Genomic DNA, 55,181 nt, shown 5'->3' on the forward strand with positions numbered 1-55,181 from the left:
ATTTTGCTCAACGAGGGTATCCGCGCTTGGATGGCTCCTCAAGATCAACCCCACGAACAATTTGTATTCCCTGAGGAGGTATTACCACGTGGTAACGCTCTCTAATAGACCAAACATATTAGGCGGCACTGGACGCGACCAAGAATCCACCGGCTTTGCCTGGTGGTCTGGTAACGCGCGTTTAATCAATCTATCTGGCAAACTACTGGGTGCTCACGTTGCCCACGCTGGCTTGATTGTATTCTGGGCTGGAGCGATGACTTTGTTTGAAGTCGCTCACTTTGTTCCCGAAAAGCCCATGTACGAGCAGGGCTTGATTCTGTTACCTCACCTCGCTACCCAAGGTTGGGGCGTTGGTGCTGGTGGTGAAGTTATCGACACCTTCCCCTACTTTGTTGTTGGTGTACTCCACCTAATTTCCTCAGCTGTCCTTGGCTTTGGCGGTATCTATCATGCCGTTCGTGGACCAGAAACCTTAGAAGAATACTCTTCTTTCTTTGGTTACGACTGGAAAGACAAGAACAAGATGACCAACATCATCGGATTCCACCTGATTATTTTGGGATGCGGTGCGCTGCTGTTGGTACTAAAGGCAATGTTCTTTGGTGGTTTGTATGACACCTGGGCACCAGGCGGTGGTGACGTTCGGATTATTACCAATCCGACATTGAACCCAGCAGTTATCTTCGGTTATGTACTCAAGTCTCCCTTCGGTGGCGAAGGCTGGATTGTTAGCGTCAATAACTTAGAAGATGTGGTCGGTGGTCACATCTGGGTTGCCTTTATCTGTATTGCCGGCGGTATTTTCCACATTCTTACCAAGCCTTTTGCTTGGTCACGTCGTGCATCCATCTGGTCTGGTGAGGCTTACCTCTCCTACAGTTTGGGCGCTCTGTCGTTGATGGGCTTCATTGCCTCAATCTTTGTTTGGTTCAACAACACCGTTTATCCAAGCGAATTCTTTGGCCCTACTGGTCCAGAAGCTTCTCAAGCTCAGGCTTTGACCTTCTTGATTCGTGACCAACGCTTGGGTGCTAACGTCGGTTCTGCCCAAGGCCCCACAGGTCTGGGTAAATACTTGATGCGCTCTCCAACTGGCGAAATCATCTTCGGTGGTGAAACCATGCGCTTCTGGGATTTCCGTGGCCCTTGGTTGGAGCCTCTACGTGGCCCCAATGGTCTTGATTTGGAAAAAATCAAGAATGATATTCAGCCTTGGCAAGCTCGTCGTGCTGCTGAATATATGACCCATGCTCCTCTGGGTTCTCTGAACTCTGTGGGTGGTGTGGCTACCGAAATTAACTCTTTCAACTACGTATCTCCTCGCGCTTGGTTGGCGACTTCTCACTTCGTACTAGGATTCTTCTTCCTAGTTGGTCACTTGTGGCACGCTGGTCGCGCACGGGCTGCGGCTGGTGGTTTTGAGAAAGGAATTAACCGTGAGACTGAGCCAGTGATGTTTATGGACGACCTAGATTAGGTTGTAAAGTTTATTTCATCACTGATAACTAAATACTTTAGAGGCTCTTGCATAAAAGCAAGAGCTTTTTTTATAGGAAAATTAGTTATCTCTTGATTAAAGTGAGCGACTTACCAAGGTAATTAATACTATGAGTGATTCCAATTTTATTGATGCTTTGCGATGGACATCTGAAGCTAAAGAAAAGTTACAAAATATTCCCTTTTTTGTCCGTTCTCAAGCTAAAGCGAGAATTGAACAGCTAGCTCGTGAAGCAGGACAAGAGATTGTGACAGCAGATTTGGTAGAACAGGCTAGGCTTGAGTTTGGACAATAAAACATTGTGGAGTTTGCAACAATGACAATCGCCAAAAATCGAGCAGACCGAGTAATGCTTTACGATATTAGCTTGGAACACTTTGAAAATTTTTTAAAAGACTTGAGACATCGGGCAGCAAAGTTAGCTTGCGATCGCACTACTTTGGAAATTATCAGACCTTTAGCTGAACATAAAGATTACATTACAAAGAGATAATTAAAGGTGAGTTGAAAAAAGGTAGTCATCGCCGTCAAAAGGCAGAGCCAAGCGACAATCTAAATTAGCAAACTTACCATACTAATCTAAATTTAGGAAATTTTAATTATGTCTAGACTTACAGTTCCACCTAATTTCACAGGCAGTGCTGGTTCCGACACAATAGTAGGGGAAGATTTAAATAAATTTCCAGCAATTGGGATTGATATTTTAACTGGAGGTTTCATTGATACAGGCTCAGGAAAGGACACCATTAAAGGCAACGGCACTGGCGGTAAAGGCCGTGATGGTGCTATTGATAACAACGGCAGCGAAGGCGGTGCTGGTATCGGCATCAGCAATAATGGCAATCTGAATGTTGGGTCGTGCGACGACGCTATCATCGGCAAGGGTATTGGGGGTAGTGGAGGCAAGGGTGCGGACGAGTTTTCTAGCGGCAATGGAGGAGCTGGGAATGGCACTGATGGCGGCGATGGCGGTGCAGGGACAGGCATCCTCAACATTGGCATCCTTAATACTGGGTTCGGTAATGACACAATTAGCGGCAATGGCACTGGCGGCAACGGCAATTACGGCGGCGGTCAATACTATGGTGGCGGCGATGGTGGATTTGGGACTGGCATCAGTAACAGTGGCAGTATAAATACTGGGGGCGGAAATGACACTATTACTGGCACTGCTACTGGCGGCACTGGTTCTGACGCTCGCTATGGCGGCGATGGTGGATTTGGAACTGGCATCAGTAACACTGGACAACTGGATACCGGAGACGGAAATGACGCGATCGCTGGCATCGGTATAGGGGGCATTCCCGGCACTGGAATTGGACCCGGCGAAGGCGGTGTAGGGATTGGCATCAGCAATAATGGCAGTCTCAATACAGGCTCAGGAAATGACACGATCACTGGCACTGGTACAAGTATTAGCGGCGGCTTTTTCGGCTTTGGCGGTACTGGCGGTACTGGAACTGGCATCAGCAACAGTGGCAAACTGGATACCGGAGACGGAGAAGACAGGATCATAGGCACTGGCACTGGTCCTAGCGGCTTCTCTAACGACAACATTGATGAAATTGGCATCCAGAACATGAAAGATGCCACCATCACCACAGGGCAGGGCAACGACACAATTACTGGTTCTGGCAACAGTTTAGTTTCCAACCTCATCGTCATAGGTATCTCCAACGACGGAGTAATTGATACGGGGAATGGTTGTGATATCCTTACGGGACTTGCTAGCACAACAATTAGTGATACTGACTATAGCAGTGGTAGTGGTACTGCCATAGGCATTTTTGGACAAGGAACGATCCGGACTGGCGATGGCGATGACACTATAACTGGCACTGCTCAGGGCGGTAATGGTAGTAATAGCGTTTATTACGGTGTTAACGGCACTAATGGTAGTAATGGAACAGGTATTAATAACAGTGGCAATCTAAATGCAGGGGATGGCAATGACACTATAACTGGCACTGCTCAGGGCGGTAATGGTGGTAGTAATGGCGTTTACGGTGAGAACGGCGGTAATGGTGGTAATGGAACAGGTATTAGTAACAGTGGCAATCTGAATGCAGGGGATGGGAATGACACTATCATCGGCACTGGTCAGGGGGGCAAAGGTGGTACTGGCAAAATACCAGGCGCAGATGGCACTGCATACGGCATTTTCAACGACGGAGTAATTGATACTGGGAATGGTTGTGACATCCTTACCGGACAGGCTACAGCAACAATTGGTGGTACTGCATACGGCATTTATGGAAAAGGAATGATTAAAACTGGCGATGGCAATGACAAAATTACATCCACCAGTACCATCAATGAAGTTAAACAAAAAGTTACTATTGGTGGCGGTATCAACATTGATCTAGATGCTGGAAATGACTACTTCAAAGGGTTTGGTACTGGGACTGTGGATGGTGGAAAAGGTTTTGATACCTTAGACCTGAGTGCTTTCAATCGCTCTGAACTCACTTTTTCTGGTGTAATTTCGGGCAATACCCTAAACCCAGCTAACATCAGCTTCAATAACAATAGAGATGTTATTACATTGTCCACAACAGGCTTTGAGAATTTTATCTTTGCAGATGGCTCTTTGTCCTACAGCACTTTGGTCTGAAACTAAAATTACAACAATCTTAGAGGATGTTTGAAAAGTTCTCTTGTCGGTATCAAAAGTTTTAGATCCCTCAAAATCTCCCTTAAAAAGGGAGATTTTGATTCCAGTTCCCCCCTTTTTAAGGGGAGCCACTGCCATCTTGGGGGTTTTCCCCATGAGCGACTGGCGTGAGTCAGGGGGAATCTAAAAGTGTCTAAAGTCACAGGTAAATACTTTTCAAACAACCTCTTACGAAGAATAATTACGAATTCCAAATTAATATCAACTTGCTCCCACATTCATTGCTGCTAAAAAAGCCTTCTGGCTCACATCTCTGTAAACTGTATTCAAATACTTCATTACTACATCACTCGAAGTTGAATTTACTGCATTTTCCTCTTCCTTCGCTAGGGGTATTGCTCCTAATACATCTAGTACCATCTCATTTGTGGACGGCGCAATCACTACTAATGATGACTCTAGCGGCTCGTTGTATTGCCAGAAAGAGTCAATTTTTACTGAGTATTTATTATTAGGAATTGACTGTTGAATATCGGGCGTTTCTGTAGTATTAGGTTGAATTTTGGCACTACGTAATTGACGTAAATCGCTGATAATTTGCTCTTTGGTGCGTCCGCGCAATTGAAATAGTACAAAGGGGTCTTCACTAAAGCGATCGCCTAACTGATAGTACAGCGCACCAATGTGTTTACAGGGATTTGCTTTATCAGGACAAGAGCATTTACTCTGGACATCACCAAGGGTAAATGGAAATATCGAAAGACCATTTGCTGTGAACACTTCTTCTATATTTTGTGGCATTTCTCCTGCTAGTAATTTGGCAGCAAAAATTGCCTTTTGGGACATGCTTTCAATTACATAACCCCACTGTTCATCGCTAAAAGGTTCAAGGGAAAGGGAAACTTTATAAGGTTCTACTTCACTACCTTGCACTCTAGCTAATACTTTTGCACCTTTAAATTCAATACTCAAAACATTTCCTTGACGAGCATAATTTCTAGCACGTTCTAAACGCTTTTTAAAGCGATAGGAATCTAGTAAATCTAACCATTGTTGTGACCACCATTCTCGACTTGCTTGTAATGTGTAATTAGTCATAAGTCAATTTAAAAACTTAGTAGTCTGCTATATCAGTGCGAGTTCGTAGTGAGCGCTTTAACGCTCAAATCAAGAACTAAAGTCTTTACTACGAAATTATTCTGCATCATCGTCAATTACTGCACTGCGATCAAGTATTAGTAAGTTGCGAAGTTGGTCTGTATCCAGTTCTGTCAACCATTCTTCACCAGCACCCACAACTTGTTCAGCTAGTTGTTTCTTACTTTCAATCATGTCATGAATTTTTTCTTCTAAAGTGCCTGTGCAGACAAATTTATGTACTTGCACATTCCGGGTTTGACCAATCCGAAATACTCTATCTGTGGCTTGATTTTCTACGGCTGGGTTCCACCATCTATCAAAGTGGAATACATGATTTGCTCGTGTTAAATTCAGTCCTACACCACCCGCTTTTAGAGAAAGAATCATAATCGGTGGGCCTTGAGGATCGTGTTGGAAACGGTCGATCATTTCCTCACGTTGTTTTTTGCTGGTGCTGCCATATAAAAAGAATATTTCTCGCCCAAGGTGTTTTTCTAAATAGGGTTTAAGTAACTTACCCCATTCAGCAAATTGTGTGAAAATTAAAGCTCTGTCGCTTTCTGCTAAAACTTCTTCTAACATTTCTTCTAGCCGCAGAAGTTTGGCTGAATTATGTTGCTCTAATGTCGCTTCTTTTAAGTATTGGGCTGGGTGATTGCAGATTTGTTTGAGTTTGATTAGTAAAGCTAAAATCATTCCCCGGCGTTGCAATCCTTCAGCAGATTCAATCTCGACTAAAGATTGTTCTACAATTTGTTGATAAAGGGCAGCTTGTTCACCAGTTAGACCGCAAAATACGGTCATTTCTTGCTTATCTGGTAAGTCTTGAATGATGTCGCGATCGCTTTTCAATCGCCGCAGTATAAATGGTTGTACTAATGAACGTAACTGAGTCAAAGAAGCGGTATCACCATATTTTTCAATTGGCATGGCAAACCGACGCTGGAAAAATTGCTTATTGCCTAAATATCCTGGATTGAGAAAATCCAAAATAGACCAGAGTTCTTGCAGTCTATTTTCTACTGGTGTCCCCGTCAATGCAATACGAAATGTCGCTTCTAATTCCCGAACTGCTTTTGATTGCTTCGCCTCTGGATTTTTCACATTCTGAGCTTCGTCTAAAACAATTATCTGCCAGGAGACACTTTGCAATGACTTGATATCTCGATGAAGAAGTGAGTAGCTAGTAATAATTAAATCGTGCTTTTTCACTGCTTCTAAAAACGCTTTTCCTTTTGGGCGTTTGTCACCGTGATATTGCAAAATTTTCAGGCTTGGTGCAAATTTATTGACTTCTCTTTCCCAGTTGCCTAAAACCGAAGTTGGACAAACTAGCAGTGTTGGATTTTCTAGTACATCCTGTTCTTTCAAGTGCAGCAAAAAAGCAATGAATTGGACAGTGTTATGGCAAATAATATTGTTAGCAACAAAATTATGATGTTCGCTAACTTCAAAGTCATAAACCCATCCATCATACTCTATCTCTTCTATTGATTCTATCCGGCAATAAAATACTTCTTGATCGAGAAGATATTGCAAAGACTGTCTTGTTAAGCTCAACTGTTCTACATCTAGGTTGCTATATGCTGTCAGGGTTTGAGTTGTCCACTTGGAAGGTTTTAGTAGCTGATATTGTTCTTGGGCTTCTCTACTAATAATGCGGTTCATCCCAGCTATTACTCGCTGTAAACTATCTCTAGAAAATTGCTGTGAACCATTAATGTAAACAGTGTTGTGCATCCCAAAATGACGCAACGTAAGTCCCGTTGCTATGACTGTTTGGGCAACCATATCAGAAGCAGGAATTCCTTCAATATTTGTGTTACTGAACAGTTGACAAATTCGTTCTAACTTGCTCTGTTTTTTTGAGTTATTAAAACCAATTTCTTGCAAAAATCTGCGGGCAGAATTTCCTCCAATTACACCAATATAGTAGGTGCGTAAAGTACGAGTTCCATTAGTGGCACACTTCAGTTTGGGCGATATTCGCAACCAAATGCCGAAACGACGCAGTAGTGCAGAAAGTTGCTGAATTAGTAAAGCTGAAGCAGTAGCAATTTCAATACTCCCCATACTCAAAACAACAGCAGATTCAGCATCAAAATAGTTTTGTAAAAATATCCGCACACTATCCAAGTTTGCCTGCATAATGAAGGGCGGAATAGATTTTTCTGCCGATAGTTTACCCCAAACATAACCTTTAGCTTCTAAGAATCGCCGATAGCCTTGGCTGTTAACTCGAAGAGCAGAAACTCTATTAGGGAAGGTAGAGATATTAGGGCTGTTAATTTTGAGGTTATAGCGCTTTTGAATGCGTTGGCAAGTCTGGAGTAGATCCTCTAATACTTTGGTATCTTTTTGGGATATTGTGACTCTTCCCACATCGGGTAGTTCATGTCCTTCAGCAATCTGCCAAGCAAGAAACTTGACTAAATCAGGGTCTTGTGGTTTTCCATTCCAGAGCGTTTTACCTGGGACACAAATGTAATCACCCACCTGTAAGTTATTTGTCCAACCTTTACTTGTCAGTAGCTTATGACGATGAGTGATAGTGATATTACTACCGTCTTCTAAGGTAATTTTTCGTAATTTCTCGCGGACTTGCTGCCGATACAACCGTCTGACATTAGCCTGGACAATTTTGCCAGTTTTTTCATCTATGGAATTAACTAGTAATTGCTCTGTAGGGTTAGCCCAAAATCCTTCGCCGTCAAACTCTGTTTCTTCAGCGTGAGTTGTCCAGATTGTCTCTGCTGTGCGTAACAGTCCATTTACATTTACTAAGGTATCATTTGCTACGCATTTACCGAGTCCCATGTCGTCTGCTAGACATGCACCCAAACCCCAACGTTCCAAGAAGGACAGCCAAGCAGCACCACGTTCTTGATAAGGCCGCAACTGTCCTTTAAAGGCTGCTGGTGTCGGTAAAGGTGCGATCGCTTGATTATTGTTTAGCGCCCCAATTAACTCTTGCAATGCCCCAGATGCCTCAAAGCTAACTACTGGTAATTTTTCAATTACCTGGGTATCCCCTGTACTGAAACGTAAGGCATCCTCTAAGGAAAGTGCCATTTGGTCTTTGCGAGTGGTAAAAAATGTTTGAGCTGTCTTAATATCTTGGGGGCGCAATTCCACCCACTCGCCATTAATTTCTACTAGCGGACTATTTAAAGCCACAAGTTTATCAAACTCAGTTTTAGAAATAGTTTGTCCACCAATTGCCAATTGCCATTGGAAATTTAGCAAACTTTGCAATCCTAAACGTCCCTGTTTTTTCTTTGGAGTTTCAGCAGTAATTTTCAAACCTAAACGATTCGCCCATCCTTCACGGTTCGCTAAACTGGGAGGCAAAATTACTCCTAAACCACTGTCTTCCAACCTCCAAGCTACAGCTTTGATAAACTCATAAGCTTGCATGGGAGTGATCCGAGAAAACTGGGGATATTCGGTTTCAAAACTGGGTGCGATCGCTGGATATAATCGAGAAGCTACCCCCAAACCTCGCAAAAATGTTTCCTGTGGTTGCTCAATTGTCCGGTTTTCATAAACCAATTGTTCAACTGGATTGTTCCAAATAGTTGCCGCATCCACCAAAAACTCAGGATCATCAGCCGCTTGCAAGAAATATGCTAATGTCCAATCTGTTTGGCCAGACTCTGGAGAACGCAGTTGAAAACAAGTACGAAATAGAGTTTTAAGAGTTAATTGGTATTGTAGCGGCATAGTCCAAGCCTTTAATGCCGCTTCCAGTCGTTCCACTTCAATTGCCTCTGCATTAGCTGTACCAGATGCACTAGTTAAGGCTTGCAACCACTGTCGCACGCCACCTGGTAAAGATGCCATCGCCTTAGCTTCCATTGGAGGCTGAGAACCCGCCATTCCTCGCACTTGGGCATCTATTGTACTGTTAAGAAATCCCAAAAGTAATTCTTGAGCTTCGGCTGGAAAGTCTACATAAATTGGGCATTGGACATAGTTATTTTCCTTGTCCCCTTGTCCCCTTGTCCCCTTGTCTCCCACTCCCTCTTGATAAGTCCGACAAACCAACGGCATATTCGCAGAAAATCTTTCTAGACGGGTTCCATCTACAGCACTGTCTAGAAGTACTTGCCACTTAGCGGCAAATGCACCATTTGATTGTCGGTCAATTGTTGGTAAAAACTTACACCGTGAGATTAAATCTAAACTCCATCGGGCAACTTGCGACCAAAAACGTAAATCTCCTCCTAAAAAAGCATCTTCTCCTTTAGCAGCATTTAAGGGAACAGCCGCGAGAAATTTTACTGCTTCACTGGGGTTGAGACAAAAACCTTCAACTCGCCACGGTTGCAAATATTGCGGAGAGTCTGTGTCTAGTTCCAAACTGGCAGAATGTACAGGGAAAATCGCTGTTGTTTCTTCGTAACTGCCTTCTGGAATATAAGTTGGTAAGGCAATGATTTGCGAATACGTTGGTAAACTGGTCTCAGTGGTAGTGGTGGCTTTTCGTGTTCGTCCAATTGTAGCTATGGCTTTGCTTGCCGCAGGCATTGCAACTTGAGGTTGCTGCATGAAGTTGGTAATCGCCATGTTCTGCGAACGCAACCACTCATTCAACTCAACTGATGTCATCGCCAATGGATTTAGTGGTATCTCTCCAGATCCATTAGGCTCGAAATTCACTCGTGGCGATCGCCACGTTTCTCCCCAAATAAATAAACAACCATTTTGATTTTTTATTAACCAATTACAGTGTAAAATCGCCATTTTCTAACTACTCAAGTTTCCCAAATTTCAAGAATTAAAACCGCAATTATTCTAATTTTTGCATCTTATAAAGAAGATTCTTAACTAAAAATTACATATAATTAATTTATTTAATCTCAAAATTATTAATAATGATTTTTCCCATAGTTAAAGTTTTAAAAAACGGGATAATAGTTGAAATAGATTAGGGAGCATCCTCAAGAGCAGGAGGTTGTAAGAGCATTACTCAATATTGTAATTGTTGAAGGTAAAACTTATCCCCAAAAGGAACTTCTATCTCAGGCAGAATTTTCAGCTTACTGGTTGAATAAGGATGCCTTTGTTGTTAGGACATCTGTTGAGGATGCTACATACAAACCAAAAGAAATATTAGGGGCATTTTATTTAAAACCAAACTTCCCCGGTCGGTGTTGCCATATTTGCAACGCTGGTTTTATTGTACAACCTGAGTTACGCGGTCAGGGGATCGGGCGGTTCATGGGAGAAGCGATGCTCTTAATAGCAGTAAACCTGGGCTATGAAGCAGTAATGTTCAATTTGGTCTTTGAAACTAATATACCTTCAATTACACTTTGGCAGTCGTTAGGATTTGAGATCATTGGGCGCATTCCGCGTGCGGCGAAGCTAGGGGATGAACAAATGGTAGACGCGCTGATGATGTATCGTGCTTTGGGTTGAACTACTTATCTATCTTTGTATGTACTAGAAGTCAGTCATAGTGCATAAATGTTAGGATTGCCACAGAAAGAGAATAGCGAAAGAGAAGGGAAAAAAACTGAATGGCAGAAGTTGATAAGTCAATATCCTTCGATGGAAGGGATATTCGACTGAAAGTAGGCCTACTAGCTCCCCAGGCTGGTGGGTCGGTTTTGATAGAATCAGGGGATACATCCGTTTTAGTAACGGCTACGCGATCGCAAGCCAGAGAAGGCGTTGATTTTCTTCCGCTTACAGTAGATTACGAAGAAAGGCTATATGCTGCTGGTAGGATTCCCGGCGGGATCATGCGGCGCGAAGGTCGTCCACCAGAAAAAACAATTCTCACCAGCCGTCTTATAGACCGTCCCATGCGTCCCCTGTTCCCCTCATGGCTACGGGATGACCTGCAAATTATTGCCTTAACACTGTCGATGGACGAGTTAGTTCCACCCGATGTGTTAGCAGTTACAGGCGCTTCAATCGCTACCCTGATTGCCCAAATTCCTTTTAATGGGCCAATGGCAGCAGTGCGGGTTGGTTTAGTGGGAGATGATTTCATTATTAACCCCACTTATGCAGAAACTGAAGCTGGAGACTTGGATCTGGTAGTAGCAGGTTCACCACATGGCGTAATCATGGTGGAGGCGGGAGCCAATCAGTTGCCAGAGCGAGATATTATCGAGGCGATTGACTTTGGTTATGAAGCAGTGCGGGACTTAATCAAAGCGCAGCAAGATTTAATTGCAGAACTGGGTTTGGTAATAGTGCAAGAAGCACCACCAGAAGTAGACCAGACACTAGAAAATTATATCCGCGATCGCGCTAGCGGTGAGATTAAGAAAATCCTCGCTCAATTTAGTTTCACCAAACCCGAACGCGATGCAGCTTTAGATGTCGTTAAGGATGAAATTGCTGCGACGATTACCGAATTGCCTGAAGAAGACCCAATTCGAGTTGCCGCAACTGCAAATAAGAAGGCACTTGGTAACACTTTTAAAGATATTACCAAACACTTCATGCGGCGACAAATCGTTGAAGATAACATCCGCGTTGATGGTCGTAAACTCGATGAAGTGCGTCGTGTTTCTTGTTTAGTTGATGTGTTACCAAAGCGAGTCCACGGTAGCGGTTTATTTAACCGAGAACTAACTCAGGTATTATCCACTTGTACTTTGGGTACACCTGGGGATGCTCAAAACCTTAACGATGACATGCAGCTAGATCAGCACAAGCGTTATCTGCATCATTACAACTTCCCGCCGTTCTCAGTCGGAGAAACCAAGCCAATGCGGGCCCCAGGAAGGCGTGAAATTGGTCATGGCGCATTAGCAGAACGAGCGCTATTACCTGTAATACCGTCAAAAGAACAATTTCCCTACGTGATTCGCATCGTATCGGAAGTACTTTCCTCTAACGGTTCCACCTCAATGGGTTCAGTGTGCGGTTCGACCCTCGCTCTGATGGATGCTGGTGTACCAATTCTCAAACCCGTCAGTGGTGCAGCAATGGGTCTGATTAAGGATGGGGACGAAGTGCGAGTCCTCACCGATATTCAGGGCATTGAAGACTTTTTGGGCGATATGGACTTTAAAGTTGCCGGGACGGATACCGGGATTACCGCCCTGCAAATGGATATGAAAATCTCCGGTTTGTCGTTGGATGTTATTTCCCAAGCCGTTCATCAAGCTAAAGCAGCCCGGTTGCATATTCTGGAGAAAATGCTCGCCTGCATTGACACGCCACGAACTGAAACCTCACCTTATGCCCCACGTCTGTTAACAATCAAGATTGATTCAGACATGATTGGTCTGGTAATTGGGCCTGGAGGCAAGACCATTAAGGGGATTACAGAAGAAACTGGTGCAAAAATTGACATCGAAGATGATGGCACCGTGACAATTTCTGCCGTAGATGAGAACAAGGCGAAGAGAGCCAGAAACATCATCCAAGGCATGACCCGCAAGTTACACGAAGGCGATGTCTACGCAGGACGCATCACTCGAATTATACCGATAGGTGCATTTGTAGAATTTCTGCCTGGAAAAGAAGGGATGATCCACATCTCACAACTAGCTGACTACCGCGTTGGCAAAGTTGAGGATGAAGTAGCGGTGGGCGATGAAGTGATTATCAAAGTGCGCGAAATTGATAACAAAGGTCGGATTAATCTCACTCGCTTGGGTATCCACCCAGATCAAGCAGCAGCAGCACGGGAAGCTGCGGCGGTGAATCGGTAACTCGATTTGGGATTTTAGATTAGATAAAATCTAAAATCCGCGATGCCTACTGTGAAGGCATCGCCGTATGCTTCTCTAATTAGTTACAATCTTAACTTGATAGCAATAAGACAGTTAATATAAAACTAATGTTTGATTTCTGAAAAAGCTCGGTACAAATTGAAAAGCCTAATTCCCTATTCCCTACTCCCTACTCACCACTCCCCGCCCACGTAGATAATTTCAAAAATCAAATACGATTCCTATAAGTGTTTTAACCTCATCTATACTTTTTCAAAATTAATACATTATTTATATTATTTTGACAAGTCGTAATTAAAGTAATTTTAACTACACCTTTTATCTATTTACAAATTTAGTAAATTGTCTGATTATAACGACACAAGACAAAACGTAAATTAACAAAACTTTTTTGTAACAAGCTATAGTTTATGTAATTTGTCTGATGAATGTTCTGTCAAAAATATCATGGCTTTAGTTCCAACGATAAGTAAACTGACATCAATACAAGTGCCCACACTCAATGATTGCAGTTCACAAAGCCTGCTCAATTACTTTGATAATTCTTGGGAACTTGAAGAAACACTCATGAAAAGTTTGGTCGGGGAAGAAACTTTTTATCTTAACCCCGATCCTTTAAGAAACCGTCTAATTTTTTATCTTGGTCACTCAGCAGTTTTTTTCATCAACAAATTAATTCGCGTTGGTTTAATCAAAGCTGGAATCAATTCACAATACGAAACCCTATTTGAAATTGGAGTTGATCCCCAAACACCGACAGAACTCGACGCAGCTATGCAAGGGGTTAGGTGGCCTGATGTCGAAAAAGTTTGGCAATATCGAGACAAGGCACGAGAAGCAATTACAAAAGTTATTCAAAAGACTCCCCTGGATCTCCCGATTCATCAACAGCATCCTTTCTGGGCTTTGCTGATGGGAATAGAGCATAGTCGGATTCACTTTGAAACCTCTTCAATGCTAGTGCGTCAATTGCCAACTGATCGCTTAAAACGTCCCCAAGGCTGGAATTACGCACCTAGCAAGGGTAACATTCCTAACAATACAATGCGCCGGGTTCCGGGTGGTGTGGTGAAACTAGGAAAACCCAAGGATGATCTTACCTATGGTTGGGATAGCGAATATGGCGATCGCACTGTTGAAGTGAAACCGTTTTTAGCTAGTCAATATCTCATCACTAACGGCGAATATCTGAAATTTGTTCAAGCTGGTGGTTACAATAATCCAGATTACTGGAATGCTGAATCTTGGGATTGGAAGCAACTCTACAACGTCCAACATCCCAAATTCTGGATACCCTTCCAGGATGGTTATCGCTATCGAGCCACATTCGACGAAATAGACTTACCCCTAGATTGGCCTGTAGAAGTCAATTACTACGAAGCGATCGCATTTTGTCGTTTTCAAGGCTCAGATATCCGCTTGATGACTGAAGCCGAATGGAATCAAGCCTTACTCATCTCTGAGGATAACCAGTTATCAAGTAACTATAATCTCAACTTACAATTCATTTCCCCTAGTCCAGTGGGAATGTTCAAACCAGCTAATAGTGCTTCTGGACTTTCCGATCTTAGAGGAAACGTCTGGGAATGGTTAGGGGACACATTCAACGCCCTACCAGGATTTCAACCTCATCCGCTTTATAAAGATCAAGCAGCACCGTTTTTTGATGATAAACATCAAATGATGCTCGGCGGTTCTTGGGCTACTAATGGATCAATGGCATTACCAACTTATCGTAACTGGTTTCGTCCTTACTTTTATCAACACGCTGGTTTTAGAATTGCTCAAGATTTCAAAGGAGATTGTTGAGAATGCGACCAAATCCTATCGTACCAAAACCTGGTCAAGAATCAGTTTGGGATTATCCTCGTCCGGCTCGTTTAGAAGATAGCAACAAATCAATTCGGATAATTTGTAATGGTACTGTTTTAGCAGAAACAACTAAAGCTAAAAGAGTTTTAGAAACTAGCCATCCTCCTGTTTATTATCTTCCTTCTGAAGACATTAAACTAGAATATCTAATTGAAACACCTAAAAAAACTTGGTGTGAATGGAAAGGCAAGTGTCAATATTATGATATCAGCATCGGTAATAAGTATATAAATAACGCTGCTTGGCGATATACTGAACCTACACCTGATTTTGTCACGATTCAAGAATACTATGCTTTTTACCCTAGTTTAATGGATGCTTGTTATGTAAATGATGAGCTAGTTATGTCTCAACCTGGCGATTTTTATGGTGGATGGATTACTGCTGATATTGTCGGGCCATTTAAAGGTAGCCCAGGAACAATGGGGTGGTAATTCATTGAAAGAGGCGTGAAACTCTATCTCAAGAGTGAGGGGAGAGGAATAGCCGCCCCAACCCTTGGGGCATTGGGCATTGGGCATTGGTAACTTTTTGCCCATACCCAAAAACTCCATTCCTTTGTGGGTGGAGTTTTTCATATAGAAACAGAATTGGTATAAGCCAAGTTTCAAACTTAGAAGCAGCAAGAAATTTAAACATAGTCGTTCTTTAGGAAACTCCAAAAAATAAATTATCCAATTTCTGGACTTCACTACGACTTTCCCAGCCCCCTGCCTCTATAGCGATGGTATATTTTTTTATTTGGAAGTCCCTTATCTATGAATACAACAAAGTCAATTCCACCTGCAAAGCTCAATTCTAATCTCACGATTCAGGAAACAGCAAAAGGACGAGGAGTGTTTGCTAAAAAAAAATTTGCTCCAGGGGAAACCGTCGTGGTAAGTATCCAAATTGAAGCAGTTCCCGAACGAACAATTTATTCCGTTCAGGTGGATTTTAATTTGCATGTCAAACTAGATGAGCCTGCTATCCTCACTAACCATTCTTGCGATCCAAATACTGGTGTAAGGAACAATCAGTTTGGGGGATATGACTTCGTTGCTTTGGGCAATATCGAAGCAGGTGAGGAAATTACCTGGGACTACGAAACCACTGAATATGAATCAATTGCTGTCTCCCGGTGCTTGTGCAAATCTTCATCCTGTCGAGGGAAAACATTAGGATTCAAATTTCGGGAACAAATGTTACGCGATCGCTATGGGGATTACATTGCTGATTATTTGAAAACCCAAAGCAAATGATGTTTGATAATGCATCTATACTATACTATGCATTCTAAATAACATCTATAGCTACATGAAAAATAATTCGGCGTAATTTCAAAATCATTCTAGAGACGTTACATTGCAACGTCTCTACATTCAGATCCTTGTTTTGCTTAAGCCTTTTTCAACCAGCTAAACATAGCGCGTAAATCTTTGCCAACTTCTTCAATTTTGTGTTCAGCTTCTTTACGACGCAAGGCGGTAAATCCTGGTTTACCAGATTGGTTTTCTAGAACAAATTCTCGTGCAAATTGTCCAGATTGAATTTCGCTGAGAATCTTTTGCATTTCAGCTTTGGTTTGTTCAGTTACAATCCGCGGCCCACGAGTATAATCACCATATTCAGCAGTGTTAGAAATGCTGTCGCGCATTTTAGCTAAACCGCCTTCTACAACCAAGTCAACAATCAGCTTGACTTCATGCAGACATTCAAAATAAGCCAATTCTGGTTGATAACCAGCTTCTACCAAAGTTTCAAATCCGGCTTTAATTAAAGCACTCAAACCACCGCACAATACCGCTTGTTCGCCAAATAAATCTGTTTCGGTTTCTTCGCGGAAAGTAGTTTCGAGAACACCAGCGCGAGTCCCACCGATACCTTTAGCGTAAGACATGGCGCGATCGCGTGCCTGACCACTAGCATCTTGATAAACTGCAAACAGCGCAGGTACGCCTTCACCACCTTCATAAGTCCGCCGTACTAGATGCCCCGGCCCTTTTGGTGCTACCATCACTACATCTACGTTAGCCGGTGGTACAACTTGCCCAAAGTGAATATTGAATCCGTGAGCAAAAGCTAATACATTCCCTTCTTCGAGATTGGGTTCAATTTCATTTTTGTAAATCGTTTTTTGGACTTCATCAGGTAACAAAATCATGATGAAATCAGCAGCATTAGCAGCATCTGCAACATTTTTCACAGTTAACCCAGCTGCTTCGGCTTTTGCGACTGACTTACTACCCGGATATAGTCCCACAATCACATTCAAACCACTATCTTTGAGATTGAGAGCGTGGGCATGACCTTGAGAACCGTAGCCGATGATAGCAATAGTTTTTCCAGCCAAAAGGTCTAAATTGGCATCTTCGTCATAGTACATCCGGGCCATAGAAGCATCTCCTGTCAGCAAGCATCGTCATTTATTGGCAGGCTTAAGATTGTACCTCAAATTGAGTAACCACAGATGAACTGTTACCCGGATTTCTCAAAATATGCTCAAAACCTTATAAAACCTAAGATGACATTCGGTGCAGCGAGAGTACAGTCCTGGCTACTATATCACCTTGAAACTTAGCTGAGGTAACGGTTCCAGTAGACACCATAACGTTATTACTTCCAATTTGAGTTCAAACTCGATTGATTAATCAAGCATATACAAGCATATATAGCCATCCTATTTGAGTTGTGAAAAATATAGATTAAGAAACGAACCGCCAAGGACGCCAAGGACGCCAAGGAAGGAAAGAAATAAAGAGAGATATAATTTTCACGAATGATTTAGGACTGCTATAACAGTCGAACTGCGGTTTTAATTGAGTTAGTAAATTAAAGTAATCATTCATCAAGTCAGACTACCAATGCTCTCCCAAGATAAACCAAATCCAAAAGATTCACCGCAAAAATCGTGCGAAACACATCGTCAAAACCTTCTGCCTACTGCCCCATTACCGGAATCTATTAGTAAAAATATTGAGACTATCATCGCATTGCACAAACGTTCTGAAAAAGACGTACCGCAACACCAAAGAGTTGTAGAAACGGTAACTGACTTTTTTGGTCGTCCTGCATTCCTGTATAGCATCCTGCTTGGGATTATTCTGTGGGTAACACCCAATGTCTTACCACGACGTTTGGGCATACCAAGATTTGATCCTGTTCCATTTCCTTGGTTACAATTTTCACTGACTGCGGGTTCATTGTTGGTGACAGCAGGTGTGTTGGTTAAACAAGAGCGACAAGAAAAGTTAGCAGAGCAACGGACGCAGCTTATTCTTCAACTTAACCTGCTCTCTGAACAGAAAATCGCTAAACTCATCGCTTTGGTTGAGGAATTACGCCAGGATATTCCCAATGTCAAAAATCGCTCTGATCCGGAGGCTGAAATGATGAAGTCCCCTACCGATCCGCACGCAATTATAGATGTATTAGAAGAGACTTTAGCATCCGAGTTAGCAAGTTTCTCTCAGCAAAAAACATCAATTGAAGAATAATTGGATTTTGGACAAAATTTTATGCCTGTTACATAAATCGCAACAATAGAGGCTTTGAGTTTTACTTCAGTAATACTGGGGTTAACTTCATCCATCTAGGGGTAGATTATGTACGCTTCGACTAAATTACAGCGCCCATCTGTTTTATTTGCGAGTGCGTTATTAGGAGGGTTAATCTTTACTAGTTGCGCTTCTTCCAATCAGTTAGCAAATAAGCAGTTACCTCCAATGGCAGCCGATGGTGCGGCAAATCCAGCATCTGCACCTGCTCGTGAAAGCAGTATTTCCCAAAAGATGGAAGCTGCACCAATAGCCCGTTCTCGTCCCCAACTCATCAAAAAGGCAGCAATCTCTTTGACTGTCAACTCCGTAGAGAAGACTATTGATGCTGTTTCGCAAATTATCAATAAACAACAAGGGGATTTGATTGGGTTGAGACAACAACAACCCAAAACCGACAACCCGCGTTACACAGCAACAATCCAATTGCGGATACCAGAGAACCTGCTGGAACCTACCCTAGAAGAACTAGCTAAATTGGGCACTGTTGAAAGTCGTAATATCACGGCAGAAGATGTGGGCGATCGCCTTGTAGATTTCCAAGCTAGATTAACCAATCTGCAAAAAACTGAAGCCAATTTGCAAAAAATTATGGATCGGGCGGGTTCTATTAGAGATGTGCTTAGTGTTGCCCAAGAATTGAGTAATGTCCGAGAAACTATAGAGCAAATTAATGCCCAACTCAAAAGCCTACAAAATCAAGTTGCTTATTCCACTATTACGCTGAATTTACAAGCAGCAGTTTCTAGCACCAGTTCACAACCTGCCTTCGGTTTGCAAGTTCAGGAGACTTGGAATAAATCTACTCACTCCCTTAGTTCATTTTCCATTGGCTTACTCAAGTTGGGTATTTGGTTAGTTGTTTACAGTCCCTATTTGTTAATTTTTGCTGCCCTTGTCTATGGTTTTAACCGTTGGCGGCGAACTCATTCACCACGTTTGACACAAGCACCAGAATCAACTAGTTCTGAGTAAGTTTGCATAAATTTTACATCTTCCCTTGATAAATTTACACAAGCAAAGAGCAATTCAAATATTCCCAGCTCTTATTATCTGCGCCTCCATATTGAAAAGTTCTGTTTGTCTTGTAGTTTTGACTACTTTAATCTTTTATCAAATGTAAAGAGCAATACAAAATATGTGATGACAATTTTGATACAAATTTGTTAAGAATAGTTACAATAGTCGGCATACACGATAATATTTCTTATGGTAAATTCACTTGACAATAATCCACCTCATAAAGTAGTTATTGTTGGCGGTGGTTTTGGTGGACTTTATGCGGCAAAAACACTCGCTAAAGCAGCCGTAAACGTTACTCTGATTGATAAACGTAACTTTCATCTATTTCAACCCCTTTTATACCAAGTCGCCACAGGTGCGCTATCTCCTGCGGATATTTCCTCACCGTTGCGTTCTGTCCTTAGCAAGAGCAAGAATACGAAAGTGCTGTTGGGAGAGGTGAATAATATTGATCCAGAAGCAAAACAAGTGACTGTGGGCGACGAAGCAATAGCTTACGATACGTTAATTGTCGGCACAGGTGCGAAGCATTCCTATTTTGGCAAAGACAACTGGGAAGAATTTGCTCCTGGCTTGAAAACTGTAGAAGATGCTATAGAAATGCGTCGCCGGATCTTCTCGGCGTTTGAAGCCGCAGAAAAAGAAATCGATCCAGAAAAACGCCGTGCTTGGTTAACCTTTGTAATTGTAGGTGGTGGCCCTACTGGTGTAGAGTTAGCTGGTGCGATCGCAGAATTGGCAAATCAAACTCTCAAAGAAGATTTCCGCAACATTGACACATCAGAAGCCAAGATTTTGCTATTGGAAGGTTTGGATCGGATTCTGCCACCTTTTGCACCAGAGTTATCACAAGAAGCGGAAGCATCCCTGACGCGCTTGGGGGTGGTTGTGCAGACAAAAACACTGGTGACGAATATTGAAAATGATATTGTTACCCTCAAACAAGGCGAAGAAGTTAAAGAAATTGCCTCAAAAACAGTATTATGGGCAGCAGGTGTAAAAGCTTCAGCAATGGGAAAAGTGCTAGCAGAACGCACAGGTGCTGAGTGCGATCGCGCTGGACGGATTATCGTCGAACCTGACTTGAGTATTAAGGGACATCCCAATATTTTTGTAGTTGGCGACTTAGCAAATTTTTCTCATCAAAATGGTAAACCCCTACCTGGTGTTGCACCTGTAGCCAAGCAAGAAGGTGAATATGTAGCGACATTAGTCCAAAAGCGGCTTGCAGGTAAGAGTTTACCGCCCTTTGCTTATACCGATTATGGTAGTTTAGCGATGATTGGGCACAATTCTGCTGTGGTAGATTTGGGCTTTATGAAGCTGAAAGGTTTTGTTGCATGGTTGTTTTGGCTATTGATTCACATCTACTTCTTAATTGAATTTAACAACAAATTAGTAGTAATGATTCAGTGGGCATGGAACTATTTCACCCGTAATCGCGGAGCAAGATTAATTACAGGACAAGAATCGCTCACTGAGATTGTAATTAGCGATCGCAATTACACATCAGCCGAGAATAAACAGCCAGTAAATGTCTAATTGAGCATGGGGCATTGGGCATTGGTTTAAGTTAATTCTTCTGCTCCCCCTGCCTCCCCTGCCTCCCCTACTTCCTCATCTCCCCACTCTCCGCCCTCATAAATTAGCAGTAAGCTATTTTAGGGCGTTTTTTATATTTACATAATGGCAACTATCAACAACAACTACCTGAAACTGAAAGCGGGTTATCTGTTTCCAGAAATAGCTCGGCGGGTGAATGCCTTTGCAGAAGCCAACAGTAATGCTAAGATCATCCGGCTGGGCATTGGTGATGTTACCGAACCTCTGCCGGAGGCTTGCCGCACAGCTATGATTAAAGCTGTGGAAGAAATGGGCGATCGCAATACCTTCAAAGGTTACGGGCCAGAACAAGGCTATGCTTGGTTGCGCGAGAAAATAGCTACTCAAGATTTCCAAGCACGGGGAGCCGATATAGATGCTTCCGAAATCTTTATCTCCGACGGTTCCAAGTGCGACACCGGCAATATTCTGGAAATCTTTGGACATGACAACACAATTGCCGTTACTGACCCCGTTTATCCCGTATATGTAGACACTAACGTTATGGTGGGAAATACGGGAGATGCCAACGATAAAGGCGAGTTTGAAGGTTTAGTTTATCTACCAATCACGGCTGATAACAACTTTACCGCCGAAATTCCCTCAAAAAAAGTCGATTTAATTTATCTCTGCTTTCCCAATAACCCCACTGGCGCAACTGCTACCAAAGAATATCTTAAAGCATGGGTAGAATATGCCAAAGCTAATAACTCGATTATTTTCTTTGATGCAGCCTACGAAGCTTACATTACCGATCCGTCGCTTCCCCACTCAATTTATGAAATTGAAGGTGCAAGAGAAGTTGCGATCGAATTTCGGTCTTTTTCCAAGAATGCAGGTTTTACAGGAACTCGTTGCGCCTTAACCGTAGTACCAAAGACACTCACAGCAAAAGCCGCCGATGGTTCCAATGTCGAACTATGGAAACTCTGGAATCGCCGCCAGTCTACCAAGTTTAATGGTGTTTCTTACATCGTCCAACGGGGAGCAGAAGCTGTTTACTCTGAAGAAGGACAGACACAAATTAAGGGATTGGTGAATTTCTATCTAGAAAACGCCAAAATTATCCGCGAGAAACTCACAGCCGCCGGATTATCAGTCTATGGTGGCGTGAATGCGCCTTACGTTTGGGTGAAAACTCCTAATGGTTTATCCAGTTGGGAATTCTTTGATAAGTTGTTGCAAACTGTCAATGTTGTGGGGACACCTGGTTCTGGCTTTGGTGCTGCGGGTGAAGGTTACTTCCGCATTTCGGCTTTTAACAGCCGGGAGAATGTCGAAGAGGCGATGAAGCGGATTACGGAGAAGTTTAAGGTGTAGAGCGATCGCTTTTAGCCGCTTTTGTTAAACTCAATTCATTAATCTAAAGGTTACGGTGGGCTATTTTATCCACCGCAACCTAATAGATTTTGAATTTTGAATTTTGAATTTTGAATTGGAGCGAAGCGACGTGACTTCTGCTATCCCCGTTTTCAAACCTGTCAGCCAGATGCAATTAGCACCTGGTAGCACAGTGACTATTCCAGATGTTAGCTGGGAAGAATTTGAATCTATTTTACAAGAATTGGGAGAAAAAAGAACTACACGAATTGCCTATAGCCAGGGTGCTTTAGAAATTATGGCTCCTTTACCAGAACATGAAATACCCAAAGATTTAATTTCTGATATTGTCAAAATATTGCTGAAGGCTAAAAATATTAGATATCAACCTTTTGGTTCTACTACCTTTAAACGGCAAGGTATAGCAGGAGTTGAACCTGATGCTTGCTTTTATATTCAGAATTATCAACAGATGATTGGTCATCGCCGCTTACAACCTGATGATCCGCCCCCAGATTTGGCGATTGAAACTGATGTCACATCGAAAACTACTCTTGATGCTTATGAAGCGATTGGAGTCCCAGAATTATGGGTTTACGACAGTGGAAACCTTTCTATTTGTTTGCTCAGAAATGGGAAATACATAAAATCTAATACCAGTCTTAATTTTGAGGACATAGCTATTACTCAGATTATCCCTACTGCCGTAGAACGTAGTTGGCAAGTAGGAAGTTTTCAAGCTTTGGAAGAATTGGAAGCAATGATTTAGTAACTGCTACCGCAGTACTGCTGTGGATACTAATCCCGCATTTCTCACAAGTTTGAAATGCAGAGGGGCAGAGGGGATTGAACAAGGCACATTGAACTCTCCTCTGCTCCCCTGCTCCCCTGCTCCCCTGCTCAAGGTTTTGAGAGATGTGGTGAGAAATCCGGGTAATATCGTACAGTATACCCTTGACTTAACTTACCCACAATTTTGACATCTGCGATCGCCTTCACGTTGTGCTAGAATCGCTTTTTTCTTCTCCATCATTAGGTAAATCAATTTTTGGCTCAACTTTTGCTAGTCCATAATTAGCCAAAGTCACCCCTTCTTCTAAATATACAGCCGAGTATTTACTCAACCCGATACGTTGTGCAGAGTAAATTCCTGAATGACCTGAAAATAAATAGCTCACGATACAGCCAATACCAATAAATAGCCCCGATTCCAGACCAAATAATTCAATTCCCATTAAGGTAGATGCCAATGGTGTATTTGCTGCACCCGCAAATACACCCACAAATCCCATTCCTGCTAAAAGTGGTGCAGGTAATGCTAAAAGTAGCGATAAAGCATTACCTAAAGTCGCACCAATAAAAAACAAAGGTGTCACTTCCCCACCTTTAAAACCTGCTCCTAAAGTTAAAGCAGTTAAACCTAATTTGACTGCAAAATCCCAAGGAGGTAGCTGAATAAAAAAAGAATCAACAATAGTAGGTATACCAAGCCCAATGTATTTAGTCGTACCACTCAACCCAACAATTGCTGCTATCATCGCACCGCCGATAAAAGGACGCAGTGGAGGATAAGATATTTTTGCTTTAAAGAAGTGGCTAATTTGGTGAGTTAATTTAGCAAAGAATCTTGCGACAATTCCAAAAATTGTACCTGCGATAATGGCAGAAATCAATCCCCAAATTGTGAGCGTCGGTATAGAGGAAGCGTGTCGATATGCTGTATGATGTAAACCCAATAGTAAGGTTACTTGATTTCCAACGATCGCAGCAATTAAAGAAGGAAAAAGAGCGTCATAATGAATTTTACCAATCGCTAAAACTTCCAAACCAAATACAGTTCCAGCTAAGGGAGTACCAAAAACTGAAGCAAATCCTCCACTGATACCTGCTGTTAAAAGAATTCGCCGATTAGCCCCTTGAAAATGCAATATTTTAGTTAGCTGGTCTGCCAAAGAAGCACCCATTTGTAATGCTGTACCTTCACGACCGGCTGAACCACCAAATAAATGCGTAAGGTCTGTTCCTAGTAAAACTAGAGGAGCCATACGAAAGGGAATAATCTTTTTAGGTTTATGAATTTCTTCTAGTAAAAGGTTATTTCCAGCTTCTACAGTCCGACCAAATTGATGATAAATCCAACCACTCAAAAAGCCACCCAAGGGAAGCAAGGCGATAATCCAGCGATGTGATTCTCGCCAATCAGTTGCCCATTCTAATGATGCTAAAAGAGCCGCAGAAGCTGTTCCAGCAAAAATGCCAACCACAAAGGAAATGGGCAACCATTTAACTAGGTGTGGTAATGCAATAAATGGTTCAAATTTACGGAGTAAAATCCACAATATACTGGCTAGCATTCCATGACTCCTTGAGGTGCGATTTGTAGACAGATACTTTCTACAGGTGAGTCAGGTATGCATTTAACCAAGTCCTACTCTCCCGCAGTCAGCGAAGAAAGTAGAAGCCATCAGCCTTACAGTGATGAATTTTAGGACTGAAAAGGCGGTTTCGGCGAGCTCCATCGCCATTGATTTGATTTAAATCAAGGATACCATTTTTGCTTTTCAATATTTGTTTCTTTGGGAAACTAACAATAATACAGCTGCTAACGCAAACAAGCTCCCAGCGATAAATGTCGCCTCTGCTCCCAGTATTTGCCATAACCCACCAGCTAGCAAACTGGCAGGTAAAAGCGCTAGTCCTACAGCTAAGTTGAGGAATCCAAAAGCAGTGCCACGCAGATTTGCAGGTATACTATTTGCCACTAACGCTAATAGCAATCCTTGACTCATGCCCAGATGTAAACCATAAAAGGCAAACAATCCCCAAACTTGCCAAGGTACTTGTACAAAGGCGAAGCCCAGATATACTAAAGCGTATAGAACAAATCCGCCTACTAGTAGCCAAAATCTACCCAAGCGATCAGAAAGTATTCCTAATGGGTATGCACTGAATGAGTAAGCCATATTCATCACCACTAATGTCAACGGAATGAGTGAGGCAGAAATCCCTATTTGCTCGGCTCGCAGCAACAAAAAGGCATCGCTAGAGTTTCCTAAATTGAATAGCAGTGCCACTGCTACAAGTACCCAATATTTTTGGCCCAAACTGCGTAAACCTTCCCATTGCAGAGGATTACTTCGGCTTAGTTGAGTTTGCTTTGTCCTTGGTTCTCGCACTCCTACTGTTAATAAAGCCACCGCCAAGCAACCAGGGATGAGTGCTAGCCAAAAAACAAGGCGGAAGTTGTTTTTGGAAACAGCCATTAAGGTAAATGCTGCCAAAGGCCCCAAAAATGCTCCGATAGTATCGAGAGATTGACGCAATCCGTAGGCTGCACCGCGTACCTCTGGGTTAGTGGAATCGGCAACCAAGGCATCACGGGGTGCTACACGAATCCCTTTGCCAATGCGATCGCCAAATCGAGCTATTAACACCCCAGTTGAACTAGTAGCTACAGCGAATAGTGGTTTAACGAAGGTAGATAAGCCGTAACCAAACACTGCTAATCCCTTGCGATGTCCCAGATAATCACTCAACGCTCCCGAAAATATTTTTAAAACTGAAGCTGTTGCTTCTGCAATGCCTTCGATGATGCCCACAGTCAAAACATTCGCCCCTAAAACTGATACCAAAAATAAGGGCAATACAGAATGAATCATCTCAGAGCTAATATCTGTCAGCAAACTGACAAATCCCAATACCCAAACAGTGCGGGGAATTGTCTGGAAAAATTTCTTTTGTAGTTGCATATTTCCTGTTTACCTGACTGGCTTTTACTACATCAACTCTATAATTCTTGAGAATCAATAGGTATATGAAGCAGAAGGTATAGACTCATAACCTTATTTATTGGAAATTCCTAATGGCGTAGGCATCGCACTTGCAATTTCTGTCTGAGTAAACAATTTACTTCTACAGATAGATGTCTTTTTAGTATCTTATAGAAATAACTTTTATTATCAAAAGAGCAAGTATCAAAAAAAACTAAATTTTTATTTATGAAGGCTAAGTGGGAAAACCGTACTTATCTGATAGGTTTTCTGTACCATATATCTAAGTTTAGCTGGATACAATCAAAATGTAGCTTAATTAATGCTGTTTCAGAGAAAAAAATACAGCATTAGCAGGAGAGCGAAAATATGACAAATCAATTGAAAACGGCTGTTTTGCTAGCTGCGTTAAGTGGTCTTTTGATCGCAATTAGTTACTGGATAATTGGCGGTACTAGTGGCTTAATAATAGGGATAGGTTTAGCAGCAGTAACAAACCTGTTTTCCTGGTATCAGTCAGATAAGATTGCCCTGGCAGTATATCAAGCCCAGCCTGTGAGTGAAAGGGAAGCACCAGGACTTTATCGGATGGTGCAAAGATTAAGCGATCGCGCTAACATTCCCATGCCTAAAGTTTACATTGTTCCAAGCCAAGGTGCTAACGCCTTTGCTACAGGACGCGATCCAGAACACGCTGCTGTTGCTGTCACCGAAGGCATTTTGAATATATTGCCAGAGGACGAACTTGAAGGCGTTATCGCCCACGAACTCACCCACATTATTAATCGTGACACCCTCACACAAGCTGTTGCTGCTACCGTTGCTGGTGCGATCTCATTTTTAGCGCAAATGGTTAGTTATAGCTTATGGTTTGGCAGTGGTTCACGAGATGACAACAGAGGTGCAAATCCTTTAGGTGTTTTATTAACAGTAATGCTTGCGCCATTGGCTGCAACGATTATTCAGCTAGCAATTTCGCGTACACGAGAATTTTCTGCTGATGCAGGTTCAGCTAGATTAACTGGTAATCCCCGCGCCTTAGCTAGGGCACTGCAACGTTTAGAAGCCTCGGCAAAGCAGATGCCTTTAAATGCCAATCCAGCTTATGAGCCGTTATTAATTATCAATTCTATCTCTGGACAGTTTATGGGTAACTTGTTCTCTAGTCACCCTGCTACAGAGGAGCGAGTTGCAGCATTACTGAAGCTAGAGCAACAATTGCCAACAACAGTTTATTAATTAGTCATTAGTCATTAGTCATTTATGAATTGACAATGACTTATGACTACCAGTACAGGGTGCAGTTTTCATCCGAGAGTAAGCTTTGCAATTTAAGGATGTTTAAACTATGACTTATAACAACATCGAATCCTTTGGAACGCCAGTAATTGAATCTACTGAATCCATAGTAATTGTAAAAATTAGTCCTGAAACCGACAAATTAGTAGAAACCGAAATGGCTGGCGAAAGTGATGAAGTCAAGCGCGAAACCAAAGCGCTGATTGAGGCACTAGAAAGACGCAGCCAAGCGGAGTCAGCAGGTACTCTTACGCGTGAAACTTATTTGAAAGCTGTGCGACAAGCACGAGAATTGATTGAAGGCAGGAAAGTGAAGGAGCGCGATCGCTTAGAAGACTCTTGGGCGATAATTCAAGACGAAGCCGAGAGAAACTGGCATTTAATGATGAAAGACTTAGTAGACTTCAGCTTTCGCCTGCAAAAGGCAGCTATTGCTGCTTGGGAAACCTTCAATCACCCTTACTCTCGTTAGTTCAACGAACCTCTCCCTGTCTTAAATTAAAGTTTAAGTCTGTTCTTCTCCGAGTTGGCTACGGTGTACACATAGGTTATTGAATTACCCCTCCCTAACCCTCCCCTTGTAAAGGGGAGGGAATTGGATGTTTTAGTTTCCCCCCTTTCCAAGGGGGGATTAAGGGGGGTAATTCGACTTGTGTGTACACCGTAGCACCTTGTAAAGGGAAGGGAATTATATGTTTTAGTTTTCCGTTTCTAATGTTATTTTGGCAATGCCTGCGGTGGGCTACGCCAACGCATTAGTTGCTTCAGGGTTGGCATTAGTTGCTTCAGGGTTCACATTAGTTGCTTCGGGGTTGGCATTAGTTGCTTCAGGGTTGGCATTAGTTGCTTCGGGGTTGGCATTAGTTGCTTCGGGGTTCACATTAGTTGCTTCAGGGTTGGCATTAGTTGCTTCAGGGTTGGCATTAGTTGCTTCGGGGTTGGCATTTGCTGATTGCACTTGAGTCGGAGAGGGACAGGTTTTGCGTAGTAAAATCTTTTAGACACATTATTGTAAACAAGGCTCAAACTCTTTTCCCCCTGCCCCCTGCCCCCTGCTCCCTGCCCCCTGCCCCCTGCCCCCTGCTCCCTGCCTCTTCAGTCACGGATAAGATAAAGAGGTAATGTAGCTCCTCACACAAGTAGCAATGACTTCAACCTTGCGGAAATTACCTCGTCTTAATACCCCAACCGTGCATCAGTTGCCCAATGGTTTGACAATCATAGCGGAGCAGATGCCAGTTGAAGCTGTAAACCTCAACTTATGGATTAAAGTTGGTTCAGCCGTAGAATCTGATAGCATTAACGGCATGGCTCACTTTTTAGAGCACATGATTTTTAAGGGAACAGAACGACTGGCTAGTGGCGAGTTTGAACGTCGGATTGAAGAACGGGGTGCTGTCACCAATGCCGCAACTAGCCAAGATTATACTCATTACTATATAACCACAGCCCCCAAAGATTTTGCCGAGCTTGCTCCACTACAAATAGATGTAGTATCAAATGCGAGTATTCCTGATGATGCTTTTGAACGTGAGCGATTAGTAGTTTTAGAAGAAATTAGGCGTTCAGAAGATAATCCCCAACGGCGGACATTTCGGCGGGTGATGGAGACAGCCTTTAATGAACTACCCTATCGCCGTGCAGTATTAGGGCCAGAATCGGTGATTGCCGAACTTAAGCCCCAGCAGATGCGAGATTTTCATACTAATTGGTATCAACCCCATTCAATTACTGCTGTAGCTGTGGGCAATTTGCCTGTGGAAGAATTAATTGCAATCGTTGCTGAAGGATTTACAAAACTCAGTAAAGACGCGATTAATCGCGTCTCTACCCACTCCCGACTCCCCACTGAGCCACCATTTACAGAAATTGTCCGTCGAGAATTTGTAGATGAAAGTCTCCAGCAAGCAAGGCTAGTGATGGTTTGGCGGGTTCCTGGAATGGTTCACTTAGATCGCACCTATGGACTAGATGTTTTAGCAGGAATTTTGGGACATGGACGGACATCAAGACTGGTGAGGGATTTACGAGAAGAACGGGGATTAGTTTCTTCAATTTCTGTGAGCAACATGAGCAATCAGCTGCAAGGGACATTTTATATTTCAGCTAAATGTGCGGTAGAAAATATAGCAGAAGTAGAAGATGCGATCGCTCAACATATTCGCACAATCCAAACCGAATTAATTACAGAATCAGAAATTGCCCGTGTGCGGCGGCGAGTAGCGAACAGATTTATTTTTAGTAATGAAACACCAAGCGATCGCACTGGGTTGTATGGTTATTATCATTCGTTGGTGGGAGACTTAGAACCCGCCTTTAACTACCCAGATTATATTCAGAGCCAAGATGCAACTGACTTAATGCAAGCAGCAAAAGAGTATCTTTCTCCAGATGCTTATGGTGTAGTTGTCGTCAAGCCGTAAATTAAAAATAGGGAATGGGGAGTAGAGAGTAGGGAATGGGGTATTAGGCATTAATCAATAATTCTTCTTCCCCTGCTCCCCCTGCTCCCCCTGCTCCCTCATCCCCACTCCCCACTCCCCAATTTAATCATGTGGACTCAAATCGATGCTCAAATTAGCCAGGTGACTGGCGAAAAATTTCAGAGTCAGCAACGGCGATCGGTTGGTGGCGGATGCATCAACCAAGGTTATGCTATTTCCAATGGTGAGATAACCTACTTCCTTAAGATTAACCAAGCATCTCAAGCTGCAATGTTTGAGGCTGAGGCAATGGGCTTAAAGGAAATGCTAGCCACAGCTAGTATTCGCGTCCCAAATCCTATTTGTTGGGGTGTAGCTGAGAATTCTAGCTACATTGTGCTGGAATGGTTAGAACTTGGTAGCGGTAACAGCAATTCGTGGGAAGAGATGGGGCGAAAGTTGGCGGCGATGCATAAAGCTAACAGTAGCCAAGGTTTTGGTTGGAAAATTAACAATACTATTGGCTCCACGCCCCAAATCAATACTTGGACAGCAGACTGGACAGAATTTTATATTAAATATCGCCTGGGTTATCAATTTCAGTTGGCAAGGCGAAAGGGAGGAAATTTCCCCTCTTCAGAAAAATTACTAGCAGCAATCCCTGAACTATTGGCGCATCAGGTGCAACCTTCCTTAGTACATGGCGATTTATGGGGTGGAAATGCCGGGTGTACTAACTCAGGAGAACCAGTAATTTTTGATCCTGCAATTTATTTTGGCGATCGCGAAGTTGATATTGCCATGACAGAATTATTTGGTGGATTCCCCGCAGCATTTTACCAAGGTTACAACAAAGTCTTTCCCCTAGATCCAGGCTACGAGCAAAGAAAAACGCTCTATAACCTGTATCACATTTTGAATCACTTCAATTTATTTGGCGGCAGTTATGCTTCCCAAGCCAACCGAATGATTGACCAAATTTTGCGCTAACTACAACTTTGCGTACCTCTGCGCTTCCCTCTGCGCCCCTCTGCGTTTAAATTTCCCCCCTTAATTCCTTACCATTTGACTCACCATCACCCCCAAAGCCACCATCCCCAAAATCGTCATTAATCCCGCCGGCATAAACTTGCGTGTTTTAGCTAGCCGAACTGCAAAAACGACTACCAAAACACCAGTAACTACCACTGCTAAAATCGACCCCCAGCTTTGCCCTTGGAGTTGAAAGAAAGCCGCAAGCACTAGTAATAACCCGCTAATGCTACCACTTAAGAGTGAAACCTTACTTCTAGCCTGAATATAGCCAATAATACCACCAGCGATCGCTAATATGCCGTAGGCAAAAGCAGCAATTATACTTAAATTCATTGTTAAAACCTATGTAGACTTTGACTTTACTGCCAGTGTCAGCAGACAATTTACCATAGTTATTTAGCTATACCACACAGTTAATTGATGGATAATCAAGCGATGCCAATAGCAAGTACTTCCTCATATACAAAGATTCAACATCTCCAGCGCCAAGCAGCCTCACTTTTACTGTACCAGTCTGTTTTGCAAGGCGAAGTGGGGATGGCATTTCTGGAACTGTTGCAAGCTATACGTTACACTGATGCCGATGCACGGGGTTGTCTCCAAGCTTACGGTAGTTACTTCCACGCTTTGGCTGCTAAAAATCAAAATTGGGAAGACTATTTAATTACTCAACTTCTCTTCTCTGAGAATCCTTTTACAAAGCTTGCTCAAGTGCGAGAATTTGAAGATTTACCCCCAGCTTTAGTAGCAGCAGTTCGGCATGATTTACAAATATTGCAAAGTCTCTATGAATGTAGCAGCGCTTCTTTAAGTGAGTGGATACAAGGCGTAGCTCACATGCCGATTTCGCCAGTAGTGTGGTATAAAGAGCAAGAATTGGTAGGAGGAGAGACAAAGTTCCCTACATATCTACAAGAGTTAGATAATTGGGGTGATGCTGTAGAAGAGTTAGCAGCTTATTATCAGCAATGTGGCTCTGGTTTATTTGCAGAATATCGCGCTTTACGTTGGCAAGCTGGGCAGTTTATCGGTATTCGGTATTCCGATCCAATTAAGCTGAGTGCGCTTGTAGGTTATGAGTCTCAAAAAGATGCTTTGCTGAAAAATACAGAGTTTTTATTATCAGGAGAGATGGCACTGCATGTATTACTTTACGGTAGTCGAGGTTCTGGCAAATCTTCTTTAGTGAAATCTTTGTTAAATGAATATAGTAATCGCAACCTCCGCTTATTGGAAGTGGCAAAATCTGATTTAAAAGACTTACCAAAAATTGTGGAACATTTACGGGGAGTGTCACAAAAATTTATCATCTTTGTCGATGATCTTTCCTTTGAAGAAGATGATGATGCCTTTAAAGCGCTCAAGGTAGTTTTAGAAGGTAATTTAACCGCGCGGCCGCAAAATGTAGTTGTGTATGCTACTTCCAATCGCCGCCACCTGATTCGGGAGTTTTTTGTAGATAGACCTACCCCCAAGGATAACGACGAAATCCATGCTTGGGATACGATGCAGGAGAAACTTTCGTTTAGCGATCGCTTTGGTTTAACCTTGACCTTTGAACCAGCCGATCAAAAAACTTATTTAAAAATTGTACACCATCTAGCGGCACAAGCTGAAATTAATATTACCCAAGAAGATTTAGAATTTCAAGCATTACAATGGGCAACTCGCCATAACGGTCGTTCTGGACGCACAGCACGGCAATTTATTGATTTTCTAAAAGCAGATTTAAGACTTTTTGCTACAAATAACAATACATCCAACACCTAGTGTATTTTAATTACGAATTAGTATGAGAGCTACTTTTCCTAATAATTTAACTACGCTAAAAACCAGCAATATGCAATCAGTAATGATCAGCAATCGATTTATACTAGGGATAGTTGCCTTTAGTGTGAGTTTTGGTCTTAGCCTCGTCCCAAACTGGGATTTTAATAAAGCCTTTCTCACAGGTTTAATTACTGCGGTTACTATCTATGCAGCAGCATTATTTGTAGATAAGCGACGCAGAAATTATGAAATGTTTATTTTAGGTTCTATCCACAAACGAATTAAAGAAATGGAGGGTTTAAAGGCTCGTGTTGTCAAAGAAATAAATCAAATTGAAGAACATCATAATTTATTATATGCGGAGTCACAACAACTACAAAATCAAGTAACAGAAAGCCGTAACCAAAGAGATAGTTTACATCGAGAATTAAGAACATTTGCCGGACAGAAAAAGCAGTTAGAAGCTGAAATAAATACCCTGCAAACTGAAATTAATAACTTGCAGAAAAATCTAACAGAACTGAACAATGCTTTTTCTGTTCTTACAGCAGAGAAACGCCGACTAGAGTCGAACTGTAATGTATCTCGTAGTGAAATTACCCATTTGCAAAGTCAAATTTCTGAACTCCAGCAGGAGAAACAAGAAGTTGAAAGCAATTTAACTCTTTTAGGCAGACTCAAACCCCAATTAGAAGAAAAATTATACGAACTGCGAATTGCAATTCAAGAATTAGAAGTTGAGACAACCCAAAAAAATCAATTACTGGTAGCGACAAAAGCCGAAAGAGAAAATATTCAATCTATTCTAGATTCTTCACAAACCCAACTTACAGAATATAAAGCTGAATTACAGCAGTTGCAAGAGCAAGTTTCATTATTGCAAGAAGAACGAGATTCCTTACAAAATCAAGTATGGGAATTACTCCAACAAACAGAAACATTCAATCCAGAACATTTGTCTGATAATTCTAATGAAGATAATAATGAATTGTTTACGTTTTCTGAAATAATGGAAACTACAGCAATCATAAACACTTTGGAAGGTGATACATCAGAAAATTTACCTGAAGAATGGACTAATTTTTTAGAAAATCTTCCAGTATACGAACTACAAGTATTAAAAGCTATAGTTGAACAAGATAATCCTAATACTGCCATTAAAAAAATTGCTGAAGCAAATATTACTATGCCAAATTTATTAATCGATTCTATCAATGAACGAGCAAATGATACTATTGGTGAATTAATAATTGATTCAAATTCAGAAATTCCAGAAGTTTACCCTGAATATATGACGCATATCAAAAAAATGATTGCAATATATGAAGATCGAATAGCTAGACATGCTTCGTCAAATTAAATTATTATTGCCGTCGTCAGATTAGTAGTAAGGTGAATATCTTACCTACTTATGGCGTGCATCTGAGTTTAGAATAAAGTAAAGTGTAATACATGGCAAAGCTCAAAATCTCGAAAAAAATCTCCACTGCTTTAATCAATTCTCTCGGTGCAGGAGTAGTACCAAGAGTAGGAGTTGAATATATAGCAGTAGGGCGAGAAAAAGAACTCAAAAGCCTATTACAAAATCTCGATGATATTGCAGAAGGTGTAGCAGCATTTCGCTTTATAATTGGTAACTATGGTTCTGGTAAAAGTTTTTTATTACAACTAATTCGCAACCGCGCTATGGAGCAAGGTTTTGTAGTAGCTGATGCTGATTTATCCCCAGAACGCCGATTAGCCGGAAGCAGCAATGAAGGTGTAGCTACTTATCGAGAATTAATGAGCCACCTAGCTACAAAAACTCGTCCTGATGGTGGTGCTTTAGTCTCGATTTTAGAAGGATGGATTAATAAAATTCAACAAGAAGTGGTTAAAGAAACTGAAATGCGCCCGAATGACGATGGTTTTGATGACCAAGTTGAATCGAAAATTAGGGAAGTAGTTCAGTATATTGAAGGCTTAGTTCACGGTTTCGATTTTGGTAGCGTGATTATCGCTTATTGGCGTGGCTACCGAATGGATGATGATAATTTAAAAAATGCGGCAATGCGCTGGTTGCGCGGAGAATTTACTACTAAAGTTGAGGCGAAAGCAGCTTTAGGGGTGCGCGTTATTATTGATGATGATAGTTGGTATGACTATATAAAATTGTTTGCGAAATTTGTCGCTGAAATTGGCTATAAAGGATTGTTAATTTTAGTTGATGAAGCTGTACATTTATATCAAATATCTACTACAGTCACGCGGGAAAAGAATTATAATCGACTCCTGGCAATGTTTAACGACACCATGCAATGCAAAGCAGAACATCTTGGTATTGTTGTGGGTGGAACAACTAAATTTTTAGAAGACCCCAAACGGGGACTTTTTGCAGACCAAGCTTGGCAAAGACGCACAAAAGAAAGCCGTTTTGCTGCACAAGCTAATGTTCAAGAACATTTAGGGCCAGTGATTCGGTTAAATCCGTTGAGTGAAGCAGAAATATTGACACTTTTGCAACGTTTAGCTGAGATTCATGCACTCAATTTTGGCTATGAACAGACTTTGACAAATCGTGAATTAAAGGAGTTTGTGCAAGAAATTATTAATCGCTTGGGTGCAGAAGCATTACTGACACCAGGGGAAATTGTGCGAGATTTTATGAGTGTGCTGAATATTCTTCACCAAAATCCAAGAATTGTGTTTGATGAATTAATTCATGGCTCTAAATTTAAACCTACTGCGATGGGTAAAGATGCAGATGTGGATGAGGATGGCGCAGCAGAATTTAGTTTGTGATTTACTCTTTAGTAATTGGTAAACCTAGCCAATCGCTAAGTTCATAAGCTAGCCAGTCAAGTTCTGGAGGAGTGACAGGAAAAAAATAAAATTCACCAGTTAAAATGTCATACTTTTTGGTTCCTGCCCAGATTGTCAAAGAAGGTTGATTATATGTATCCTTACTCCGTTCTAGACGTACAATATTTTGTCTGGAACTTGGAGATGGGTGAAGACGTTTAATTCCAAATAATTCATAAATTAGGAAAATTTTTTCCCTATTAATATAAAGCGTCTTTTTACCCAATACACCTATGAATAGAGAAATAAATAACATAATTATAAATGATGAAAATATTAGAATAAATCCTAATGAAAAAACATTTACATTTCCAAAAAAAATTGATAAATTAGGGATAAATAACATAATTGGTATAGATAATATTAAATTAATTAAAGTTCTTCTTTTAAATAAACCAGCCGGGGGAATGATAATTTCTAAACAGTTAGTATTTTTATTTAATAAAACTTTACTGCCAGAAGGTTTTCTAGGGAGTAAATTACTTTGTATATTTTGAAGTTGAACTGTATTTCCTAGTTTGTTTAAGGCTTGCAAAGCGTCTTCAGCAGAAGTCAAACGTTGACTCGCAATAGGTTCTGTCATTCTTCTCAACCAACTGCTGAAAGTAGGATTAATATTGGGTACTGGTTCAAATTCAAGCCGCAAGTCGGTTTGTGGTAAATCGGCTGGATGCTGACCTGTCACCAAGTAAATTAAAGTTGCTCCTAAACTGTAAAGGTCAGAACCAGGAATAGCTCTACCATTAAATTGTTCTGGTGGTACATAGCCGTAGGTTCCCATTACTATAATTGTGCTGCTTCTTCTGGCGATGGTTTGCACTGAACCAAAATCTACTAAGTAGACTTCACCGACACTATTACCAGAGCGATTTGTCAACAGAATATTGCTTGGCTTGATGTCACGATGAATCACGGGCGGCTGACGGCTATGCAGATATTTGAGAATTTCTAGAATAGCTTTTGCTAGTTCCTTAACTTCTTCTTCACTGAAACTACGCCCAGCTTTTAGTTGTGTTTCTAGAGATTGGGCTGGGATATAACTTTGTACGAGTGCAAATCCTTTGCTGCTGGGTGAATCTAGCTCAAAGTAGTCAAGGTAACGGGGAATCGCTGGGTGGGAGAGTGCTTTGAGTGTTTCAGCTTCCCGCTCAAACAATTTGAGATCGTTCCATTCAAATTCATTACCAAAGGACAGTATTTTGACTACTACTAATTCTTGAGTTTGTAAGTCACGAGCTAGCAGCGATCGCCGTCCGGCTTTTTTGCCTAGTTCCTGTTGCACTTGATACCGTTCCAACAGGATTTCTTGGTGAGAATCTGGCGATTCTTGACTTGTCATTTGCTCGTGACTCCAAAGCTCAAGATAATCCGCAACCCAGGATTAATATATTTTTGCTAAAGTGGGATACTCCCCAATCATACTTTGTATGGTAGTTCTGCACGCACTTTCAGATTTTATCGACTGCGATTTTGCCATAAGTGGCTCATCTCCTAGTTATTGGTACGAGGGGCATTGTCTCCAAAGTGGCGTTCGCATAAAATTACCCCGCACCTCAATATCTGAAGCGATCGCTCACGGACTTATGCAACAACTTGCCAACAATGACTGTTATTCTCATGAAGGCAAGATGTATGGAATACTATTAGTTGAACTGCCTAATGGCGAACAAAGGGTACTCAAAGCCTTCTCCGGTCTTTTGAATGGTTGCGGTGTAGTTGAAGGCTGGGTTCCACCAATTCCAGGACGAGACGAAGTTGCTTTAGAGGAAGCCCGCACTTTGGCACAGTTGGATGCGATTAACCAGGAACTCTTTACCTTAAAGCAACTAACCGAACGCCAGCAGTATGAAACTCTGTCTGATGAATTTGAGCAACAATTGCAAGCAATGAGCGATCGCCATCGCCATTGCAAACATCAACGACAACAGAAACGTCAACAAATCTGCAATACACTTACAGAAAAAGCACTCACTATTGTCCTTGAACAACTCGACGAAGAGAGTCGTCAGCAGGGAATTGAGCGACGACAACTTAAACGCCAGCAAAATGAATTATTACAGCCCCTCCAGCAGTTAATTGCAGCAACGGATACGCGAATTAGCGAACTGAAACAACAGCGTAAAGCACTATCCCGTCAACTCCAAGCTCAGATGCAGGCTACATACAGCCTGACTAACTTTTCTGGGCGATCGCTATCATTACAGCAATTGATGCCAGGAGGTTCACCCACTGGCACAGGAGACTGTTGTGCCCCGAAGCTGCTCCATTATGCGGCAACACATAATCTCAAACCCCTGGCAATGGCAGAATTTTGGTGGGGTGCGTCTTCCGTAAATCAAGATAGAATCCAGGGAAAATTTTATGGAGCATGTGCCGAGCGATGCCAGCCATTGATGGGGTTTTTGCTCTCAGGCTTGAAACCTAAACCCCCAGCCCTCTACCCTACTGAGAGAGTAAGAAGCTCCTCCCCTGATGAGGGAGAGGTCACTTTACCCATTATTTATGAAGACGAATGGCTGATTGCTGTAAACAAACCTGCTGGATTACTTTCGGTACCTGGGCGTTATCGCGATCGCCAAGATAGTGTCTTGAGTCGCTTACGTCATCTGTTACCGGATGGGATGGCGCTTGCATCTGTGCATCGCCTAGATCAAGAAACATCGGGGATTTTGTTGTTAGCACGCGATCACCAAACCTATCGGCAAATTAGCCAGCAGTTTCAGCAACGCCAGGTTCACAAGGTTTATGAAGCGATACTTTCCGGTGTTGTGACAGTTGAACAAGGTAAAATTGACCTGCCACTGTGGGGAGATCCTGAAAATCGTCCTTATCAAAAAGTCGATTGGCAGCAAGGTAAACCCAGCTTGACACACTTCCAGGTAATTGCCAGAGAACAAGATTACACCCGTGTAGAATTTACGCCACTCACAGGGCGCACTCATCAATTGAGGGTTCATGCGGCTGATGCGCGAGGACTTGGGGTAACTATTTTAGGCGATCGCCTTTATGGATGCTTTGCAGTCACCAGTCGCTTACATCTGCACGCTAGAGAACTTCGCTTCCAGCATCCGCAATTAGAAAAACCTCTACATTTACAAGCAATTACACCCTTTTGACGCTCAACGAAGAGTACTTGGGAACAACGATAGGACTTACGCAAAAATTGCTAAAAAGCTTAATTTCTCGAACCGCCAAGACGCCAAGAGCGCCGAGAATTCGTAGAGTGTGCGTAAGTCCTAAACGAGAATTAGAGATAAGGGCAAAGACTTGTTGCAAGTATTCATACCATTTCACGAAACAATTGATACAAACTTTTTTGCCCCCCTGCTCCCCCTGCTTCCCCTGCTCTCCCTGCCCCCTGCCCCCTCTCTAAACTCTATAAAGGTGGAGCTGGAAGTGGCTTTGCTGCAACTGCAAAAGGTGAGCGTCCACCCTGTCCCACTTCAAACTGATTCATCATATCGTGGTCTTCGTGAACCGCATTGTGGCAGTGTGACATATATTTACCTGTATTAGGGCCAAACTTACCAATTACTCGTATAGTTTCGTTTTCCCCAACATAAAAGACATCTTTCAACCCACGCTCGTAAGGAAAAGGTGGTCTCCCATTACGGTCAAGCATTAGGCAATCAATTAGGTGAAGGTGGATAGGATGAAACGCACGACCTGATGGGTTAGACAATTTCCAGATTTCAACATCGCCTAATCTAGGATTAGCATCAATTCGGGTGTTATTCCAGGTTTTGCCATTGATCACCCACAGATTATTAGAACGTTCATACTTAAACTCTCTAGTTCGTACTGCTGAAGATTCTGGGATAGGTTGGATTGTACGTAACCTGGAGGGAATAGAGCTATTATCTGGTTCACGCCGCACAACATCAAAGCGCATAATTTGATTCGTACCGTCGTAATTCGTGTTGTTAGGAAGTCCAAGATTTCGCAGCACTACCTGAGAGCCGACTGGGTATTTAGAAAAGTCAATAATAAATTCGTAACGTTCTGCTGGCGCCAACCGGAAATTTTTGGCTTTAACTGGTGCGCTCATTAATCCGGCATCAGTGCCAATCATTATAAAATCATCGCCGTTGCTCAGGGCAAGATTGTAAGAGCGCGAAATCGAACCATTCAATATCCGGAAACGGTACTTACAAGTATCTACCTCCATCCGCGGCCAAGGCGCACCATTGACCAAAATAACATCACCATATTGACTAATTTCACCTTGGGTATTGAAGACTAACTTGCCAGTATTAGTAAACTGCTTGTCTTGGATAAACAGTGGTACGTCGTATTTACCTTTGGGTAAGGGTAGTCCAAGCTCAAAGTCATCTTGAACAATGTACATGCCTGCCAAACCCATATAAATATTACGTGCAGTATTATGAATGGCGTGGTCGTGATACCATAACATAGCCGCATGTTTGTTCGGATAGACGTAATCTTTGTAGAAACCCGGTCGTGTCAAATCTTCAGCATAGCCATCGTACTGCGGTAACGACCCCATGCCATGCAAGTGAACTGATGTTGGTGTATCGACACTATTATTGATAAAGCGAATTATTGATTGTCGCCCTTGACGTTGCTTAATTGTGGGGCCAGGAGCAATACCGTTATACGCCCATATCTGCGTTGTTAGCCCAGGCAAAATATTAACCAGAGCTTTTTTCATCGTGATCTGGTAGTAATCTGTGGTTGCATTGCTCCGCACTGGTTTAAGCACTGGCGGTATGGGAAGTTTTACACTAAAACGAGTAGGCTGAGGACTACCAGCAGTTGCTGCTTGTCCACGAGATAGCAAGCCTATAGGAATCAGCAAAGAACCACCTGTAAGCGCTCCTAGCTTCAGGGCTTCTCGTCTAGTTATTTTTATCACTTTTATTTCTTTATTGGTGTATTGCGAAATTGGCCTGAATGGTTCTAGCAATCAGTAGATTTGAAAAAGTTTGAAATACTAAGATTTACGTACTGTACAAACACATCATCTTGTGTATTAAGATAAATAGGTCGTTTCAGCTTTTTAAAAATCATTTTTTATCATCTGCATAGCATTCTTTATATGAATGTACATTTTTGTCTGTTTGTTAAATTTACAAATATATCCACATAAAGTCAACCAGTTAATAATTCAGTTAAATCCCAAAAACCTTGAATTTGCTTGATTTTTGCTTCATAATTTGCATTTTTACTTCTTTTTAAGTTTCGGAAAGCCAATATCATTTTTACTGAGTTTTTAAGTAAATAATACGGGTTTTGTACACTATTTTTAAAACTTTAAGTAAGCTATATAGAGCAAAAGTATCTACAGTATTGAACTATTAGATGTCTTTATTTAATACAGTTAATTGCTAATTATAAGCATTGCATTTGATGTTTTTCTTTCACTTATATATAACAATTACGTCATCTATTGCTGAATGGGATGGCGCTTGCATCTGTGCATCGCTTAGATCAAAAAACATCTGGGATTTTGTTGTTGGCACGCGATCGCCAAACCCATCAGCAAATTAGCCAGGTAAAATCATCTCTTTTACCTTAAAGTCTTGTGTAGCAATGATTACTGTTTTATTCTTTGGTGAGAGTGATTAAAAAACGTTAACTTCTTTACCATGCATCATTCCCAAAAAGTCCATCCCCTTTTGGGTAGAATTTTTAATTTTAAAATCGTCGTAAATTATATATGTAATTACCCTTAAGGTTTAGCAAAAGCAAGATCTGAGCATTGGTACCAATAGCTTATTCTTTTTCATCCTCAATAGTATAGACAGGCTAAAAATTCAAATATGGAATTTGTGATTTTCAGCATGTCTTACTCAACCTTGAATAAGGCTGAAAAACCTAATGCGAAGGCTTAAACTTCTGAATGTTTTGTTGATAGTGGGTTTATCACTTAGCATTTCAGTGTTCATTTCTTTTGTTTTCCCACACCAAGTTTTTGGTCAGTTTCGTACTAATATTCCCAATAATGCCACGTTACTTGGACAGCGAAAAGTCGAAGTTAGTTCAGGCTTCGTGGTTGCGCCTCCGAATCAACCCCTTCGTCCAGCAGAACGTCTCCGTCGTGATACCTATGGCGATGTGGGACTTGCTCCTCTGAGAACAACGGCTCAGTTAGCTCGATTGCTCTATCCTTCTGTTCCGCAATCAGCTCGCCAGAAACTGGTGGAAGGGGCGTGGTTTTTTACTGCCCCAGAAACGGTTAGAGAAGGCGCAGGGTCAATGGCTAACCAAACCCGATGCGCGGGCTGTCACCTGAATAACTTGGAGTCGGTTCCAGGTCTGGGGCTGCTCACGGGTATCTCTAACGTGAGTCGAGCTGGACGGTCAACCCCCACCAACTTCAGTTATACGTCGGGTGACACTAACAAAGGTGGTAGACCAGCTGGTGTTCGCTTAGATCCAGTTGATCCAGACGGTTATGCTAACTTGAATATCGTTAATAAGGCCGACCCAGCCTTAGATGCGATCAATAATACCGGGCGAACCGCAGCCTTTACAATTTTCGGAGACTTTTCACCATCGGCTGAAGCTGTCGATCCGACGAAATCTTACGATCCTTTGGATGGTACTAAAAATCCCATCACAGGTAATGCACAGAATTTTGGTGGTTTTGTGCAGCATGTACGCCCTCCGATCGCTGAACTTAAAGCTTTCGATAGCAGTATAGATTGCAAACCAGATGCAATCCCAAGCATCGCCCAAGACCGAAACCTCGGCAGGATTGATCCAACTACGGGGCTGAGTTCAAGTGGATTTCGCCGTGGTGTTGGTGAACGCGCTGGCCCCCCCTATATCGGTCGTGGGCTGATGGAGGCTATTCCAAACCAGGACATTACCAACGCTCCTGATCCCTCTGACACTATAGGCGGCAAATCGTCTTTGAAAACTGGTGTATTCCAGTGCAAGGGTGATTGTGTCACAGGTAAGGTGAATGTGATTCCTCCCAATGCGCCACCTGACCAACCCAACGCCCTAATCTCTGGGGTAGGACGTTTTGGCTTACGTGCCAATGGCGCAGAGATACTACAGTTTATCATTGGGGGCTTGCAAGGTGAGCTTGGCATTACTAGCTTGGCTAACAATAATGAGATCAAAATTGCTGATCCCAAAATTGCTCCTTACAATAAGAACTGCAAAAATCTAGTAACCGACCCTGAGTTTCCCCTCAGCACCCCATTCAGTGAGCGCAATTTCTTGCGCCTGACGGCTCCCCCAGAATTTGGCCCCAATCTCTTGGCCGTGCTAAATTCCAAAAATCCCTCTCAAACTCGTTCTGGCTACAGTCGTGCAGCCAGCGTTCAACGAGGAGCGCAGCTTTTTGGTATTGATCTCACTGCCTTTGCCAACCGGATGATCCCCGGTCGTATGCCTCGCGGAGGCGATGGTCGTAATCCCAATGCCATTAACCAGAGCGATCGCATGGTGAGTTGTGTGAGCTGCCATACTCCGGTTCAAAGAACTGGTCGGTCGCCTGCTGCTGGCGATCCATCCTTGGGTACTGATGCAGCATCTGTTGTCAACATTCTCAGTTACCGTTGGGCACCAATTTTCTCGGATCTGATTCTGCATAAAGGCCCCATCATTGATGCTGAACGGTTTGCACCAACCCCGCGCGATCCAATTCTTGTGAGCCGATCCACGGTTGTCAATAGTAACCGATTGAACTTCAAGACCTACGATCTGCCCCGTAATCTCACTGATGATATTTTCTCAAACCAGAAAGCAACTGCCAAGGGTGAAGAGTTCCGTACACCGCCTCTGATGGGAATTGGTAAGGTTGGCCCTCCATTTTTGCATGATGGTAGCGTTTACTTAAGTACCCTCACCCGTGACACAACACCTGCGGGTACTGTGTTTACCAATAGCGAAGTGACCAATGCACCGTTGGTTGTTCGTTCGGTAGACGATGCGCTTCGTGCAGCGATTGAGCTACATGACTTACCTGCACCCGATAACTATAAGACCTCTAAGCTGCCAGGTGGAGGATGTCCTGTTCCTCCGGGTGGCAAAGTCATCAATAAAATCGGCAATGTTGTCAACTATGGCTCATCGCCTAAAGATGTCATTTGTCCACCTTATACCAGTGCTATTTCAAATACTCATCGAAGTGAAGCACGTGAAGTTATCGGTCGTTTCCGTTCTCTGACACCTTCTGATCAACAAGCGATAATTGATTTTTTGAAAGAACTATAGTGGCTTTCTAGTATCTCTAATATCGATTGTTTGGAAATTTTACTACGGGGACGTTCTTAAGAACGTCCCTTCTTTTGATGCAGCTAATCTTGCGATCGCCGCGACCATATCATATTCCCGTTACTCCCATCCAGAACTATGACAATCGACTTGCTTTTTTAATTTGTATGTGATAATTTCTGGTTGTAGCTAATTTAACGGTTATCCGACCGATTTACCGTACTAAGAGAAACCAACATCCCAGCTAATAGACTGACAAATAAAAATACTCCACTACTTCTTGTAGAGTGAGCGTCTTACCTACCCCACAAGATTGAATAATTTATTTGTTGGAAATCCCTTAGAGCAAGATTGGATGATTGATTTTTTGATAATCCCTTAATAACTTTATTCGTAAGGAATATAATGCATGACTAAAGTATTCATTCTTAATGCCAACCAACAACCGTTATATCCAGTACGCATCAGCCGTGCTAGGCTGTTATTGTCACAAGGTAAAGCTACCGTATTTCAGCGATATCCCTTTACTATAATTCTGAAGGAATCCCTTTCTCATCTAAAACTTGAGCAACTTGGCTTCAAAATTCATCCTGGTATTAAAACTACTAGTACGCCACGACGGAAATAGAGCAACCATTTAAAATCCCTAAAAAGCTGATCCGTAATATTTTTGACTTTTGAATGCGTGACTTCCGCCTTGCGGTACTAGTACTATTGTCAGCAAATATAAAAAAATTGGTATTAATCTTAGTCGCCTCCCAAACGGAGGAATATAGATGACAAACCACACTATCTTAGAACCATTGCCAGAAGACCAGTGGTTTATTGAGAGCCAGGAACTACGATCTTTTGTAGCAACAGTGCGTGAAATTAGCGCTATTACTGTTGACGATCGCACCCAAACTCTCGCTAAACTAGAACCCTATTTTCAAGAACTGCTTGCCCAACAAGAATGGCTCCCCCAAAAATTTGCCCAGGCCAATCCCGAAAGCAGAATGGGCGGTGGCATTGGTCAGTGGCTACTTTATCGCGCTAAAGACCGTTCCCTGTCAATCTTTAGTTTGGTAATTCCCCCAGGTTCAACGACTCCTGTCCACGACCATTTAGCCTGGGGATTAATTGGTTTATACAAAGGCAATCAAGAAGAAATAGTCTATCGCCGTGTAGATAACGGCAATACTGAAGGACACGCACAATTACAAATAACTGAAGTGCGCTCGCTTCAACCAGGGGATATCTATCGTCTATTACCCCCAGATGGTGATATCCACGCCGTCAAAACTACATCCCAGAGCGCATCTGTATCTATCCATATTCTGGGTAATGATACTGGTTGCATCTTGCGTCACCAGTTCATTCCAGAATCTCATAGCGTCAAATCCTTTCGCTCTGGATATTCCAACGCTCCCTGCAAAGAGGAAGAAGAAAAAGAACATGCCCAAGTACGCTAGACCACAACCCCCCGTATTCGAGCGAGTTGAAGACGAACGCCTGCACCGCAAACAACGCCTAGCTGCTGCCTTTCGCCTGTTTGGTAAATTTGGTTTCAGCGAGGGAATCGCAGGCCATATTACGGCTCGCGATCCAGAATTTACAGACCATTTTTGGGTGAATCCATTAGGAACATACTTTGGTCACATCCGAGTTTCTGACCTGCTGTTAGTTAACAGAGAAGGTGAAGTAGTTAAAGGTGATGCTGAAGTGAATCGAGCTGCTTTCGCCATCCATTCTCAGATTCATGAAGCTCGACCTGATGTAATTGCGGCGGCTCATGCCCATTCACTTTATGGTAAAGCTTGGTCTAGTCTAGGCCGGCTTCTTGACCCCTTGACTCAAGATTCCTGTGCTTTTTATGAAGACCATGCGCTATTTGATGACTTCACAGGTGTGGTTTTAGAAACTTCTGAAGGTCAGCGATTGGCGCAAGCCTTGGGGTCAAACAAAGCTATAATTCTGCGTAACCACAGCATTTTAACTGTGGGACATACGGTAGATGAAGCTGCCTATTGGTACATTAACTTAGAGCGATCGTGCCAAGCCCAACTACTGGCAGAAGCTGCGGGTAGACCCACTACTATCAAACACGAAACAGCCCGTTTAACACAAACTCAAGTGGGGTCACATACAAGTGGGTGGTTCGGCTTCCAGCCCCTTTACGACAGAATTGTGCGCGAAGAACCTGATTTGCTAAATTAGTTTTGTGTTTTTATGACACTGGCATAACAAGCAAGACCAGCCCCAACCCTTAGGGACGCTGTTCGCATTCGGGGAAGTCAAAAGTCACGCATTCAAAAGCCAAAACTATTTGGCGTAGATTGCGGAGAATCTAAAACCTTTTGCTACCTATAATAAAACTTTTAAAACATCCTCTAAAAGGAAAATAATTGGAGCAAGCCTTTTCAAGGAGAGTCAACTACTATCTCAATTAATCAGATAACAAGGGGATTTTGCCCCTTGTTAAAGGTAGGTAATTTCCGTCAAATTTTACTAGCTTCCAGTCGCTAGTTCAATTTATCTGCAATAAATTTTCGCCACGTTGATAAATTTTCCGCGCATAATCAGTCCAAGCACCTTGTCCCCAATAACGAAAACAACTGGTTTGCAACAAAAGGTTATGTAAAAGAACGTTACGGTAATGAGATTGCCTGGTAACAGGTTCTGCTGAGTTAAGTTGTTGTAATGGAGCAAACTTTTGATGGAATAAACTGCTTAGTTGATACATGGGAGACAACACATTTTCATATCCTTTCACCCAACTAATATGATTTGTCCACGAGGCTCCATCCAAATGAAAATTAGAGTTGCTTTTCTTTAATTCTTGAATAGCATTCTCTACAGCTTCAGGTTGAATATTATCTGATGAAACTCGCTCCCAAATCTGATGTTGTCCCACTGGCTGACAAGTTGGATAGTCTTCAGGCTGGCATCCAGCAGCTTCGATGAGTTCTAAATATTCTGTACCACACATCCCGACTACACCTGATTTCCCGCCGCCGTTATTGACCATATCCCACCAAGCTTGTTTAAAGGCGCTAGGAAATTCATTCATCATCACACCACCGTTTTCACCATCTCCAATTTGGCTAACTATTGGTGGTACAAAAACACTCCCAATCTGTTGTTTTGATAATGTTTTCGCTTCATAATAAGGCTGCATTTGTGCGACTAATTTAGTATCTGAACCTTGGGTTTTAATTAAGGCTGTAATGCTAATTGTTTCGCCTTGAGAATTGCGGGCAACCAAACGATGTGGTAAATGTTTGTGGGTAAGAGATTGACCGCTAATTGTTTCTACAGAATGTTCTTGAACAAGCAACCAGCGATATCCACATTCTTTCAGCGCTTTCACAAATTCAAAGAGAGCATCAGGATGATTTGGTAGGTGCATTTCTGGGGGTGAAAACCCTTTAACTCGTGCTAATGCTTCCCAGCCAAAAATTGCCGCAAAGTGATGTTGCCATGCGATGATATGCAATTTAATATCTGCTATGGGTGTGGAAGGAATAACTGCATGACCCCACATTGTACCCAGCCATTCTACATAAGGTTGGTAGGTGCGATCGCAAGTGATGTGTTTAAGATTATCGAGAACATCATCGCGTCCCATTTGCCGCAGTCCCCACAGCAGATTACCTGAATAATCCAACATCACACGGGGATTGCAACCCTGACTGACGAGTTCAGGGATTAAGTCTCCCATGCGCCTGTAACAATGGGCAAAAGGATCTGCATTGTGGTTATCCCCTTCATGAGGATGTTCAAACATATATTGCAGATTGCTGATGAGTGTACCACCATTTCCTGCCGGTATAGTTGGCTGGTGCATGTGTAAGGCGATCGCAAACACAGCATTTACATCTTCTAAGCGAATATTTGTTGTTGGTAAAAATACTGGCTGATTATGATTAACTACAGAGAGTACCTCTGTTTCCCAACCAGATATATTCGGCAAGCCATCAATGATTTCGGGCAAAGGAGCCAAGGTTGTGGGTAAGGAAAGCATTTCTGATTGCTCCGAAACAAGGTATGTCTAATTATGCGATCGCACAGGAATTTCTGATCTGCAACTTTATGTATTGATGCAAACTGCGATCGTCTTGTAGTCCCGCACTATAATTCAACAGTTCCGATCTCACACTTGTATAAAAAGCATTAAAAATATACAGTAATTATATTTAATTTTGTTGCTATAAGCGTACATCTGTACCCCCCATAGCCGATTTATGATGTTGCAAAGATTTTTGAAAATGGTATGATACAACTCAAAATTAATAAATTCAGATTTAATCTGGGTTTATAAATTTGAATCTGTTTTTCTCTTTTAAAGAATTGGTGTAAGTCTTAACCAATTAAAAATTTCTCAAACTTCTTTAATTAGTCAATCTTACACCAAATAGACTTGTACGGGAATTCATAACTCAGTCTGTACAATAATTTGTAAGCTTGGCTATATGTATTTATTAAATAAAATACTAAAGATTTAGCACGATTTAGTATGTTGTAAAATCGCCATAAGTCATACACAGTAATAATTAGTATTGATAAAGATAAAATTTTATATTCTATCTTTTGTTATGCAAACTTAATTTTAGGATAGGTCTAATGAAACTAAAACAATTCGGAATTACATTTTTGAGTGTTTGTATCGCTGCTTTTTCGGGAATGAAAGCAGCAGAGGCAGCATCATTTTCGGTAGTTGCCGATGGTCTTAATAATCCACGAGGTCTAACTTTTGGTACTGACGGGAATCTCTATGTCACCGAAGCAGGAACAGGTGGCAGTGGAGCTTGTGTTCCTTCACCGAGCGTTGCAAACCAATCTTTATGTTATGGCACAACTGGTGCAGTCACCAAAATTGGAAATGGTACGCAACAACGTATACTTACAGGACTTCCTTCTTTAGCATTACCTGATGGTACTGATACTTCTGGGCCTCAAGATATCAAATTTGATGCTACTGGCAAGCCTTATATTGCAATTGGGTATGGTTCAAATCCCACATTTCGCGACACATTAGGTAACACTGACTTAGGAAAAATCATCACTGCTAATTTCAATACAAATTCCTGGACTAGTGTTGCTGATTTAGCTAATTATGAACTTGTAAATAATCCCGATGGAGGCGATGTAATTAGCAATCCTTTCTCTATTCTTTTAGACGGAAATAAGATTGTTGCAGTTGATGCTGGTGCTAATGAGGTACTCAGTGTAGGTACTAATGGAAGTAATTTAAACGCGATCGCCACAATTCCCCGGCAGACATTAACTAATCCAATTTTTCCCACTGGCGCATCATCATCGCCATTTGAAATCCAAGCAGTACCTACAAATATCGCCAAAGGCCCAGATGGCGCTTATTATATTAGCCAATTGACTGGTTTTCCTTTTCCAGAAGGTGAAGCAAAAATTTATCGAATTGGTGCTGATGCTCAACCAACAGTTTATACCGATGGCTTTACCCAACTTACTGACTTAGATTTTGATACCGAGGGTAATTTATATGCTTTGCAGTACGCTAATCAGTCACTCTGGAAAGGTAATCTAGATGGTTCTGTAATTAAAATAGCGAGCGACGGGACTCGCACAACTATTCTGAGTGGCAATGGATTAGAGTCTCCTACTGCTTTGACTATTGGTGCTGATGGTGCTATCTACGTGACAAACCGAGGCGATCGCCCAGGACTTGGACAAGTTATCAAAATTGAGAATTCCAAGTCTGTTCCTGAATCTACTTCTACTTTCAGCTTATTAGCATTTTTTGGCACTGTGAGCCTTACTTTGTTGCACAAGGGTAAAGCCAAACGACTGAAGATTTTGAACAAGTTTATTTAGGAGTGTTGAGTCAGCGATCGCCCTCGGCGTCTCCCCTTGTCTACGAGACGCTACGCGAAGGGATAAGTTTTTCAATCAGCCGTTGTCTGCTTGGTGCTGGCGGAGTTGCTATTCGTAAAATTAGCTCTAGCAACCAAGGGGCGAGGCGTTGACACCATACAGCTAAATGACTTTGCCATCCGACTAAAATTTCTGATGAATTATTTTGCATTCCGGTGACAAGTGCTTTAGCCACTTGCTGGGGAGTCATGGGGATCACCCAGCGAAATAATTTTAAGTCGCGTACCATATCTGTGTCTGTGAGGGAAGGTAGTAATGCAATGACTCGGATATTGTAATCAGCTAGTTCCTGGCGCAAGGCTTGGGTAAATCCTAAGATGGCAAACTTGGTAGCAGAATAAGTTGCCATCGTCGGTGCAGCCACCTTCCCCATTAGACTTGATACATTGACGATTGTTCCTTGCCTTTGGCTGGCCATGCGTCTAGCTATCAGACTAGTGAGGTTGTACATTCCTAACAAGTTCACAGAGAGTTCTTCTTGAACTTGAGGCATTTTAGATTGCAAAAACGAGCTTTGATATGCGACTCCCGCACAATTAACCAGCAGGTGAATCTGTCCGTAATTGCGCCACAGTTGAGCAACAGCAATATTTACTTCAATTGTTTGAGTTAAATCTAAAGGCACGATCGCAGCTTCTGTTCCCATTGCCTCGATTTCGTTAGCTACCTCAACTAACTTTTGGCGATCGCGTGCTACCAATATCAGCCGCTTGATGCCAATTTGCGCTAATTCGAGTGCGATCGCTCGTCCAATCCCACGCGAAGCCCCTGTAATTAGAGCAACTTTACCTTGAATCTCCATTGGTTTTATCCTCCAAAATCTAAGTCTTACCAAACCCTTCGTTATTACCGAAACACACAATTAAGAGCTACTCGCTTATCGGCACAAGGTAAGACAAATAATCTATTGCAATTCAAATCAAACTGAAACTAAGCCTTTAGCAACGAGATATTTCTTGGTTAATCTGCAATCCCTCATAATTGTCTATACGAGGCAGAAATTTATCGTTTTTAACCTGTCAAAGCCTAACAGACTTGGCTGAATGTATATAGCTCATAATTTTACTTCTCCTAGATCAGAGCGCTCATCAGCATCGTTGTCATACACACGTTAGCAATTTAATCAAGCTATTGCAATATTCTTTAATCAGAATTTCTTAATACTTCTTAACGACAGGTATATATATAAAAAATATTTTATTAAATAAGTTTTTATAAATATCTCAGTAGAAATATCTAACTTTCCTGACAATTAAACCCTGTTTTGGAAAATTGTAGTATCTCAGTCATGGCTAAGAAACAAAAAATACATATAGTTTTTGGTTATTCTTGCAAAAACCTAGTTTTTCAGCTATTCTGCCTAGTCAAAGCAGTATATTTACGTATTTTATTAAAACCAAGGTTTCCAATTTTATCATTTTAAATAATAGAACATAGATAGTTAAATTATTGTTTTTAATGCAAATTAGAACAGCAGATTTATTGGCAAAAACTTTAGTAAAAATGATAACTTGTTTGGTTTTAGCTTTGAGTTCATTAAAGGAATGCTTGAGACTTGCCTAGTGTGTGACAATTCATGCCATCTGGAAAAGCGCACGAAAAACCTAATCCCCTTACCGATCCTGTAAGATACAAGATTGGGTTAAGCAAAACGCAATCCAGCAAAGCACTCGAAATGTTGGATTATACCATTTCACTTTACTAATGATATAAATACGCTGGTAAGGGCATGGCAATGCTCATTGATTTGAAATTAAGCTAAAAATCACTTATCTGTTGGCTTCCATACCCGCCCAGAAATGAATTTCAGTGGCTCATAGCTAAAGTCTACTTCAGTAGACTAAAAATTTTTCAGATTATTTAGTCATATTAAAGATGACTTTAGCTATTAGCAAGGAACTTCAGTTCCTTGTGGGACGTGAGTTTTAGCTTAAGTTGACATATCTCTATTAATAAATCTTGCACTACGTTTCTATCCCGCCTCGGAATGAATTCCAAGGCGGGATGGCGGTAAGTGTGAGTGGATTTTTAAGCACTGAAGTGCTTACTACAAACTCATCAAATTTAATAAGACAGGCCACTAATTAAAACTGTGAGTAATTAAGGGGTTAAAAAGTCTAAATGGTTTCCTGGTTGGGCACGTAAATCTTCTACTGTCCCCTGAATTTGTAACTTGCCTTGATTAAGCAAAACAATCCAATCAGCACGGGTAATTACTCTAGGACGGTGGCTAATCAAGATCGTGGTTTTACCTTGGCGGTGCAACAACAGTTGATCTAAAACTTGAGCTTCACTAACTGGATCGAGTCCAGCAGTTGATTCGTCTAAAATCAAGATTGGTGGATCGTTAACAATAGCTCTTGCTAAAGCCAGTCTTTGGCGTTGTCCACCAGAAATATTTGACCCAAATTCACCTAATACAGTTTGATATTTTTCAGGTAGTCTACTAATAAAATCATCTGCCTCAGCAATTTGGCAAGCTTTGACAATTTGATCAAAAGTGAGGTGAGGAGAACCTAAGCGGAAGTTTTCAATAATTGTGCGACTCCAAAAATGAGCGTCTTGAGGAACTAGAGCAACTTGTTGGCGCAAACAATCAAGAGCTAGGTCTTGCATGTTATACATTCCAAAGCGAATATTGCCAGAATTAGGTGTATATAATCCGGCAATCAGTTTAGCAAGAGAACTTTTTCCACAGCCGGATGTACCAATTAGGGCAACAACTTTACCGCCAGGAATTGTGATGGAAAAATCTTCCAGTAGCTCTAGCCTGCCAGCGTAGTGAAAGTTTAGGTTTTTGCAAATAATATCAGCATCATTGGGAATTTTAGCAAAGGGTTTGGTACTATCGCTCGGAGTTTCAGGTGTGGAATCGATAACTTCTGTTAAACGTTCCGTGGCAGTTTTAGCACGCATGAATTCATCTATAAATCCAATCACAGTACTGATTAATGCCAAAAAATTCCCATTCATCCCGTTAAAAGCCAGCAGTTGACCGATGCTGAGTTCTTTACTAATAACTAGGACGCTGCCGAAACCAATCAAAGTAACGCTGCCAATAGCATAAACTAAGCTAGAAAAGGTACTGTTAATAATTCCAATCTGAACTGTGCGAAATGTTATGTTTGAGAGCCGACCAAATCTGTTCTGAAATTCTTCCCAAAATTGAGGAGCAGCAGTAGTAGTTTTGAGTGTCAGCGCTCCTTTAAAGCTTTCAACAAGAACACCTTGGTTTTCCGCGTCTAAAACCAACATACTTCTGATTTTTTGTTGAAGTATAGGCAGGAAAACTACCGTAGATGAACTCATGACAATAGCAACAACGACGGCAACAAAGGTGAGTTTCCAGCTATAAAACACCATGAAACCCAAAGAAATCAGTCCGATAAACAATTGGCTAGGCAGACTGATAACTGCTTGAGCAACTAGCTGATTAATTTGTTGAATATCTTGCAATCTGCTAACAATCTCGCCACTGCGACGTGATTCATAGTAAGCCAGAGGCAGCCGCAAGATTGCCCTAGCAAATTCTAGAACTAGCCCTAACTCAAGCTTTTGAGCAAAATTGGCAATTAGGTTAGATTGAACTAATTGCAGACTACTTCCTACCAAATTCATTACCACAACTGCAATAATTACACCAATAAGAAGCTGAGTATCACCTCGAACTAGTACATCATCCGTTAGAATTTGAAGCAAGAAAGGAGACGTTAACGAAAGCAGACCGATAACTATAGCACACAAAAAAGCCTCGAATATTATGCCACCATAAGGCAATGCCCGCCGCCCAAAGCGCCAAAGACCATTGACTTTATCATCGGGTTGAGCATAAAAACGAACTGAATCTGGCTCTAGTAAAAGCATGACTTGATCTGACCAAGCCTCAATTAATTCATTTCTAGAGACATAACGGATGTTAAAGGCTGGGTCAGCAATTACATATTTTTTACCTTTCTGACCATACAAAACAACCCAGTGGTAGCCTTTCCAGTGAATGATTGCTGGAAGTGGTGCTTGGTTCATTCGGTCTAATATTTCTTTTGATGCCCTGACCGAACGTGCATTGAAACCAAGTGCCTCGGCTCCTCGCCTTAATCCCAACAATGTTGTTCCAAGTTGCCCCGTGCCCACTGCTTCCCGGATGCGATTTAGTGTAAAGTTACGTCGATAATGTTTGGCAACGGAAGCAAGACAAGCAGCTCCACAATCTTCTTCACTATGTTGTGCAACAACTTGGTATTTCATTTTAGACTCCAGTACCCAATAGCATCGTAAAAAAACTTAAAAAAATAGCAGGGTTTCGTCCCTGCGTGGTTAATAATTTGACCAACAGTTTAATTTTACTAAGTAACTGAGCAAAAAAATCAAACTATGTTATGTAATGTAAAATTTATTAGATTCGCTAGTAGTAAGCGGTTGGAGCCGCTTACTACAAAACTTTAATTATTCACGCCCACTTACTTCTCACTACCAATCAAATTTTAGTAGGGAAGATAGAGAAGGTAAGGAGGGTAGCTTTATTTCAATCTTCTTTAATAGTCCTGACACTGAAGTTTTTCCTTTAGGAGTGTTCGTTTTCACGACTTTTATAATTTGTTTCTTTTTTCCTTTTTTGTCAATTGTAGTATAGGAATAAGAAACAATGTTGCTTTCACCACCAGACAAGCTTACTTCTTGAGCTTCAGTCAGGGAGGTAAACATTGGGAAGATTTGAGTGCTTTTCATGATTCTAATTAACCTCAAATGTTAATTACAAGTTTTCAAATTGATGGGAAGGTGCATTAACTGAAAGATAAGCAGAGGTAGCACATACCAAATCGCTATATCTTTTCCGCTATTTTTTGCAAAATAGTAAATTTTGATCTATATTCCTCTTTAATCGCTCTCGAATTAGAATAATTAGGGCTAAATGCCGAAAGTCAGATATATCTAGGGATTAAATGCTCGTATATTGATATAAATCCCGAAACTAAGGCAAATAAACATAACCCTAAATTATGAAAGGTCTTGAGATTTTACTCTGCCGAGAGTGATTAAACTATAGATATGAGCGATTTCTCAGATAGCAGGGCTTAGTTCTCTACTTTACTGTTCAACGTGAGCAGTATCTTCAGCGACGAAAGCATTAAGTGAGTCTATCAACAGTTGCTTAATAGCAACCGTTGATAGACTTTATTAACTTTGTTCAACAAAAGTATGCGGTAGGAATAAACGTAATGCTAGGATAACTGCGATAAGCAACAAGGCTAATGTCTTGCTAGAAAATAAACTTCCCTGTTAGAGCAGGTTAGTTTATCTAAGACATTTTACCTCCGTAAAGACGCGGTTGATCGTGTCTTTACGTTTATTCTTTACCTTCTACTAAACCTTATTATTTATGCACCACTAGCAACGTTAACAGCGGTTTGGCTGACAGTAGAGCCAGCTTTAATACCATCAGCAACGTTGACAGCGGTTTGGTCTATCTTAGAGCCACTAAGAATACCCGCAGCAATGTTAATAGCTATTTGGTTGATAACGGTGGGCTTAGGAGCGGGAGCGGGAGGTGTGGCGGGCTTGTGCTTCTTATGACCACCAGACAAAGTAGCTTCTTCAGTAACAGTTAATGTGGTGAATAATGTGCTTTCCATAATCTTAGTTCTCGCTT

40 protein-coding genes, 2 pseudogenes and 1 riboswitch are annotated in these 55,181 nt (G+C 41.8%); of the genes and pseudogenes, 28 read left to right on the forward strand and 14 right to left on the reverse strand.

Annotated features, from left to right (window positions below; genetic code table 11):
- Positions 1-88 precede the first annotated feature (88 nt).
- From psbC to RMZ43_RS31805, 4 genes are all read left to right on the forward strand, one after another.
- Entirely contained in the window at positions 89-1,480 is a 1,392-nt protein-coding gene (gene psbC, locus RMZ43_RS31790; RefSeq protein ID WP_322651184.1) for a photosystem II reaction center protein CP43, read from the forward strand.
- Between the two features lie 130 nt (positions 1,481-1,610).
- Positions 1,611-1,796 carry a PCP reductase family protein gene (locus RMZ43_RS31795; protein WP_190731868.1) on the forward strand — a complete coding sequence of 62 codons (186 nt, stop codon included), beginning with the start codon at positions 1,611-1,613 and terminating at the stop codon, positions 1,794-1,796.
- 21 nt (positions 1,797-1,817) lie between these two features.
- Positions 1,818-1,994: a hypothetical protein gene (locus RMZ43_RS31800; RefSeq protein WP_322653325.1), complete on the forward strand. Its 177-nt coding sequence runs from the start codon at positions 1,818-1,820 to the stop codon at positions 1,992-1,994.
- A gap of 108 nt (positions 1,995-2,102) precedes the next feature.
- A complete protein-coding gene (locus RMZ43_RS31805; RefSeq protein WP_322653326.1) occupies positions 2,103-4,115 on the forward strand; it encodes a beta strand repeat-containing protein in 2,013 nt (670 codons plus the stop codon).
- Positions 4,116-4,376: 261 nt separating this feature from the next.
- Here RMZ43_RS31805 and RMZ43_RS31810 read toward each other — a convergent pair whose 3' ends face one another.
- Both RMZ43_RS31810 and RMZ43_RS31815 read right to left on the reverse strand, forming a co-directional pair.
- Complete coding sequence (locus tag RMZ43_RS31810) at positions 4,377-5,213, reverse strand: SWIM zinc finger family protein (protein ID WP_322653327.1); 837 nt, start codon at positions 5,211-5,213, stop codon at positions 4,377-4,379.
- A gap of 96 nt (positions 5,214-5,309) precedes the next feature.
- On the reverse strand, positions 5,310-10,001 hold the full coding sequence (locus RMZ43_RS31815; protein WP_322653328.1) for an SNF2-related protein: 4,692 nt from the start codon (positions 9,999-10,001) through the stop codon (positions 5,310-5,312).
- A gap of 131 nt (positions 10,002-10,132) precedes the next feature.
- On the opposite strand from RMZ43_RS31815, the pseudogene RMZ43_RS31820 reads away from it, so the two are divergent.
- From RMZ43_RS31820 to RMZ43_RS31840, 5 genes and pseudogenes are all read left to right on the forward strand, one after another.
- A pseudogene (locus tag RMZ43_RS31820) lies at positions 10,133-10,679 on the forward strand (N-acetyltransferase family protein).
- A gap of 101 nt (positions 10,680-10,780) precedes the next feature.
- The gene (locus tag RMZ43_RS31825; RefSeq protein WP_322653329.1) at positions 10,781-12,937 is read left to right on the forward strand and encodes a polyribonucleotide nucleotidyltransferase; all 2,157 of its coding nucleotides are present in this window, start codon (positions 10,781-10,783) and stop codon (positions 12,935-12,937) included.
- A 468-nt stretch (positions 12,938-13,405) separates the two neighbouring features.
- Positions 13,406-14,767 carry a 5-histidylcysteine sulfoxide synthase gene (gene ovoA, locus RMZ43_RS31830; RefSeq protein ID WP_322653330.1) on the forward strand — a complete coding sequence of 454 codons (1,362 nt, stop codon included), beginning with the start codon at positions 13,406-13,408 and terminating at the stop codon, positions 14,765-14,767.
- A gap of 2 nt (positions 14,768-14,769) precedes the next feature.
- On the forward strand, positions 14,770-15,264 hold the full coding sequence (locus RMZ43_RS31835; protein WP_322653331.1) for a DUF427 domain-containing protein: 495 nt from the start codon (positions 14,770-14,772) through the stop codon (positions 15,262-15,264).
- Positions 15,265-15,588: 324 nt separating this feature from the next.
- Positions 15,589-16,071 (forward strand): SET domain-containing protein, encoded by a 483-nt coding sequence (locus RMZ43_RS31840; RefSeq protein WP_322653332.1) that lies wholly within the window; start codon positions 15,589-15,591, stop codon positions 16,069-16,071.
- A 137-nt stretch (positions 16,072-16,208) separates the two neighbouring features.
- Here RMZ43_RS31840 and ilvC read toward each other — a convergent pair whose 3' ends face one another.
- Positions 16,209-17,204 carry a ketol-acid reductoisomerase gene (gene ilvC / locus RMZ43_RS31845; protein WP_322651194.1) on the reverse strand — a complete coding sequence of 332 codons (996 nt, stop codon included), beginning with the start codon at positions 17,202-17,204 and terminating at the stop codon, positions 16,209-16,211.
- Between the two features lie 469 nt (positions 17,205-17,673).
- On the opposite strand from ilvC, the gene RMZ43_RS31850 reads away from it, so the two are divergent.
- From RMZ43_RS31850 to RMZ43_RS31870, 5 genes are all read left to right on the forward strand, one after another.
- Complete coding sequence (locus RMZ43_RS31850; RefSeq protein ID WP_322651195.1) at positions 17,674-18,306, forward strand: DUF1003 domain-containing protein; 633 nt, start codon at positions 17,674-17,676, stop codon at positions 18,304-18,306.
- A gap of 108 nt (positions 18,307-18,414) precedes the next feature.
- On the forward strand, positions 18,415-19,341 hold the full coding sequence (locus RMZ43_RS31855; protein WP_322653333.1) for a DUF4349 domain-containing protein: 927 nt from the start codon (positions 18,415-18,417) through the stop codon (positions 19,339-19,341).
- 234 nt (positions 19,342-19,575) lie between these two features.
- The gene (locus RMZ43_RS31860) at positions 19,576-20,931 is read left to right on the forward strand and encodes an NAD(P)/FAD-dependent oxidoreductase (RefSeq protein ID WP_322653334.1); all 1,356 of its coding nucleotides are present in this window, start codon (positions 19,576-19,578) and stop codon (positions 20,929-20,931) included.
- A gap of 144 nt (positions 20,932-21,075) precedes the next feature.
- Positions 21,076-22,311, forward strand: a complete 1,236-nt coding sequence (locus tag RMZ43_RS31865; RefSeq protein ID WP_322653335.1) for an LL-diaminopimelate aminotransferase — start codon at positions 21,076-21,078, stop codon at positions 22,309-22,311.
- Between the two features lie 130 nt (positions 22,312-22,441).
- Positions 22,442-23,080: a Uma2 family endonuclease gene (locus tag RMZ43_RS31870; RefSeq protein WP_322653336.1), complete on the forward strand. Its 639-nt coding sequence runs from the start codon at positions 22,442-22,444 to the stop codon at positions 23,078-23,080.
- A gap of 226 nt (positions 23,081-23,306) precedes the next feature.
- On the opposite strand, the gene RMZ43_RS31875 is transcribed toward RMZ43_RS31870, so the two are convergent.
- Together RMZ43_RS31875 and RMZ43_RS31880 are read right to left on the reverse strand one after the other, a co-directional pair.
- A complete protein-coding gene (locus RMZ43_RS31875) occupies positions 23,307-24,665 on the reverse strand; it encodes a voltage-gated chloride channel family protein (protein ID WP_322653337.1) in 1,359 nt (452 codons plus the stop codon).
- Positions 24,666-24,759: 94 nt separating this feature from the next.
- Positions 24,760-24,843: riboswitch (Fluoride riboswitch) on the reverse strand.
- Positions 24,844-24,872: 29 nt separating this feature from the next.
- On the reverse strand, positions 24,873-26,060 hold the full coding sequence (locus tag RMZ43_RS31880) for an MFS transporter (RefSeq protein WP_322653338.1): 1,188 nt from the start codon (positions 26,058-26,060) through the stop codon (positions 24,873-24,875).
- A gap of 390 nt (positions 26,061-26,450) precedes the next feature.
- Here RMZ43_RS31880 and RMZ43_RS31885 point away from each other — a divergent pair, with 390 nt between their 5' ends.
- Together RMZ43_RS31885 and RMZ43_RS31890 are read left to right on the forward strand one after the other, a co-directional pair.
- Positions 26,451-27,320: a zinc metalloprotease HtpX gene (locus RMZ43_RS31885; RefSeq protein ID WP_322653339.1), complete on the forward strand. Its 870-nt coding sequence runs from the start codon at positions 26,451-26,453 to the stop codon at positions 27,318-27,320.
- Positions 27,321-27,429: 109 nt separating this feature from the next.
- Positions 27,430-27,852: a hypothetical protein gene (locus RMZ43_RS31890; protein ID WP_322651202.1), complete on the forward strand. Its 423-nt coding sequence runs from the start codon at positions 27,430-27,432 to the stop codon at positions 27,850-27,852.
- A gap of 270 nt (positions 27,853-28,122) precedes the next feature.
- Here RMZ43_RS31890 and RMZ43_RS31895 read toward each other — a convergent pair whose 3' ends face one another.
- Positions 28,123-28,338, reverse strand: coding sequence for a hypothetical protein (locus tag RMZ43_RS31895; protein ID WP_322653340.1), 216 nt, complete (start codon positions 28,336-28,338; stop codon positions 28,123-28,125).
- A gap of 187 nt (positions 28,339-28,525) precedes the next feature.
- Between RMZ43_RS31895 and RMZ43_RS31900 the strand changes: the two genes are divergently transcribed.
- Together RMZ43_RS31900 and RMZ43_RS31905 are read left to right on the forward strand one after the other, a co-directional pair.
- Entirely contained in the window at positions 28,526-29,803 is a 1,278-nt protein-coding gene (locus tag RMZ43_RS31900; protein WP_322653341.1) for a M16 family metallopeptidase, read from the forward strand.
- Positions 29,804-29,932: 129 nt separating this feature from the next.
- Positions 29,933-30,793 carry a fructosamine kinase family protein gene (locus tag RMZ43_RS31905; protein ID WP_322653342.1) on the forward strand — a complete coding sequence of 287 codons (861 nt, stop codon included), beginning with the start codon at positions 29,933-29,935 and terminating at the stop codon, positions 30,791-30,793.
- 60 nt (positions 30,794-30,853) lie between these two features.
- Here the strand turns inward: RMZ43_RS31905 and RMZ43_RS31910 are convergent, their stop codons facing one another.
- Positions 30,854-31,171 carry a TMEM14 family protein gene (locus RMZ43_RS31910; RefSeq protein ID WP_322653343.1) on the reverse strand — a complete coding sequence of 106 codons (318 nt, stop codon included), beginning with the start codon at positions 31,169-31,171 and terminating at the stop codon, positions 30,854-30,856.
- Between the two features lie 87 nt (positions 31,172-31,258).
- Between RMZ43_RS31910 and RMZ43_RS31915 the strand changes: the two genes are divergently transcribed.
- The 3 genes from RMZ43_RS31915 (at position 31,259) to RMZ43_RS31925 (ending at position 35,389) form a co-directional block, all read left to right on the forward strand.
- A complete protein-coding gene (locus RMZ43_RS31915) occupies positions 31,259-32,608 on the forward strand; it encodes an ATP-binding protein (protein WP_322653344.1) in 1,350 nt (449 codons plus the stop codon).
- Positions 32,609-32,678: 70 nt separating this feature from the next.
- Positions 32,679-33,968 carry a tellurite resistance TerB C-terminal domain-containing protein gene (locus RMZ43_RS31920; RefSeq protein ID WP_416212118.1) on the forward strand — a complete coding sequence of 430 codons (1,290 nt, stop codon included), beginning with the start codon at positions 32,679-32,681 and terminating at the stop codon, positions 33,966-33,968.
- A 92-nt stretch (positions 33,969-34,060) separates the two neighbouring features.
- On the forward strand, positions 34,061-35,389 hold the full coding sequence (locus RMZ43_RS31925) for an ATP-binding protein (protein ID WP_322651209.1): 1,329 nt from the start codon (positions 34,061-34,063) through the stop codon (positions 35,387-35,389).
- 1 nt (position 35,390) lies between these two features.
- Here the strand turns inward: RMZ43_RS31925 and RMZ43_RS31930 are convergent, their stop codons facing one another.
- Complete coding sequence (locus RMZ43_RS31930) at positions 35,391-36,788, reverse strand: serine/threonine protein kinase (RefSeq protein ID WP_322653345.1); 1,398 nt, start codon at positions 36,786-36,788, stop codon at positions 35,391-35,393.
- A gap of 88 nt (positions 36,789-36,876) precedes the next feature.
- Here RMZ43_RS31930 and RMZ43_RS31935 point away from each other — a divergent pair, with 88 nt between their 5' ends.
- Positions 36,877-38,565 carry an RluA family pseudouridine synthase gene (locus RMZ43_RS31935; protein ID WP_322653346.1) on the forward strand — a complete coding sequence of 563 codons (1,689 nt, stop codon included), beginning with the start codon at positions 36,877-36,879 and terminating at the stop codon, positions 38,563-38,565.
- Between the two features lie 260 nt (positions 38,566-38,825).
- On the opposite strand, the gene RMZ43_RS31940 is transcribed toward RMZ43_RS31935, so the two are convergent.
- The gene (locus RMZ43_RS31940) at positions 38,826-40,325 is read right to left on the reverse strand and encodes a multicopper oxidase family protein (protein ID WP_322651213.1); all 1,500 of its coding nucleotides are present in this window, start codon (positions 40,323-40,325) and stop codon (positions 38,826-38,828) included.
- Positions 40,326-40,844: 519 nt separating this feature from the next.
- Here RMZ43_RS31940 and RMZ43_RS31945 point away from each other — a divergent pair.
- The 5 genes and pseudogenes from RMZ43_RS31945 to RMZ43_RS31965 form a co-directional block, all read left to right on the forward strand.
- Positions 40,845-40,964 (forward strand): annotated as a pseudogene (locus RMZ43_RS31945) (pseudouridine synthase); the annotation flags it as partial.
- Between the two features lie 386 nt (positions 40,965-41,350).
- Positions 41,351-43,642 carry a di-heme oxidoredictase family protein gene (locus RMZ43_RS31950; RefSeq protein WP_428850948.1) on the forward strand — a complete coding sequence of 764 codons (2,292 nt, stop codon included), beginning with the start codon at positions 41,351-41,353 and terminating at the stop codon, positions 43,640-43,642.
- Between the two features lie 409 nt (positions 43,643-44,051).
- Complete coding sequence (locus RMZ43_RS31955; RefSeq protein WP_322653348.1) at positions 44,052-44,270, forward strand: RRXRR domain-containing protein; 219 nt, start codon at positions 44,052-44,054, stop codon at positions 44,268-44,270.
- A gap of 148 nt (positions 44,271-44,418) precedes the next feature.
- Positions 44,419-45,093: a hypothetical protein gene (locus tag RMZ43_RS31960; protein ID WP_322651217.1), complete on the forward strand. Its 675-nt coding sequence runs from the start codon at positions 44,419-44,421 to the stop codon at positions 45,091-45,093.
- Positions 45,077-45,838, forward strand: coding sequence for a class II aldolase/adducin family protein (locus tag RMZ43_RS31965; RefSeq protein WP_322653349.1), 762 nt, complete (start codon positions 45,077-45,079; stop codon positions 45,836-45,838). Before RMZ43_RS31960 ends, RMZ43_RS31965 begins: the two co-directional genes overlap by 17 nt.
- 310 nt (positions 45,839-46,148) lie before the next feature.
- On the opposite strand, the gene RMZ43_RS31970 is transcribed toward RMZ43_RS31965, so the two are convergent.
- Entirely contained in the window at positions 46,149-47,645 is a 1,497-nt protein-coding gene (locus tag RMZ43_RS31970; protein WP_322653350.1) for a glycosyl hydrolase family 57, read from the reverse strand.
- A 599-nt stretch (positions 47,646-48,244) separates the two neighbouring features.
- Between RMZ43_RS31970 and RMZ43_RS31975 the strand changes: the two genes are divergently transcribed.
- On the forward strand, positions 48,245-49,474 hold the full coding sequence (locus RMZ43_RS31975; protein ID WP_322653351.1) for a ScyD/ScyE family protein: 1,230 nt from the start codon (positions 48,245-48,247) through the stop codon (positions 49,472-49,474).
- A 40-nt stretch (positions 49,475-49,514) separates the two neighbouring features.
- Here RMZ43_RS31975 and RMZ43_RS31980 read toward each other — a convergent pair whose 3' ends face one another.
- The 4 genes from RMZ43_RS31980 to RMZ43_RS31995 all read right to left on the reverse strand — a co-directional run.
- Positions 49,515-50,336 (reverse strand): SDR family NAD(P)-dependent oxidoreductase, encoded by an 822-nt coding sequence (locus RMZ43_RS31980; RefSeq protein WP_322653352.1) that lies wholly within the window; start codon positions 50,334-50,336, stop codon positions 49,515-49,517.
- A 1,298-nt stretch (positions 50,337-51,634) separates the two neighbouring features.
- Positions 51,635-53,779, reverse strand: a complete 2,145-nt coding sequence (locus tag RMZ43_RS31985) for a peptidase domain-containing ABC transporter (RefSeq protein WP_322651222.1) — start codon at positions 53,777-53,779, stop codon at positions 51,635-51,637.
- A 222-nt stretch (positions 53,780-54,001) separates the two neighbouring features.
- Positions 54,002-54,259 carry a hypothetical protein gene (locus RMZ43_RS31990; protein WP_322651223.1) on the reverse strand — a complete coding sequence of 86 codons (258 nt, stop codon included), beginning with the start codon at positions 54,257-54,259 and terminating at the stop codon, positions 54,002-54,004.
- 650 nt (positions 54,260-54,909) lie between these two features.
- On the reverse strand, positions 54,910-55,181 hold a 272-nt coding region (locus RMZ43_RS31995; protein ID WP_428850949.1), incomplete at its 5' end, for a hypothetical protein.

This window comes from Nostoc sp. CmiVER01 (genome assembly GCF_034531135.2).
Lineage (GTDB): Bacteria > Cyanobacteriota > Cyanobacteriia > Cyanobacteriales > Nostocaceae > Nostoc.

Bases quoted from the DNA above. Each gene is read 5' to 3' on its own strand.
- RMZ43_RS31795 (WP_190731868.1), top strand. From the start codon at position 1,611: ATGAGTGATTCCAATTTTATTGATGCTTTGCGATGGACATCTGAAGCT.
- RMZ43_RS31800 (WP_322653325.1), top strand. From the start codon at position 1,818: ATGACAATCGCCAAAAATCGAGCAGACCGAGTAATGCTTTACGATATT.
- RMZ43_RS31805 (WP_322653326.1), top strand. From the start codon at position 2,103: ATGTCTAGACTTACAGTTCCACCTAATTTCACAGGCAGTGCTGGTTCC.
- RMZ43_RS31810 (WP_322653327.1), bottom strand. From the start codon at position 5,213: ATGACTAATTACACATTACAAGCAAGTCGAGAATGGTGGTCACAACAA.
- RMZ43_RS31815 (WP_322653328.1), bottom strand. From the start codon at position 10,001: ATGGCGATTTTACACTGTAATTGGTTAATAAAAAATCAAAATGGTTGT.
- RMZ43_RS31825 (WP_322653329.1), top strand. From the start codon at position 10,781: ATGGCAGAAGTTGATAAGTCAATATCCTTCGATGGAAGGGATATTCGA.
- ovoA (WP_322653330.1), top strand. From the start codon at position 13,406: ATGGCTTTAGTTCCAACGATAAGTAAACTGACATCAATACAAGTGCCC.
- RMZ43_RS31835 (WP_322653331.1), top strand. From the start codon at position 14,770: ATGCGACCAAATCCTATCGTACCAAAACCTGGTCAAGAATCAGTTTGG.
- RMZ43_RS31840 (WP_322653332.1), top strand. From the start codon at position 15,589: ATGAATACAACAAAGTCAATTCCACCTGCAAAGCTCAATTCTAATCTC.
- ilvC (WP_322651194.1), bottom strand. From the start codon at position 17,204: ATGGCCCGGATGTACTATGACGAAGATGCCAATTTAGACCTTTTGGCT.
- RMZ43_RS31850 (WP_322651195.1), top strand. From the start codon at position 17,674: ATGCTCTCCCAAGATAAACCAAATCCAAAAGATTCACCGCAAAAATCG.
- RMZ43_RS31855 (WP_322653333.1), top strand. From the start codon at position 18,415: ATGTACGCTTCGACTAAATTACAGCGCCCATCTGTTTTATTTGCGAGT.
- RMZ43_RS31860 (WP_322653334.1), top strand. From the start codon at position 19,576: ATGGTAAATTCACTTGACAATAATCCACCTCATAAAGTAGTTATTGTT.
- RMZ43_RS31865 (WP_322653335.1), top strand. From the start codon at position 21,076: ATGGCAACTATCAACAACAACTACCTGAAACTGAAAGCGGGTTATCTG.
- RMZ43_RS31875 (WP_322653337.1), bottom strand. From the start codon at position 24,665: ATGCTAGCCAGTATATTGTGGATTTTACTCCGTAAATTTGAACCATTT.
- RMZ43_RS31880 (WP_322653338.1), bottom strand. From the start codon at position 26,060: ATGCAACTACAAAAGAAATTTTTCCAGACAATTCCCCGCACTGTTTGG.
- RMZ43_RS31885 (WP_322653339.1), top strand. From the start codon at position 26,451: ATGACAAATCAATTGAAAACGGCTGTTTTGCTAGCTGCGTTAAGTGGT.
- RMZ43_RS31890 (WP_322651202.1), top strand. From the start codon at position 27,430: ATGACTTATAACAACATCGAATCCTTTGGAACGCCAGTAATTGAATCT.
- RMZ43_RS31900 (WP_322653341.1), top strand. From the start codon at position 28,526: ATGACTTCAACCTTGCGGAAATTACCTCGTCTTAATACCCCAACCGTG.
- RMZ43_RS31905 (WP_322653342.1), top strand. From the start codon at position 29,933: ATGTGGACTCAAATCGATGCTCAAATTAGCCAGGTGACTGGCGAAAAA.
- RMZ43_RS31910 (WP_322653343.1), bottom strand. From the start codon at position 31,171: ATGAATTTAAGTATAATTGCTGCTTTTGCCTACGGCATATTAGCGATC.
- RMZ43_RS31915 (WP_322653344.1), top strand. From the start codon at position 31,259: ATGGATAATCAAGCGATGCCAATAGCAAGTACTTCCTCATATACAAAG.
- RMZ43_RS31920 (WP_416212118.1), top strand. From the start codon at position 32,679: ATGCAATCAGTAATGATCAGCAATCGATTTATACTAGGGATAGTTGCC.
- RMZ43_RS31925 (WP_322651209.1), top strand. From the start codon at position 34,061: ATGGCAAAGCTCAAAATCTCGAAAAAAATCTCCACTGCTTTAATCAAT.
- RMZ43_RS31930 (WP_322653345.1), bottom strand. From the start codon at position 36,788: ATGACAAGTCAAGAATCGCCAGATTCTCACCAAGAAATCCTGTTGGAA.
- RMZ43_RS31935 (WP_322653346.1), top strand. From the start codon at position 36,877: ATGGTAGTTCTGCACGCACTTTCAGATTTTATCGACTGCGATTTTGCC.
- RMZ43_RS31955 (WP_322653348.1), top strand. From the start codon at position 44,052: ATGACTAAAGTATTCATTCTTAATGCCAACCAACAACCGTTATATCCA.
- RMZ43_RS31960 (WP_322651217.1), top strand. From the start codon at position 44,419: ATGACAAACCACACTATCTTAGAACCATTGCCAGAAGACCAGTGGTTT.
- RMZ43_RS31965 (WP_322653349.1), top strand. From the start codon at position 45,077: ATGCCCAAGTACGCTAGACCACAACCCCCCGTATTCGAGCGAGTTGAA.
- RMZ43_RS31970 (WP_322653350.1), bottom strand. From the start codon at position 47,645: ATGCTTTCCTTACCCACAACCTTGGCTCCTTTGCCCGAAATCATTGAT.
- RMZ43_RS31975 (WP_322653351.1), top strand. From the start codon at position 48,245: ATGAAACTAAAACAATTCGGAATTACATTTTTGAGTGTTTGTATCGCT.
- RMZ43_RS31980 (WP_322653352.1), bottom strand. From the start codon at position 50,336: ATGGAGATTCAAGGTAAAGTTGCTCTAATTACAGGGGCTTCGCGTGGG.
- RMZ43_RS31985 (WP_322651222.1), bottom strand. From the start codon at position 53,779: ATGAAATACCAAGTTGTTGCACAACATAGTGAAGAAGATTGTGGAGCT.
- RMZ43_RS31990 (WP_322651223.1), bottom strand. From the start codon at position 54,259: ATGAAAAGCACTCAAATCTTCCCAATGTTTACCTCCCTGACTGAAGCT.